Annotated in this window: 54 protein-coding genes (1 of these 54 only partly in view); 34 read left to right on the top strand and 20 right to left on the bottom strand. The window is 67.7% G+C overall.

What is annotated here, in order from left to right:
• Positions 1-572 carry the 5' portion of a carbamoyl-phosphate synthase large subunit gene (gene carB, locus F6X38_RS11080; protein WP_150969888.1) on the bottom strand. 2,860 nt of this gene lie to the left of the window's left edge, so the window shows 572 of its 3,432 coding nt (coding positions 1-572); its start codon is at positions 570-572; its stop codon lies off the left edge, out of view.
• Positions 573-763: 191 nt separating this feature from the next.
• On the opposite strand from carB, the gene F6X38_RS11075 reads away from it, so the two are divergent.
• On the top strand, positions 764-1,168 hold the full coding sequence (locus F6X38_RS11075) for a lysozyme inhibitor LprI family protein (protein ID WP_150969887.1): 405 nt from the start codon (positions 764-766) through the stop codon (positions 1,166-1,168).
• 10 nt (positions 1,169-1,178) lie between these two features.
• Here F6X38_RS11075 and F6X38_RS11070 read toward each other — a convergent pair whose 3' ends face one another.
• From F6X38_RS11070 to carA, 3 genes are all read right to left on the bottom strand, one after another.
• A complete protein-coding gene (locus tag F6X38_RS11070) occupies positions 1,179-1,406 on the bottom strand; it encodes a DUF768 domain-containing protein (RefSeq protein WP_150969886.1) in 228 nt (75 codons plus the stop codon).
• A gap of 63 nt (positions 1,407-1,469) precedes the next feature.
• Complete coding sequence (locus tag F6X38_RS11065; protein ID WP_161992718.1) at positions 1,470-2,033, bottom strand: tyrosine-protein phosphatase; 564 nt, start codon at positions 2,031-2,033, stop codon at positions 1,470-1,472.
• 77 nt (positions 2,034-2,110) lie between these two features.
• Entirely contained in the window at positions 2,111-3,298 is a 1,188-nt protein-coding gene (gene carA, locus F6X38_RS11060) for a glutamine-hydrolyzing carbamoyl-phosphate synthase small subunit (RefSeq protein WP_150969884.1), read from the bottom strand.
• Positions 3,299-3,475: 177 nt separating this feature from the next.
• Here carA and F6X38_RS11055 point away from each other — a divergent pair, with 177 nt between their 5' ends.
• The 4 genes from F6X38_RS11055 to F6X38_RS11040 all read left to right on the top strand — a co-directional run bounded on the left by F6X38_RS11055 (position 3,476) and on the right by F6X38_RS11040 (position 9,007).
• On the top strand, positions 3,476-3,928 hold the full coding sequence (locus F6X38_RS11055; RefSeq protein ID WP_150969883.1) for a GatB/YqeY domain-containing protein: 453 nt from the start codon (positions 3,476-3,478) through the stop codon (positions 3,926-3,928).
• 103 nt (positions 3,929-4,031) lie between these two features.
• Positions 4,032-5,993, top strand: a complete 1,962-nt coding sequence (gene dnaG / locus F6X38_RS11050; RefSeq protein ID WP_150969882.1) for a DNA primase — start codon at positions 4,032-4,034, stop codon at positions 5,991-5,993.
• Positions 5,994-6,344: 351 nt separating this feature from the next.
• Positions 6,345-8,351 (top strand): RNA polymerase sigma factor RpoD, encoded by a 2,007-nt coding sequence (gene rpoD, locus F6X38_RS11045; RefSeq protein ID WP_150969881.1) that lies wholly within the window; start codon positions 6,345-6,347, stop codon positions 8,349-8,351.
• Positions 8,352-8,395: 44 nt separating this feature from the next.
• Positions 8,396-9,007 carry a LysE family translocator gene (locus F6X38_RS11040; protein ID WP_150969880.1) on the top strand — a complete coding sequence of 204 codons (612 nt, stop codon included), beginning with the start codon at positions 8,396-8,398 and terminating at the stop codon, positions 9,005-9,007.
• A 15-nt stretch (positions 9,008-9,022) separates the two neighbouring features.
• Here F6X38_RS11040 and F6X38_RS11035 read toward each other — a convergent pair whose 3' ends face one another.
• Positions 9,023-9,472 carry a DoxX family protein gene (locus F6X38_RS11035; protein WP_150969879.1) on the bottom strand — a complete coding sequence of 150 codons (450 nt, stop codon included), beginning with the start codon at positions 9,470-9,472 and terminating at the stop codon, positions 9,023-9,025.
• Positions 9,473-9,733: 261 nt separating this feature from the next.
• Between F6X38_RS11035 and F6X38_RS11030 the strand changes: the two genes are divergently transcribed.
• A complete protein-coding gene (locus F6X38_RS11030; RefSeq protein ID WP_150969878.1) occupies positions 9,734-10,108 on the top strand; it encodes a hypothetical protein in 375 nt (124 codons plus the stop codon).
• 72 nt (positions 10,109-10,180) lie between these two features.
• On the opposite strand, the gene F6X38_RS11025 is transcribed toward F6X38_RS11030, so the two are convergent.
• The gene (locus F6X38_RS11025; RefSeq protein WP_150969877.1) at positions 10,181-10,921 is read right to left on the bottom strand and encodes an SIMPL domain-containing protein; all 741 of its coding nucleotides are present in this window, start codon (positions 10,919-10,921) and stop codon (positions 10,181-10,183) included.
• A 213-nt stretch (positions 10,922-11,134) separates the two neighbouring features.
• Between F6X38_RS11025 and tkt the strand changes: the two genes are divergently transcribed.
• From tkt to F6X38_RS11005, 4 genes are read left to right on the top strand one after another with little or no spacing between them, the layout of a single operon-like run.
• On the top strand, positions 11,135-13,243 hold the full coding sequence (tkt, locus tag F6X38_RS11020; RefSeq protein ID WP_150969876.1) for a transketolase: 2,109 nt from the start codon (positions 11,135-11,137) through the stop codon (positions 13,241-13,243).
• 24 nt (positions 13,244-13,267) lie between these two features.
• Positions 13,268-14,278 (top strand): phosphogluconate dehydrogenase (NAD(+)-dependent, decarboxylating), encoded by a 1,011-nt coding sequence (gene gnd, locus F6X38_RS11015; protein ID WP_281353059.1) that lies wholly within the window; start codon positions 13,268-13,270, stop codon positions 14,276-14,278.
• Entirely contained in the window at positions 14,278-15,771 is a 1,494-nt protein-coding gene (zwf, locus tag F6X38_RS11010) for a glucose-6-phosphate dehydrogenase (RefSeq protein ID WP_150969874.1), read from the top strand. Before gnd ends, zwf begins: the two co-directional genes overlap by 1 nt.
• A complete protein-coding gene (locus tag F6X38_RS11005; RefSeq protein ID WP_150969873.1) occupies positions 15,756-16,565 on the top strand; it encodes a Cof-type HAD-IIB family hydrolase in 810 nt (269 codons plus the stop codon). Before zwf ends, F6X38_RS11005 begins: the two co-directional genes overlap by 16 nt.
• Positions 16,566-16,629: 64 nt before the next feature.
• Here F6X38_RS11005 and F6X38_RS11000 read toward each other — a convergent pair whose 3' ends face one another.
• From F6X38_RS11000 to ilvD, 3 genes are all read right to left on the bottom strand, one after another.
• Positions 16,630-17,139 (bottom strand): DUF29 domain-containing protein, encoded by a 510-nt coding sequence (locus tag F6X38_RS11000; RefSeq protein WP_150969871.1) that lies wholly within the window; start codon positions 17,137-17,139, stop codon positions 16,630-16,632.
• A gap of 107 nt (positions 17,140-17,246) precedes the next feature.
• Positions 17,247-17,432, bottom strand: a complete 186-nt coding sequence (locus F6X38_RS10995) for a hypothetical protein (RefSeq protein WP_150969869.1) — start codon at positions 17,430-17,432, stop codon at positions 17,247-17,249.
• A gap of 46 nt (positions 17,433-17,478) precedes the next feature.
• Positions 17,479-19,329: a dihydroxy-acid dehydratase gene (ilvD, locus tag F6X38_RS10990; RefSeq protein WP_150969867.1), complete on the bottom strand. Its 1,851-nt coding sequence runs from the start codon at positions 19,327-19,329 to the stop codon at positions 17,479-17,481.
• 231 nt (positions 19,330-19,560) lie between these two features.
• On the opposite strand from ilvD, the gene F6X38_RS10985 reads away from it, so the two are divergent.
• On the top strand, positions 19,561-21,591 hold the full coding sequence (locus F6X38_RS10985) for a diguanylate cyclase (RefSeq protein WP_150969865.1): 2,031 nt from the start codon (positions 19,561-19,563) through the stop codon (positions 21,589-21,591).
• Between the two features lie 91 nt (positions 21,592-21,682).
• Positions 21,683-22,546 carry an oxidoreductase gene (locus F6X38_RS10980; protein WP_150969862.1) on the top strand — a complete coding sequence of 288 codons (864 nt, stop codon included), beginning with the start codon at positions 21,683-21,685 and terminating at the stop codon, positions 22,544-22,546.
• A 9-nt stretch (positions 22,547-22,555) separates the two neighbouring features.
• On the opposite strand, the gene F6X38_RS10975 is transcribed toward F6X38_RS10980, so the two are convergent.
• Complete coding sequence (locus tag F6X38_RS10975; RefSeq protein ID WP_150969860.1) at positions 22,556-23,425, bottom strand: NAD(P)-dependent oxidoreductase; 870 nt, start codon at positions 23,423-23,425, stop codon at positions 22,556-22,558.
• 81 nt (positions 23,426-23,506) lie between these two features.
• Positions 23,507-23,971 carry a MarR family winged helix-turn-helix transcriptional regulator gene (locus tag F6X38_RS10970; RefSeq protein WP_150969858.1) on the bottom strand — a complete coding sequence of 155 codons (465 nt, stop codon included), beginning with the start codon at positions 23,969-23,971 and terminating at the stop codon, positions 23,507-23,509.
• Positions 23,972-24,238: 267 nt separating this feature from the next.
• On the opposite strand from F6X38_RS10970, the gene F6X38_RS10965 reads away from it, so the two are divergent.
• The gene (locus tag F6X38_RS10965; RefSeq protein ID WP_150969855.1) at positions 24,239-24,667 is read left to right on the top strand and encodes an organic hydroperoxide resistance protein; all 429 of its coding nucleotides are present in this window, start codon (positions 24,239-24,241) and stop codon (positions 24,665-24,667) included.
• Between the two features lie 105 nt (positions 24,668-24,772).
• On the opposite strand, the gene F6X38_RS10960 is transcribed toward F6X38_RS10965, so the two are convergent.
• On the bottom strand, positions 24,773-25,210 hold the full coding sequence (locus F6X38_RS10960; RefSeq protein ID WP_150969853.1) for a PilZ domain-containing protein: 438 nt from the start codon (positions 25,208-25,210) through the stop codon (positions 24,773-24,775).
• Between the two features lie 147 nt (positions 25,211-25,357).
• Positions 25,358-26,368, bottom strand: coding sequence for a zinc-binding alcohol dehydrogenase family protein (locus tag F6X38_RS10955; protein WP_150969851.1), 1,011 nt, complete (start codon positions 26,366-26,368; stop codon positions 25,358-25,360).
• Positions 26,369-26,607: 239 nt separating this feature from the next.
• Between F6X38_RS10955 and F6X38_RS10950 the strand changes: the two genes are divergently transcribed.
• Both F6X38_RS10950 and F6X38_RS10945 read left to right on the top strand, forming a co-directional pair.
• Positions 26,608-26,997, top strand: a complete 390-nt coding sequence (locus F6X38_RS10950) for a response regulator (RefSeq protein WP_150969849.1) — start codon at positions 26,608-26,610, stop codon at positions 26,995-26,997.
• Between the two features lie 194 nt (positions 26,998-27,191).
• On the top strand, positions 27,192-28,433 hold the full coding sequence (locus F6X38_RS10945; RefSeq protein WP_150969848.1) for an MFS transporter: 1,242 nt from the start codon (positions 27,192-27,194) through the stop codon (positions 28,431-28,433).
• A gap of 97 nt (positions 28,434-28,530) precedes the next feature.
• Here the strand turns inward: F6X38_RS10945 and F6X38_RS10940 are convergent, their stop codons facing one another.
• Genes F6X38_RS10940 through F6X38_RS10925 form a run of 4 tightly spaced genes read right to left on the bottom strand, consistent with a single transcriptional unit; the run spans position 28,531 to position 31,667 of the window.
• Complete coding sequence (locus F6X38_RS10940) at positions 28,531-29,100, bottom strand: GbsR/MarR family transcriptional regulator (protein ID WP_150969846.1); 570 nt, start codon at positions 29,098-29,100, stop codon at positions 28,531-28,533.
• 10 nt (positions 29,101-29,110) lie between these two features.
• Positions 29,111-29,227 (bottom strand): DUF2474 domain-containing protein, encoded by a 117-nt coding sequence (locus F6X38_RS10935; protein WP_150969845.1) that lies wholly within the window; start codon positions 29,225-29,227, stop codon positions 29,111-29,113.
• Positions 29,227-30,240, bottom strand: a complete 1,014-nt coding sequence (cydB, locus tag F6X38_RS10930; RefSeq protein WP_150969843.1) for a cytochrome d ubiquinol oxidase subunit II — start codon at positions 30,238-30,240, stop codon at positions 29,227-29,229. Before cydB ends, F6X38_RS10935 begins: the two co-directional genes overlap by 1 nt.
• Before the next feature lie 5 nt (positions 30,241-30,245).
• Entirely contained in the window at positions 30,246-31,667 is a 1,422-nt protein-coding gene (locus F6X38_RS10925) for a cytochrome ubiquinol oxidase subunit I (RefSeq protein WP_150969841.1), read from the bottom strand.
• A 442-nt stretch (positions 31,668-32,109) separates the two neighbouring features.
• Between F6X38_RS10925 and F6X38_RS10920 the strand changes: the two genes are divergently transcribed.
• The 13 genes from F6X38_RS10920 (at position 32,110) to F6X38_RS10860 (ending at position 47,377) form a co-directional block, all read left to right on the top strand.
• Entirely contained in the window at positions 32,110-33,069 is a 960-nt protein-coding gene (locus F6X38_RS10920) for a substrate-binding domain-containing protein (RefSeq protein ID WP_150969839.1), read from the top strand.
• Between the two features lie 70 nt (positions 33,070-33,139).
• Positions 33,140-34,720, top strand: a complete 1,581-nt coding sequence (locus F6X38_RS10915) for a sugar ABC transporter ATP-binding protein (RefSeq protein WP_150969837.1) — start codon at positions 33,140-33,142, stop codon at positions 34,718-34,720.
• Positions 34,717-35,736, top strand: coding sequence for an ABC transporter permease (locus tag F6X38_RS10910; RefSeq protein ID WP_161992717.1), 1,020 nt, complete (start codon positions 34,717-34,719; stop codon positions 35,734-35,736). The genes F6X38_RS10915 and F6X38_RS10910 overlap by 4 nt, the downstream gene beginning before the upstream one ends.
• 294 nt (positions 35,737-36,030) lie before the next feature.
• On the top strand, positions 36,031-37,011 hold the full coding sequence (locus tag F6X38_RS10905; protein WP_161992728.1) for an ABC transporter permease: 981 nt from the start codon (positions 36,031-36,033) through the stop codon (positions 37,009-37,011).
• Between the two features lie 43 nt (positions 37,012-37,054).
• The gene (locus F6X38_RS10900) at positions 37,055-38,071 is read left to right on the top strand and encodes a sugar-binding protein (protein ID WP_150969834.1); all 1,017 of its coding nucleotides are present in this window, start codon (positions 37,055-37,057) and stop codon (positions 38,069-38,071) included.
• A gap of 229 nt (positions 38,072-38,300) precedes the next feature.
• Positions 38,301-39,278, top strand: coding sequence for a tripartite tricarboxylate transporter substrate-binding protein (locus tag F6X38_RS10895; RefSeq protein ID WP_150969833.1), 978 nt, complete (start codon positions 38,301-38,303; stop codon positions 39,276-39,278).
• Between the two features lie 24 nt (positions 39,279-39,302).
• Positions 39,303-39,785, top strand: a complete 483-nt coding sequence (locus F6X38_RS10890) for a tripartite tricarboxylate transporter TctB family protein (protein WP_150969832.1) — start codon at positions 39,303-39,305, stop codon at positions 39,783-39,785.
• Between the two features lie 9 nt (positions 39,786-39,794).
• Positions 39,795-41,300, top strand: coding sequence for a tripartite tricarboxylate transporter permease (locus tag F6X38_RS10885; RefSeq protein ID WP_150969831.1), 1,506 nt, complete (start codon positions 39,795-39,797; stop codon positions 41,298-41,300).
• A gap of 135 nt (positions 41,301-41,435) precedes the next feature.
• Positions 41,436-41,657 carry a hypothetical protein gene (locus F6X38_RS10880; protein ID WP_150969830.1) on the top strand — a complete coding sequence of 74 codons (222 nt, stop codon included), beginning with the start codon at positions 41,436-41,438 and terminating at the stop codon, positions 41,655-41,657.
• Positions 41,657-43,060, top strand: a complete 1,404-nt coding sequence (locus F6X38_RS10875) for a class I SAM-dependent methyltransferase (protein ID WP_150969828.1) — start codon at positions 41,657-41,659, stop codon at positions 43,058-43,060. The genes F6X38_RS10880 and F6X38_RS10875 overlap by 1 nt, the downstream gene beginning before the upstream one ends.
• Positions 43,061-43,063: 3 nt before the next feature.
• The gene (locus tag F6X38_RS10870; RefSeq protein WP_150969826.1) at positions 43,064-45,232 is read left to right on the top strand and encodes a sulfatase-like hydrolase/transferase; all 2,169 of its coding nucleotides are present in this window, start codon (positions 43,064-43,066) and stop codon (positions 45,230-45,232) included.
• Between the two features lie 100 nt (positions 45,233-45,332).
• Entirely contained in the window at positions 45,333-46,172 is an 840-nt protein-coding gene (locus tag F6X38_RS10865; RefSeq protein ID WP_150969825.1) for a bifunctional allantoicase/(S)-ureidoglycine aminohydrolase, read from the top strand.
• A 113-nt stretch (positions 46,173-46,285) separates the two neighbouring features.
• Entirely contained in the window at positions 46,286-47,377 is a 1,092-nt protein-coding gene (locus F6X38_RS10860) for a nucleoside hydrolase (RefSeq protein ID WP_150969823.1), read from the top strand.
• A 436-nt stretch (positions 47,378-47,813) separates the two neighbouring features.
• Here F6X38_RS10860 and F6X38_RS10850 read toward each other — a convergent pair whose 3' ends face one another.
• Positions 47,814-48,089 (bottom strand): GCG_CRPN prefix-to-repeats domain-containing protein, encoded by a 276-nt coding sequence (locus F6X38_RS10850; RefSeq protein WP_150969819.1) that lies wholly within the window; start codon positions 48,087-48,089, stop codon positions 47,814-47,816.
• A 229-nt stretch (positions 48,090-48,318) separates the two neighbouring features.
• Between F6X38_RS10850 and F6X38_RS10845 the strand changes: the two genes are divergently transcribed.
• Genes F6X38_RS10845 through F6X38_RS10820 form a run of 6 tightly spaced genes read left to right on the top strand, consistent with a single transcriptional unit; the run spans position 48,319 to position 52,797 of the window.
• Positions 48,319-48,720 (top strand): EF-hand domain-containing protein, encoded by a 402-nt coding sequence (locus tag F6X38_RS10845; RefSeq protein WP_150969817.1) that lies wholly within the window; start codon positions 48,319-48,321, stop codon positions 48,718-48,720.
• Positions 48,721-48,744: 24 nt separating this feature from the next.
• Positions 48,745-49,293 (top strand): RNA polymerase sigma factor, encoded by a 549-nt coding sequence (locus F6X38_RS10840; RefSeq protein WP_150969814.1) that lies wholly within the window; start codon positions 48,745-48,747, stop codon positions 49,291-49,293.
• Entirely contained in the window at positions 49,290-49,727 is a 438-nt protein-coding gene (locus tag F6X38_RS10835; protein WP_150969812.1) for a hypothetical protein, read from the top strand. The genes F6X38_RS10840 and F6X38_RS10835 overlap by 4 nt, the downstream gene beginning before the upstream one ends.
• A complete protein-coding gene (locus tag F6X38_RS10830; protein ID WP_150969811.1) occupies positions 49,724-50,221 on the top strand; it encodes a periplasmic heavy metal sensor in 498 nt (165 codons plus the stop codon). Before F6X38_RS10835 ends, F6X38_RS10830 begins: the two co-directional genes overlap by 4 nt.
• Positions 50,222-50,257: 36 nt before the next feature.
• Entirely contained in the window at positions 50,258-51,646 is a 1,389-nt protein-coding gene (locus tag F6X38_RS10825; protein WP_150969809.1) for a DUF1800 domain-containing protein, read from the top strand.
• A 2-nt stretch (positions 51,647-51,648) separates the two neighbouring features.
• Positions 51,649-52,797 (top strand): DUF1501 domain-containing protein, encoded by a 1,149-nt coding sequence (locus F6X38_RS10820; RefSeq protein WP_150969807.1) that lies wholly within the window; start codon positions 51,649-51,651, stop codon positions 52,795-52,797.
• 441 nt (positions 52,798-53,238) lie between these two features.
• Here F6X38_RS10820 and F6X38_RS10815 read toward each other — a convergent pair whose 3' ends face one another.
• Positions 53,239-54,708 (bottom strand): TniQ family protein, encoded by a 1,470-nt coding sequence (locus F6X38_RS10815; RefSeq protein ID WP_161992716.1) that lies wholly within the window; start codon positions 54,706-54,708, stop codon positions 53,239-53,241.
• Between the two features lie 23 nt (positions 54,709-54,731).
• Entirely contained in the window at positions 54,732-55,541 is an 810-nt protein-coding gene (locus tag F6X38_RS10810) for an ATP-binding protein (RefSeq protein WP_150969803.1), read from the bottom strand.
• Between the last annotated feature and the right edge of the window lie 7 nt (positions 55,542-55,548).

The raw sequence follows: 55,548 nt of genomic DNA, 5'->3' as shown, positions 1-55,548 counted from the left end.
GCCCATTCGGCCTCGAAGCCGGCGAGCATCGCGTCGCGCGCCGGGCCCGGCTCGTGCTCCGCGACGATCGCGGCGCGGCGCTCTTCGAAGATGCGCTTGTCGATGCGCTTGGCGTCGGTCGCGTTGGCGAGGAAGCTCTTCGGCGTCGCGAGGCCGATCTTGGTCATCGCCTCGCGGAAAAGGGCGCGGTCCTCGGCCTTGTCGATGGCGGTGGCGTCCGCGCCGATCATCTCGACGCCGTACCGGTCGAGGACGCCCATCCGCTTGAGGGAAAGCGCGGTGTTCAGCGCCGTCTGGCCGCCCATCGTCGGCAGGAGCGCGTCGGGCCGCTCGGCGGCGATGATCCGGGCGACGACTTCCGGGGTGATCGGCTCGATATAGGTGGCGTCGGCGAGGTCCGGGTCCGTCATGATCGTCGCCGGGTTCGAGTTGACGAGGACGATCCGGTAGCCTTCCTCGCGCAGCGCCTTGCAGGCCTGCGTGCCGGAATAATCGAACTCGCACGCCTGCCCGATGATGATGGGGCCGGCACCGATGATCAGGATCGAGCGGATGTCGGTGCGTTTCGGCATGGCAGTCCTCGCGCGCGAAAGCCGGCCGCGAGGCAGGCGGCCGGCTCGGCTTTCATGGCGGATTCTCAAAGCTGAGGCCGGCTTATAGGCAAAAGCCCGGTGCAGCGAAACCCCGTCGCGATGCTTCGCTGCGGCTGGAGCTGCGACCGGGTTTCGCGCTAGGACTGCGCTGAGCGAAACGGAGAGACCGCATGCGCCGCATCATCCCGGTCTTCGTCTGCCTGATGGCGGCGAGCGCTGCCGCCGCCGCCGAGAATTGTGCCGCGCTCGACACGACGCAGAGCGGCCTCGACGAGTGCTACGGCCGGGCGTTCGATGCGGCCGACAAGGAGTTGAACGGCGTCTACCGCCTGATCACCCATCGGCTCGACGGGAGCCCCGACGCGGCGGCGAACCTGGTGGCGGCGCAGCGGGCCTGGATCGCCTTCCGCGACGCCGAATGCGCCTTCGCCGCGTCCGATGTCGAAGGCGGCAGCGCGCAGCCGATGGTCGACCTCCAATGCAGGGAAGCGCTGACGCGCAAGCGCGTCGTCGATCTGAAGAGCTACCTGAACTGCGACGAGGGCGACCTGGCCTGCCCGGTGCCGAAGCCGTAGTCGGTCGTCGTCAGGCGAATGCGTCCTTGATCGCGCCGGCGATGTAGTTGTCGAGATCGTAGTATTCCTCGATCTCGACCGGGGCGATGTCGCGGGCCATCGCGTCCTTGAACAGCCGCTCCTTCAGCCCGGCGACGACCGGGTGGAGGTCCGTCATTTCGCCGGGATCGGCCATCCCTTCGCGCGTGACGTTCGCGGCCACCCATTCCTTCGCGAAATTCCAACCGCGCTCGTTCATCCGTACCTCTCCGTCGCCCGCGAGCCTAAAGCTTCCGGGCGGACGAAGGTTGCCGCGACCCGTTCACAAGCCGTAGTAGTCAAGGCTCGGCTCCAGGCGTTCGAAGGTCTGGTTCATCGCGTAGGCCCACGACAGGAGCGGAATTCCGATATGCCCGTATCGGATCGACAACTGCGCCTCCGCATCCTCTTCGCTGGAATGCGTCACGTGCGCCAGGAACAGAGCGACGGCGAGGCCGGTGCGGTCGGCTCCGGCTCTGCAATGGATGAGAACCGGACCCCTGGCGGCCGCGGCCGCGCCATAGAATTCCTCGACCTTGGTGTCGGTCAGTTCCCGGGCCGCCGACCAGGACAGGTCGACCAACCGCACCCCGTGGCGCTCGGCGATCTCCCGTTCCTGCTGGTACCAGGCGTCGCCGGAATGACGACCTCGCAAGTTGATGACCGTTTCGATATGATCGTCGACGAGGAGCTTCTCAAAATCGGCGGCCGGCAGCGTCGCGGACCGGTAGAGGACGCCGGGTAGGACGGTATGGACGTTTCCCGTCCACTGCAGAGCCCCGAAATAGGCCGCCGCGGCTAGCCCGGCCGCTGCAAGCGGCAGACGCAAGATCCTCAAAGCGCGCACGATCCGATTCCCCTCGGCCCGGTCCGCCGAATCGGCGGCCACCGTGGCCGAATTGGGGCGCCGTTAGCGCGACAGGCTTACGCTTGGGTCTGGTGTCCGCGATGCCGGTCGATCAGCTCGAAGAAGCGGTCGAACAGGTAGTGTGAGTCCTGCGGGCCGGGCGAGGCTTCCGGGTGGTGCTGGACGGAGAAGACCGGCGCATCCTTGACCTTTAGGCCGCAGTTCGAGCGGTCGAACAGCGACACGTGCGTTTCCTCGACCGATGCCGGCAGCGAATCGGCGGCGACCGCGAAGCCGTGGTTCATCGAGACGATCTCGACCTTGCCGGTGGTGAAGTCCTTCACCGGGTGGTTCGCGCCGTGATGGCCCTGGTGCATCTTCTCGGTTTTGCCGCCGAGCGCCAGCGCCAGCATCTGGTGGCCGAGGCAGATGCCGAACATCGGCACGCCGGTCCGCATCAGCGCCTGGATGGTCGGCACGGCGTATTCGCCGGTCGCGGCCGGGTCGCCAGGGCCGTTCGACAGGAAGATGCCGTCGGGCGAATGCGCCATCACCTCGTCCGGCGTCGCGGTGGGGGGCAGCACGACGACGCGCGCCCCCCGCCCGGTCATCAGGCGCAGGATGTTGCGCTTCGTGCCGTAGTCGATGGCGACCACCGTGCAGCGCGGCTCGATCGCTTTGGCATAGCCGCCTTCCCAGCGCCACGGCTCCTCGTCCCAGACGCTCGTCTGGCCGCTCGCTACCTCCTTGGCGAGGTCAAGCCCGACGAGGCCGGACCAAGCGGCGGCTTCCCGCTTCAGCGCCTCGACGTCGAACTCGCCGCTCGGCGAATGCGCGACGACGGCGTTCGGCATGCCGTTCTCGCGGATGTGGGCGGTGAGGGCACGGGTGTCGACGCCGGAGATCGCGACCACGCCGCGCTTCTTCAGCCAAGCGTCGAGGCCGCCGGCGGCGCGGTAGTTCGAGGGCTCCGTCACCTCGGCGCGGAACACCGCGCCGACCGCGCCGTGCGCGTTGGCGGGCACGAGGTCCTCGATATCCTCCTCGTTCGCGCCGACATTGCCGATATGCGGGAAGGTGAAGGTGACGATCTGCCGGGCATAGGACGGATCGGTGAGGATTTCCTGGTAGCCGGTGAGGGCGGTGTTAAAGCAGACCTCGCCGACCGCCGAGCCCTCGCGGCCGATGCCTTCGCCCTCGATCACCGTGCCGTCGGCGAGGACGAGGAGGGCGGTCGGCTTCCGGATGGTCCAGCCGTCGGTCATGGGAGGGCGCCTCGCGGTTGGCTCGGCCGAGCGGACGCGCGGGAGGGCACCCGGCGCGGATCATTCGGCAGACCGTGTTCGTATTCGCCCGCATATCGCCGCGCGGCGTGGAATAGGCAAGAGCCTTGCTCAGCCGGCGGCGCATGGCTACCTCGCGGCAAGCAGAGGAGACGAGCGATGCGCGACGAGATCACCGAGGCCCTGAAGCAGGCGACGAAGAGCCAGGACAAACGGCGGCTCTCGACGCTGCGCCTCGTCGCCGCCGCGATCAAGGACCGCGACATCGCCAACCGCACCGCCGGCAAGGAGCCCGCGAACGACGATGAACTGCGCGGCCTCCTCGCCAAGATGATCAAGCAGCGCGAGGAATCGGCGAAGATCTACGCCGACAACGGCCGCGCCGAACTGGCGGACGGCGAGTGCGAGGAGATCGCCGTGATCCAGGCGTTCCTGCCGCAACAGATGGATGCTGCCGAGATGGAAGCCGCCGTGCGCGATGCCGTCGCTGAGACGGGCGCGAAGGCGATGAGCGACATGGGCAAGGTCATGGGCGTGCTGAAGGCGAAGTACGCCGGCCGCATGGACTTCGGCCGCGCGAACGGCGTGGTGAAGGCGGCGCTGAGCGGCTGACGGTTTCGATGTGAACAACGGGGGAACGGCGGCTTTCGCATCGAATTCTCCACCATACCGATGCTAAGGCTGGCGATCCGGCCTTTCGCCGCCGTCAGGATCGATGCGCTTCTCCCCGACCTTCCTCGACGACATCAGGAGCCGCGTGCCGATCTCCGACGTGATCGGCCGGCGCGTGACCTGGGATCGCCGCAAGTCGCAGCCGGCGCGCGGCGACTATTGGGCCTGCTGCCCGTTCCACGGCGAGAAGTCGCCATCGTTCCACTGCGAGGACGCGAAGGGCCGCTATCATTGCTTCGGCTGCGGCGTCTCGGGCGACCATTTCCGCTTTCTCACCGAATGCGAGGGCATGTCCTTCCCGGAAGCGGTGGAGCGGCTGGCGGGCGAGGCGGGCCTGCCGATGCCGGCGCGCGATCCGGAAGCGGCGAAGCGCGACGAGGCGCGCGGCTCGATCCTCGACGCGCTGAAGCTGGCGGCCGGCTTCTTCGTGCAGTCGCTGCACGAGGCGGACGGCGCGAAGGCGCGCGCCTACCTGCGCGACCGGGGGTTGTCGGCCGCGACGCAGAAGACCTTCGGGCTCGGTTACGCGCCCGACTCGCGCTCGCGCCTGAAGGAGTTCCTGGGCGGTAAGGGCATCGGCAAGGCGGAGATCGAGAAGGCGGGGCTGGTGGTCACCGGGGAGACGATCGCCGTTCCCTACGACCGGTTCCGCGACCGCATCATGTTCCCGATCGAGGACGCGCGCGAGCGCCCGATCGCCTTCGGTGGGCGGGCGATGTCGGCGGACGCGCAGGCGAAATACCTGAACTCGCCGGAAACCGAGGTCTTCAACAAGGGCTCGAACCTCTTCAACCTCGCACGGGCGCGCCGCGCCGTGAAGGAAGCCGGCACGCTGATCCTCGTCGAAGGCTATGTCGACGTGATCGCGCTCTATCAGGCGGGCTTCGCGAACGCCGTCGCTCCGCTCGGCACCGCGCTGACCGACCGGCAACTCGAACTCGCCTGGCGCACCACGGCCGAGCCGATCCTCTGCTTCGACGGCGACGCGGCCGGGCTGAAGGCGGCGCACCGCGCGGCCGACGTGGCGCTGCCGCTGCTGAAGCCCGGCCGGTCGCTCCGCTTCGCGCTCTTGCCCGGCGGCAAGGATCCGGACGACCTCGTGCGCGAAAGCGGTCCCGATGCCTTCCGCGAGGTGCTGGCCGGGGCAAGGCCGCTGGCCGACCTGTTGTGGACGCGGGAAACCGCGAGCGGTCTGTTCGACACGCCGGAACGGCGGGCGGAACTGGAACAGAAGGTTCGCGGCCTCGCTCGGCAGATCGGCGACGAGGACGTGCGGCGGCATTACTTTCGCGACCTGGAGGAGCGGCTGCGCGGCTTCTTCGGTCCAGCGCCGCGCGAGATGGGGCGAGGCGGGTATCGCGACGGCGAACGTCGCCGGCCCGCCGGCGGCGACGGGCGCGGCCGCTTCGGCGGCGGCGATGCGAGGGGCGGGAGCGCGCCGCGGCGGCAGGTGGTGTCCGACCGGCTCGCCCGCTCGAACCTGATGCGCAAGGCCGAGGCCGCCGTCTCGCCGCGCGAGGTCGCGATCGTGCTCGGCTACATCAACCACCCGCTGCTGCTTCGCGACGGGCTCGACGACTTCGCCGCGCTGGAACTGCCCGACGGCGACCTCTCGCGGCTGCGCTCCGCCGCGCTCGACATCTGCGCCGAGCGGCAGCCGGACGGGCGTGAGGAGATGCTCGCGGGCCTCGACGCAGCGGGGCTGCGACCGGTGCTGGAGGTCGCCGCGGCGACGCTCCGGCGGCTGCGGCTCTGGCCGTTCATGGAAGACGCGGCGCCGGAGGATGCGCGCGAAGCGGTGCGGCAGGCGCTGCACTTGCACCACAAGGCCCGGTCCCTAAATAGGGAATTGCGTAGCGCGGAAGAGGCGCTCGGACGCGAGGCGACCGAAAGCGCCTATCTGCAAATCGTGGAGATCAAACGCGAGATCGAGACGCTTCACGGCACGGAAGCGCTCATCGACGGGTTCGGAGTGCTGTCGGGCCGTGCGATGAAGGCCTATTGAGGCGACGGGCGGGAACCGCCATCCATCGCTTCAAACCGCTGGCACTTCAAGTTCTTAAGGTGTATCCACCCGCCTCGGCGAATCGGTCGGCGTGCTTAGCCGGCGAAACTTTTTCCCCCTCCGGCGCGTCTGAGGGAAGATGGGACGCGGCGGGAACCACGATGGGGACGACCTGAACTTGAAATATCCGGGTGCTGTTCCTTGTTAGGACGTTACCCGAGGATCGACGGTTCGAAAAGCCGATTATGGTTAGTCGAACGTTAACGGTCCGCTTTTAATTTGAGAGGCGAAAGTCGCCGCGTGGCGGCCCTCCGGGGCGCCGCGGCGTGCGCATGGAAGACGGGAACGCAGATGGCGACGAAGGCGGCCAAGGAAAGCGAAACGGCGGTCGAAGAACGTCCGGAAACCACGGACAGCCCATTGCTGGACCTTTCCGACGACGCCGTCAAGAAGATGATCAAGGCCGCCAAGAAGCGCGGCTTCGTGACCATGGACAAGCTCAACTCGGTGCTGAATGCCGAGGAAGTGACCTCCGAGCAGATCGAGGACACGATGGCCATGTTGAACGACATGGGCATCAACGTCGTCGAGGAGGGCGAGGAGGAGGAAGCCGAGGACAAGGAGGCCGAGGAACAGTCGACCGACCTCGTCGAGGCCGGCCCGACGGCCGTCGCGACCACGCCGAAGCGCGAGGCCGGCGACCGCACCGACGATCCGGTGCGCATGTATCTGCGCGAGATGGGCTCGGTCGAGCTCCTGTCGCGCGAGGGCGAGATCGCCATCGCCAAGCGCATCGAGGCCGGCCGCGAGACGATGATCGCGGGCCTCTGCGAGAGCCCGCTTACCTTCCAGGCCATCATCATCTGGCGCGACGAACTGGTCGAAGGCAACATCATGCTGCGCGAGGTCATCGACCTCGAAGCCACCTATGCCGGGCCGGAGGCGCGGCAGCCGCAGGTCGCTGGGCCGGTCGACGGGGCCGAAGGCGCGGCGAACAGCAACAATCAGGACGTCGCTGGCGAAGAAGGCCTTCCGGGTGCCCGGTTGCCGGGCGAGGAAGAGGATGACGAGGACGATCTCGAGAACTCGCTGTCGCTGGCGGCGATGGAAGCCGAGATCCGGCCGCAGGTGCTCGCGACCTTCGACCTCATCGCCGACTCGTACAAGCGCCTGCGCAAGCTGCAGGACCAGCAGGTCGAGGCACGGCTCGCCGCGACCGGCGCGCTGTCCTCCTCGCAGGAGCGGTCCTACAAGAAGCTGAAGGAAGAGCTCGTCACCGCGGTGAAGAGCCTGCTCCTCAACCAGAACCGCATTGATTCGCTGGTGGCGCAGCTCTACGACATCAACAAGCGGCTCGTGTCCAACGAGGGCCGCCTCCTGCGGCTGGCCGAAAGCCACGGCGTGAAGCGCGAGGAGTTCTTGAAGAGCTACCAGGGCTCGGAGCTCGACCCGAACTGGACGCGTTCGATCGCGAACCTTTCGGGCAAAGGCTGGGCGAAGTTCGCGTCCGTCGAGAAGGACAATATCCGCGGGCTTCGCGGCGAGATCCAGAACCTCGCCTCGGAGACGGGGCTGGAAATCACCGAGTTCCGCCGCATCGTCCACATGGTGCAGAAGGGCGAGCGCGAGGCCCGGCAGGCGAAGAAGGAGATGGTCGAGGCGAACCTGCGCCTCGTGATCTCCATCGCCAAGAAGTACACGAACCGCGGCCTGCAGTTCCTCGACCTCATCCAGGAAGGCAACATCGGCCTGATGAAGGCGGTGGACAAGTTCGAGTACCGCCGCGGCTACAAGTTCTCGACCTACGCGACTTGGTGGATCCGGCAGGCGATCACCCGCTCGATCGCCGATCAGGCGCGCACGATCCGCATTCCGGTGCACATGATCGAGACGATCAACAAGATCGTCCGCACCTCGCGCCAGATGCTGCACGAGATCGGCCGCGAGCCGACCCCGGAGGAGCTGGCCGAGAAGCTGGCCATGCCGCTGGAAAAGGTGCGCAAGGTCCTGAAGATCGCCAAGGAGCCGATCAGCCTCGAGACGCCGGTCGGCGACGAGGAGGATTCGCATCTCGGCGACTTCATCGAGGACAAGAACGCCATCCTGCCGATCGACGCGGCGATCCAGGCGAACCTGCGCGAGACGACGACCCGGGTGCTCGCGTCGCTGACGCCGCGTGAGGAGCGGGTGTTGCGCATGCGCTTCGGCATCGGCATGAACACCGACCATACGCTGGAAGAGGTCGGGCAGCAGTTCTCGGTGACGCGCGAGCGCATCCGCCAGATCGAGGCGAAGGCGCTGAGGAAACTCAAGCATCCGAGCCGCTCGCGCAAGCTGCGCAGCTTCCTCGACAGTTGACGGGCTGAAGCCTAACGTCGGCGCCCGGAAACGGGGCGCCGGCGATGTCGATCGAATTCCTGCTGACGACGCTGATCATCGTGGCCTCGCCCGGAACGGGCGTGGTCTACACGCTGGCCGCGGGCCTGTCGCGCGGGGGTGGCGCAAGTGTGTTGGCGGCTTTCGCCTGTACCCTCGGTATCGTGCCGCATCTCGTGGCGGCGCTGACCGGCCTTGCGGCGCTTCTCCACGCCAGCGCCCTGACATTCGAGACCGTCAAGTATGCCGGTGTCGCGTATCTGCTGTTCATGGCGTGGCAGACCCTGCGCCAGAGCGGAACGCTGCGGATCGAAGCGAGGCAGGATGCGCGCAGCGCGCGCCGCGTGCTGCTGGACGGCGTCCTTCTCAACCTCCTGAACCCGAAGCTGTCGATCTTCTTCGTGGCCTTCCTGCCGCAGTTCGTGCCGGCGGCGGAGACGAATGCGCTGGCGCGGATGCTGGAGCTTTCCGGCATCTTCATGCTTGCGACCTTCGTCATCTTCTCGATCTACGGTCTCTGCGCCGCAGCCGTTCGCGACCGCATCGTCGGCAGCCCGCGCGTCATGACATGGATGCGGCGGACCTTCGCCACCGCCTTCGTCGCGCTGGGGGCGAAGCTCGCCTTTACCGATCGGTAGCTTCGAGCGTCGCCATCACTCGGCCGGCACGAAGCCCGTCGGCGCGGCGGATGCCGTGGCGGGGCGCGTACGGCGCGAGAGGATCGCCATCACCATCAGACCGCCGATGACCGAGACGTGCTCGGCGACGAAGAAGAAATGCACCATCGCTTCCTGCGGGTCGGTCATCGTCCAGAAGTGATGGACGATCGGGATGGTGAGCGCGGTGAAGACGGCGAGAGCGCCGCAGCCGAGCCAGGTCCAGCGGTTCAGGATCACCAGCAGCGAGCCGCCGATCAGGGTGACGATGCAGGCGATGTTGAAGGCGACGGCCGGCTGGAGGCCGTACATGGCCATCTCCGCGACGCCGCCCCGGAAGTCGATGAGCTTCGACAGGCCGCTGCCCCAGAAGGCGAAGGTCAGGACGATTCGGGCGAGGACGCCGAACCAGGGCGCGTCGACGAGGCGGGCGAGGGGCGAGGGCATGGCGGCCTCCGGAGCTTCGGTGGAAGATGCTGGATAGCATTCGGTGTTCCGCTGCGTAAGACGAACTTGCGACCTCGAAGAGCGCTTCGCGGTTCGATGTCGCGCGGTTTGGGCGTCGCGCGGTTTGGGCGGGAGCGCGGTGCAGCGTCGGCTGAACGCCGGATGAACGCTGGCTTCCGTCTCTATTCAGCCGCCGCCCGCGATATGTCGCCTATTCGAGCGGCCGATCCCCCAGGCCAGGCTCCCATCACGGAGGCACGCATGTTCACTTCTTTCGCGCGCGGTGCGCTGGTCGCGCTCGCGGTCGGTGCCGGCTTCGTCGGTGCGAGCGCGGTCCCGGCTTCGGCGACGAGCATCCTGATCGACGACGGCGGCGTGCGCGTGGTGGAACCGGTACAGTATCGCGACTACGATCGGCGCGACGACTTCCGCCGGGATCGCTACTTCGGCGATCGCGGCGGGTTCTGCAGCCCGCGTCTCGCGCTTCGCAAGGCCTACGACATCGGCCTCAACCGCCCGCGCGTCGTCGGCGAGGGCCGTCGCTTCGTGATCGTCGACGGCTTCCGTCGCGGCCGCATCGCGACCGTGCGCTTCGCCAACGACCGCGGCTGCCCGGTGCTCGGCGTCCGCCGCTGATCGCCAAGCGCTTCAATAGTTCGGAGCGGTTCCGGGAGACCGGGACCGCTCCTTTCACGTCTGCGAACCGGATCAGGGCTCGATCGCGAAGACCATCGTGACGTTCGCCTGAACGCTGCTTTCGCCGCCTTCGACCGGCACGACGGGGGCAGCATCCATCGCCATCGCCTTTCGGGCCATCGGCATCGGCACGGGGGGCGGGGAGAAGCCTTCCGACGCTTCCAGCCGGATCACGCGGCCGAGCTTGACGCCGGCCGCTTCCGCGAGGGCCGTCGCCGTCTCGGTGGCGTCCTGCACCGCCTTCCGCTTCGCCTCGATGCGCAGCTTGGCGAGATCGTCGATCGTGAAGCCGATGTCGCCGCCCGAGTTGACGCCGAGGCTGATCGCCCGGTCGAGGATCTCGCCGATCTTGCCCATGTCGCGGATGCGCACGGAAACGCCGTTGCGCGCCTCGTAGCCGACGAGCTCCGGCGGGTCCTGCCGACCGTCGTTGTCATTGTCGTAGCGGTATTGCGGCGAGATGCCGAACCCGGAGGTCTGCAGGTCGCGGCCTTCGATCCCGAGTTCCTTCAGCCCGGCGATCACCGCCGTCATCGCCTTGTTGTTCTCGGTCAGCGCTTCGCGGGCCGTCTTGGCATTGCGCACCACCTGGAAGGAAGCGGTGGCGAGGTCCGGCGCGGCACTCGCCTCGCCGCTGCCGGAGACGACGATCTCGCGCGGCGGCGGCGGTGGGGATGGTGGGGCCGATTGCGCGAGAGCCGCGGCCGGGAGAACGACGAGCGCCACGGCGAAGGCGGCGGAACGAAAGACCATGAACTGATTCTCCGGTTGGACCGCCCGCTTCTCCCATCCGATTGCGGCGGAACCCGCAATGATCCAGCGGCGGCGCCTCGCCGGCACCGTGTGGGGAACCACGGACTCGTTCGGGGATTTTGCGGCCGGATGCCGGGAGGCCATCGCCGCCCGGCGGGCCGCCCCTATGTGAGGCGGCGACGAACCACGATCACGAGGAGAAGGGCTCGGCGGATGAGCGCACTTCGCAAAGACGTTTCCGACGACGCGACCGACGGCAAGACCGAACAGCTTGCCATCGACACGATCCGCACGCTCACCCTCGATGCGGTGCTGAAAGCGCATTCCGGCCATGTCGGGGCGCCGCTCGGGCTGGCACCGGCGGGCTACACGCTCTGGACGCAGTTCCTGCGCTACGATCCCGACAAGCCGGACTGGCCGAACCGCGACCGTTTCGTACTTTCGGTCGGCCACGGCTCGATGTTGCTCTATTCCTTGATCCACCTCGCGGGGATCAAGGAGATCGACGCGGACGGGAAGCCCACCGGCAAGGCCGCCGTCTCGCTCGACGACATCAAGCAGTTCCGCCAGCTCGACTCGAAGACGCCGGGCCATCCCGAATACCGGATGACCACCGGCGTCGAGACGACGACCGGGCCGCTCGGCCAAGGCTGCGCCAACTCGGTCGGCATGGCGATCGCCGAGCGCTATCTTGCCGCTCGCTACAACAAGCCGGGCATGACGATCTTCGATCACGACGTCTACGCGTTCTGCGGCGACGGCGACCTGATGGAAGGCGTCTCGGCCGAGGCAGCCTCGATGGCTGGGCACCTGAAGCTGTCGAACCTTTGCTGGGTCTACGACAACAACCGCGTTTCGATCGAAGGCTACACCGATCTCGCCTTCTCGGAGAACGTCATCGACCGGTTCCGCGGCTACGGCTGGAACACGCTGCACGTGCCGAACTTCAACGACACGAGCCTCATCCGCAACGCGATCGAGGAGTTCAAGCGCACCGACGACCGCCCGACGCTGATCGTGATCGACAGCATCATCGGCTTCGGCCTCCAGAAGCAGCAAGGCACGGCGAAGGCGCACGGCGAGGCCTTCGACGCCGACGACGTGAAGATGGCGAAGCGCGCCTATGGCTGGGACGAGAACAAGGACTTCTACATCCCTGACGGCGTTGCCGACCGGTTCCGGGAGGCGATTTCGAGCCGGGGCAGCGACCTGCGCGAGAAGTGGGAGAAGACCTACGCCGACTACACGAAGGCGCATCCCGACCTCGCCCACGAGGTCGAGCAGATGCGGCAGGGCAAGCTGCCGGACGGCTGGGACTCGGACCTGCCGAGCTTCGAGGCCGACGCGAAGGGCGTCGCCTCGCGCGATGCCGGCGGCAAGGTGATGAACGCCATCGGCGCGAAGGTGCCGTATCTCGTCGGCGGTTCGGCCGACCTCGCGCCGTCCACGAAGACGTTGATGACGTGGGAGGGTGCCGGATCGTTCGAGCGCGACAGCTATGGCGGGCGGAACCTCCATTTCGGCATCCGCGAGCATGCGATGGGCTCCATCGCCAACGGCATGGCGCTGTCGTACCTGCGGTCCTACACGGCGACGTTCCTCGTCTTCTCCGACTACATGCGTGCGCCGGTGCGGCTGGCGGCGATCATGGAGGTTCCGGTCGTCTTCGTGTTCACACACGATTCCATCGGCGTCGGCGAGGACGGGCCGACCCATCAGCCGATCGAGCATCTGGCAAGCCTTCGCGCGATCCCCGGCCTCAACACCATCCGGCCGTGCGACGCGAACGAGACGGCGGAAGCCTGGAAGGTCGCGATGCGCCAGACGCACGAGCCTTCCGCGCTGATCCTCTCGCGCCAGCCGCTGCCGACGCTCGACCGCGCCAAGTACGCGCCCGCCGGCGGGCTGGAGAAGGGCGCCTACGTGCTCGCCGGCTCCGAGGACGAGACGCCGGAGGTGATCCTGATCGGCACGGGCTCGGAAGTATCGCTGTGCATCGAGGCCTTCGAGAAGCTGAAAGGCGAGGGCGTAAAGGCGCGCGTCGTTTCCATGCCGTCCTGGCATCTCTTCGAGCGGCAGGACCAGAGCTACCGCGACCACGTGCTGCCGCCGGACGTGATGGCGCGCGTCGCGGTCGAGCAGGGCGGCACGCTCGGCTGGGACCGCTACACGGGCGCGAAGGGTGCGCAGATCGTGATGAAGACCTTCGGCGCTTCCGCGCCGATCGCGAAGCTGCAGCAGAAGTTCGGCTTCACGGCCGACAACGTGGTGAAGCTCGCGAAGGAGCAGATCGCCTTGCGGAAGAGCAACGGCAAGGAATGACGGCCGCGCCTCGCCTGCCCATCAATCTCGGCATCGCCGCTTAGGGACACCCGCTTCATGCAGATCGGTATCATCGGGCTCGGGCGCATGGGCGCCAACATCGCGCGCCGCCTGACGCGCGGCGGACATCAATGCGTCGTCTGGGACCGCAAACCGGAGGCGGTGGAATCCCTCGCAAAGGAGGGGATGACAGGCGCGTCCTCGCCGGAGGACATGGCCGGGGCGCTGGCCTCTCCCCGCGTCTTCTGGATCATGCTGCCGGCGGGCGACCCGACCGAGGCGATGGTGCAGCAGATCGCGGCCTTCGCGCAGCCCGGCGACGTCATCATCGACGGCGGCAACACCTTCTACAAGGACGACATCCGCCGCGCGAAGGAACTCGGCGAGAAGCAGATCCAGTATGTCGACGTCGGCACGTCCGGCGGCGTCTGGGGTCTGGAGCGCGGCTACTGCATGATGATCGGCGGCGAGACGGAGACGGTGCGCAACCTCGACCCGATCTTCGACTGCCTCGCGCCCGGCCTCGGCACCATCGAGCGGACCCGCGCGCGCCATGCCGAGGACGACCGCGCCGAGCGCGGCTACATCCACGCCGGCGCAGCGGGCTCGGGCCACTTCGTCAAGATGGTGCATAACGGCATCGAATACGGCCTGATGCAGGCCTACGCCGAAGGGTTCGACGTGCTGAAGACGAAGAACTCGCCGCTGCTGCCGGATGACGAGCGCTACGAGCTCAACCTCACCGATATCGCCGAGGTGTGGCGGCGCGGCTCGGTGATTTCGTCCTGGCTGCTCGATCTCACCGCCGAGGCTCTGGCGGGCGACCACGACCTGTCGAAGTTCTCCGGCAAGGTCGCCGATTCCGGCGAGGGCCGCTGGACGATCCACGCGGCGATGGAGGAGGCGGTGCCGGTCTACGTCCTGTCCGCCGCGCTCTACGCGCGCTACCGCTCGCGCGAGGAGAACTCCTACGCCGACAAGCTCCTGTCCGCGATGCGCTTCGGCTTCGGCGGGCACGTCGAGATTCCGCAGTAATGAGCGCCGCACCGGACGGGTCGGCGCCGGCGGCGACGATCGTTATCTTCGGTGCGACCGGAGATCTCACGCGCCGGCTGCTCGTGCCGGCGCTCGCCAACCTCGTGCGGGACGACCTGATCAAGGCCGAGAAGTTCGCGATCCTCGGCGTCTCGTTCGAGGAGGGCGACGACGCCTCGCTCCGGCATCTCCTGGCGGAGTTCTGCACGGATTGCGGCGATGTGTGGGACCGGCTGCAGAGCCGCATCTTTTACCTGAAGGGCGACTTTACGGAAGGATCGACCTATGAGGCGGTGAAGGCGAAGCTCGGCGAGATCGGCTTCGCCAATGCCGGCTTCTACCTCGCGGTCGCGCCGACCTTCTTCGGCACGATCGCCGAAAAACTCGGCGCGACGGGTCTTCTGGACGAGACGGAGACCGCGTTCCGGCGGGTCTGCATCGAGAAGCCGTTCGGCCACGATCTCCAGTCGGCGCAGGCGCTGAACGCGAAACTCCTGGAGGTGATGGACGAGCGCCAAGTCTACCGGATCGACCATTTCCTCGGCAAGGAAACGGTCCAGAACATCATGACCACCCGCTTCGCCAACAACCTGCTCGAAGCCGTGTGGAACCACCGCTACATCGACCACATCCAGATCACTGCGGCCGAAACGGTCGGGGTCGAGAAGCGCGGCAAATACTACGACGCGACCGGCGCAATGCGCGACATGGTGCCGAACCACCTGTTCCAGCTTCTCGCGGCGGTCGGCATGGAGCCGCCGAACTCGTTCGGCGCCGAGGCGGTACGGACGGAGAAATCCAAGGTCATCGAGGCGATCCGGCCGGTGAAGCCTGGCGAGATCGCCTCTTTCTCGGCGCGCGGACGTTATGCCGAGGGCGAGGTGGACGGGCAGGGCGTCGCCGCCTACGCCGACGAGCCGAACGTCGACCCGGACGGCTCGACCGAGACCTATGTCGCGCTGAAGCTGTTCGTCGACAACTGGCGCTGGGCCGGCGTGCCGTTCTACCTGCGCACCGGCAAGCGTCTGACGGCCCGCGATACGGAAATCGTCATCGCCTTCAAGCCGGCACCCTACGCGATGTTCCAGAGCACCGACGCGCAGCGCCTGCCGCCGAACACGATGGTCATTCAGATCCAGCCGGACGAGGGCGTCGGCCTCAGCTTGTCGGCGAAGAAGCCGGGACCGCGCATCTCGATCGTGCCGGTGAACCTCGACTTCACCTATGCCGAGGAGTTTAAGGTCGGCCGCTCCACGGGCTACGAGACGCTGCTCTACGACATGCTGATCGGCGACCAGACGCTATTCCAGCGCGCCGACATGATCGAGAGTGGCTGGGCCGCCGTGCAGCCGTTCATCGACGCCTGGTCGAAGGGCGGCCGGGTGGAAACCTACGAGGCCGGCAGCGCCGGCCCGATCGGCGCGGAACGGCTGATCGGCAACGACGGACGCTTCTGGCACCGGATCGGCAGCGGCGAATGGCCATCGAACTGAGCGGTATCCGGCTCGTCGTCTCCGACATCGACGGAACGCTGGTCAAAAACGACAAGTCGCTCGCGCCGGAGACGGTGGAAGCGGTTCGCCGCGTCCGAGCGGCCGGCATCGGCTTTACCATTATCAGCGCGCGGCCACCGAGCGGGCTCGGCCCCCTGATCGCGGAACTCGGCTTGGACGGGCCGGCCGGCGCCTTCAACGGCGCGACGATCTTCCGGCCGGGCGGCGAAGTCGTCGAGGCGCATCACATCGACGAGGATGCCGCGCGCGGGATCGTTGCGATCCACGACCGACTGGGCATTCCGGTCTGGGTGTTCGCGGACGGTCGCTGGATGACGCGCACGCGGGAGATGCCGCACGTCGATCAGGAGATCGTTGCCGCTCGGCAGGATCCGGTTGTCACCCCGGACTTCGAGCGATGGATGAGCCGGGCCGACAAAGTTCAAGGCATCTCGGACGATTCCGACCTTCTGACGAAGGCGGAGGATGAACTGAAGGCGAGTGTCGGCGAACGCGCGACGATCGCGCGCTCGCAGCACTACTATCTCGACGCCACCGCGCCCCACACGGACAAGGGCCACGGCGTCCGCGAACTCGCAAAGGCCTTCGGCGTGCCGCTCGAAGCCGTCGCGGTCCTCGGCGATATGCCGAACGACCTGCCGATGTTCCGCGTCGCTGGGGTATCAGTGGCGATGGGACAGGCGCCAGACGAGGTGAAGGCAGAAGCGGACCAAATCACCAAATCCAACGAGGACAATGGCGTGGCGGCGTTTCTTGAGTTTCTTGGGAAATAGTTCCGGTCGCAGTGAATGCTGGATCGAAGCCGGGATTTGTCCGTTCCTCGAACCTATCGAACTTTCACCCGGTGATGAGCCGAAGCTTGGCGACGAGGGCCGCGAAGTCGAAGTCCTCATCCACGAGTTCCCTCAGATCGAATGGGCATTGCCGAGGCAAGTGATCGATCAAGCGATCTTCGTATGCGTTGAGATCGACGCGTGCGCGTCGCACGGCGAGACGCCATGTGCGATCCAGATCAAGCCGTTGGCGCATGGCATTCGTGAAGCGGCGAAGGAGATCGGTCGAGAACCTGTCGGCTTCCGAATGCCATTTACGCGCCGGGGCCGCGTCCGGCACCGATACAGATTTCAGGACATGGACGAAGATGTTCTCGATCTGGCTTTCCACCGAATCGAGCTGCGATTTGCCCATATCCTCGATTTCCTCCGCAACGTGATCGAGGTCGATGTTCTCGGGAAATTGCGTGCCGGTCGTCCGCAGCTTTCGCAGCAATTCCGCCTGTTGCTGCGTCCACGCATAGAAATCACTGTCGTAAAGCGCTTCCTTGGAAAATTCGGCGACGCGGCTCATGGCTTGTCCTTTGCGGGACGGTCGATGTTCTTGAATGATGGAGGCGCCTCCCACCGGACGCAAGTGCGCCGCGCATCCACGCAAGGAAACGCGGCGCCGATCGAGGGTTAGCGCGGGCGGAGGAGGTTGTCTTCCATGCGCTTCTGCTCTTCCGGCTCGACCTCGACCGCTTCGGACGTGTCGTCCGGCACGCCGCCGCCCGTCTGGGCGATCGTATCGTTCAAGGGCCGCGAATTGGTGCCGGCGGTCGGATGGTCCGCATCGCGCTTTTCGGCGTCGCGTTTATCGGTCATGGCGTCGTCTCCTTTTCGAAGACAACGCCCTGATCCAGCGGAGGTTCTATTCCTCCGGGACGACGCGCACCGCGCCCTTCGAGGCGCTCGTCGTCATCGCCGCGTAGGCGCGCAGCGCCGCGGTGACCTTGCGCTTGCGGGGCTCGGCCGGCTTCCAGCCGTCCTTGCCCTTCCCCTGCATCGCCTCGCGCCGGCGGGCGATCTCCGCGTCGTCCACCGCGAGGCGGATCGAGCGGTTCGGGATGTCGATCTCGATCCGGTCGCCGTCCTCGACGAGGCCGATCGTGCCGCCTTCCGCCGCTTCCGGCGAGACGTGGCCGATCGACAGGCCGGACGAGCCGCCGGAGAAGCGGCCGTCGGTGATCAGCGCGCAGGCCTTTCCAAGGCCTTTCGATTTCAGGTAGCTCGTCGGGTAGAGCATCTCCTGCATGCCGGGACCGCCGCGTGGACCCTCGTAGCGGATCAGCACGATGTCGCCGGGCACGATCTTGCCGCCGAGAATGGCCTTCACCGAATCGTCCTGGCTTTCAAAGATGCGGGCGGGACCGGAGAACGTCAGGATCGACTCGTCGACGCCCGCCGTCTTCACGATGCAGCCGTCCTCGGCGAGGTTGCCGTAGAGCACGGCGAGACCGCCATCCTTCGAATAGGCATGCTCGACCGTGCGGATGACACCCTTCTCGCGATCGGTGTCGACGCTGTCGAAGCGCCGTTCCTGGCTGAAGGCGACCTGCGTCGGGACGCCGCCCGGCGCGGCGCGGTAGAAGTCGTGGACGGTGCGGCTGTCGGTGCGCTTCACGTCCCAGCGCTCCAGCGCCTGACCCATGGACTCGGCGTGGACGCAGCCGGCGTCGGTGTCGATCAGGCCGCCGCGGTCGAGTTCGCCGAGGATGCCCATGATGCCGCCGGCATGGTGCACGTCCTCCATGTGGACGTTGGCGACGGCCGGCGCGACCTTGCACAGCACAGGCACGCGGCGCGACAGGCGGTCGATGTCGGACATGGTGAAATCGACGCCGGCTTCCTGCGCGGCGGCCAGGAGATGCAGCACCGTATTGGTCGAGCCGCCCATCGCGATGTCGAGCGTCATCGCGTTCTCGAAGGCGGCGAAGCTCGCGATCGAACGCGGCAGCACGCTTTCGTCGTCCTGCTCGTAGTACCGTCGCGCGAGGTCGACCACGAGATGGCCCGCCTCGACGAACAACCGCTTGCGGTCGGCGTGGGTGGCGAGCGTCGAGCCGTTGCCGGGCAGCGACAGGCCGAGCGCCTCGGTCAGGCAGTTCATCGAGTTGGCGGTGAACATGCCGGAGCACGAGCCGCAGGTCGGGCAGGCCGAGCGCTCGATGGTCTGGACATCCTCGTCGGAGATGCGGTCGTCGGCGGCGGCGACCATGGCGTCGACGAGGTCGAGCTTCTTCTCGGTCTTGTCCGCCCAGACGACCTTGCCGGCCTCCATCGGGCCGCCCGACACGAACACGGCCGGGATGTTGAGCCGCATCGCCGCCATCAGCATGCCGGGGGTGATTTTGTCGCAGTTCGAGATGCAGACCATGGCGTCGGCGCAGTGCGCGTTGACCATGTACTCGACCGAGTCGGCGATGAGCTCGCGGGAGGGCAGGGAATAGAGCATGCCGTCATGGCCCATCGCGATGCCGTCGTCGACGGCGATCGTGTTGAACTCCTTGGCGACGCCGCCGGCCTGCTCGATCTCGCGCGCGACGAGCTGGCCGAGGTCCTTCAGATGGACGTGGCCCGGCACGAACTGGGTGAACGAGTTCACCACGGCGATGATCGGCTTGCCGAAGTCCGAATCCTTCATGCCCGTGGCGCGCCAGAGCCCGCGGGCTCCGGCCATGTTGCGCCCGTGCGTGGTCGTGCGGGAGCGATAGGCTGGCATCTTTTCGTCCGATCGTTGACGATTCCGTCACTCGCCTACACCCGCGCGACGGGGAAACCAACCCCATTCCGAACAATACCTTGCGCGTGAACCGGGATCGCTTCCAGGCGGAAAGTCGCGGACGCTCTCAGCGGCTCGCCGCATGCTGCGCGGCGTTTAGCCGGCTTCGATACGGGACCTTAACGGATGGTGGCTATCGTTGCGTAAGGGGGTCGTCGACTGTGGGGTCCGATGACGATGCAGAGCCTGACCGGACGCGTCACCATGCGCGGCCGGCTGATGACGTTCATCGCCGCTTCGATGCTGCCGCTGGCCGGCTTCATCGGAGCGTCCGTCGTTTCCGAGTTCGGGAACACGATGGAGCGTGCCCGCAGCGACGTCATGCAGGCGGCGGCGTTCGCCGCCGGGCGTCAGGCGCAGGTCTTCGCCGCGTCGCGTGCGGTGCTGGATACGCTTCGCCGGTCTAGCGCCGTTTCGATCGAGGGCGGCCCCGCCTGCGAGAAGCTGCTCGCCAAGATCAAGGATGTGAACCGGCAGTTCATGTCGATCGGCGTCACCGACGCGGCCGGCGTGATCACCTGCCATAACGTCCTGCGGAAGCCGCAGGCCTTCACGGATCCCACGCTGATCCAGCGCATCCTCTCGGACGGCGCGCCGAACTTCGTGGTCGGCAACTTCATGATCGGCAAGGTCACCGGCAAGCCGACGGTCGTCGTCGCGGCCCCCATGCGGGACGCGTTCGGCATGAAGAACGGCATGGTCTTCGCCTCGCTCGACCTCGAATACCTGGCCGAAATGGCAGCCACCACATCGCTCGGCGGCCGTCGCAGCATCGCGATCGTGCAGCCGACGACGGGACGGGTGCTGACGCACTATCCGAAGGCGGCCTTCGCGTTGGGCGCGGTGTTCGAAGACCATCCACTGATCGCGGCCATGCGCAGTGCAGCCGCGGGCGGCGTGACGGAAAGCGCCGATTTCGACGGCCCGCTCCGCATCTTCGGCTTCGTGCCGATCGACGGCGCGGAAACGGCCGGGCTGATGCTGGCCGTCGGCGAGTCGAAGGCCGTCCTGCTCGCGCCGGTCCGAAACCACGCGCTTCTGTGGATCGGTCTCGGCGCGGCGGCGGTGACGCTGGCGCTCGCGATGGCGTGGTGGCTCGGCAACGTGCTGCAGCTTCGGCCGATCGCCAAGCTGACGGGCGCCGCGGCCCGCATCGGCTCCGGCGACTTCGGCGCGCGGGTCGATCTTACCGCCTGGCAGGCGCCGGAACTGCGCAATCTCGCGACCACACTGAACCACATGGCGCAGCGCCTCGCGGCGGGCCGCGAGGCGGAACGCGCCGTCGCCGCCAGCGAGGCGCGGTATCGGCTCCTCGCGGAAAACACCGCCGACCTCGTCACCTGCCTCGACGGCGATGGACGACGCATCTTCGCTTCGCCCGCCAGCGTCGAGATGCTGGGCCGCACGCCGGAAGAGCTGATGAACGGCCGCCCGGAGGAACTCATCCATCCCGACGAGCACGGAAGGCTCGGCGAGATGATGCGAAGGCTGCGCGCCGGCGAGACGGTGAAAGCCGTGCAGTTCCGCTATCGCCACGCCGACGGGCACTACATCTGGATCGAGAGCAGCGGGCGCCCGGCCGAGGGCGGCAACATCGTTTTCGCCATCCGCGACATCAGCGAGCGGCGCAAGATCGAGGAGAGCCTCGCGGAGGCGAACCGGCGGCTCGCCGCCCTCGCATCCACCGATGCGCTGACCGGCCTCCTGAACCGGCGCGCCTTCGACGCGGCGCTCGACGGAGCCTTCGCGTTCGCCGCCGCACAGAACAGCGATCTCAGCCTGCTGATGATCGACGTCGATCGCTTCAAGACCTTCAACGACCGCTACGGCCACACGGCCGGCGACGATTGCCTGCGGCAGGTCGCGGCGGAGTTCCGCCGCATCCTGCAGCGTCCGGGCATCTCGGTGGCGCGCTACGGCGGCGAGGAGTTCGCCGTCGTGCTGCCGGAAAGCCCGCTCTCGGTCGCCATCGAGGCGGCGGAGGCACTGCGCCACGCGGTGCGCAACCGCGCGATCGAGCATGCGTCCAGCGAGCACGGCGTCGTGACGATCAGCGTCGGCATCGCGGCGCTGGCCGGCGGAAAGGGTCCGGCGAGCCCGCGCGAGCTGGTGCGCCGCGCCGATCGCGCCCTTTACGCCGCGAAGGCGGGCGGCCGGGACCGGACGGAAATCGGCGTCGGCGAAATGACGAAAGCTTCGTAGTTCATCAAGCCGGGACGATGCCCCTCTCGTCGGCGGTCGTCTGCCGCCTAGCTCTCCGCTCGGTCCGCCGCGACGAGCGGCGACGAACTTCATGAGGGCTCTCGTGGCATCGCAGGATACTCCCGTCTGGTTCATCACCGGATGCTCGACCGGTTTTGGCAAGGAACTCGCGCGGCTCGTGCTCGATCGCGGCTGGCGCGCCGTCGTGACGGCGCGAGGCGAGCTGTCGCGGCTCGACGAACTGGTCGAGGCGGGCGGAGAGCGCGTTCTGCCGCTTTCGCTCGACGTGACGGATGCCGGGCAGATCGACCGCGCAGTCGAGGGGGTGGAACAGCGCTTCGGGCGGATCGACGTGCTCGTCAACAACGCCGGCTACGGCTACCAGTCCTCGATCGAGGAAGGTGAAGAAGCGGAGATCCGCGCACAGTTCGATGCGAACGTCTTCGGCCTCTTCGCGCTGACGCGTGCCGTGCTGCCGGTGATGCGCCGGCAGCGCTCCGGCCACGTGATCAGCGTCACCTCGCTGGCGGGCTTCGCCGGTTTCCCCGGCTCCGGCTATTATGCCGCCACGAAACACGCCGTGGAAGGCTGGTCGGATTCGCTCGCCGCCGAATGCCTGCCGATCGGCATCAAGGTGACCTGCGTCGAGCCCGGACCGTTCCGGACGGACTGGGCCGGCCGTTCGCTGAAGCAGACGCCGAATCGGATCGCGGAATATGCCGAGACGGCGGGCGCCCGCTTGAAGCTGACCTCCGACAACAGCGGCAAGCAGCCGGGCGACCCGGTGCGCGCCGGCGAGGCGATCATCGCGATCACCGGCAAGGACAAGGCGCCGCGGCACCTCGTGCTCGGCGGGATGGCCTACGAGGGCGTGACGAAGAAGCTGAAGGAGCGGCTCGCCGAGATCGAGTCGCTCCGCGAAGCCAGCCTCGGCGCCGACTATCCGGACGACTGAGGCGTCCGGCTATTTCTCGAGGCGGGCGAGCAGGGAAGACGTGTCCCAACGCCGCCCGCCCATCGCCTCGACCTCGGCGTAGAACTGGTCGACGAGGGCGGTGACCGGCAGCTTCGCACCGTTGGCGCGCGCTTCCGCCAGGCAGATGCCGAGATCCTTGCGCATCCACTCGACGGCGAAGCCGAAGTCGTAGCGGCCGGCATCCATGCTCTCGTGCCGGTTCTCCATCTGCCACGAACCGGCGGCGCCCTTCGAGATCGCGCCGACGACGGTCTTCGTGTCGAGGCCGGCGCGCTTGCCGAAATGGATCGCTTCCGCGAGACCCTGGACGAGGCCGGCGATGCAGATCTGGTTCATCATCTTCGCGAGCTGCCCGGCTCCCGCCGGCCCCATGCGGGAGATCGTCCGGCCGTAGGCCGCCATCACCGGCTGTGCGGCCTGGAAAGCATCCTCCTCGCCGCCGACCATGATCGTCAGGATGCCGTTCTGCGCGCCGGCCTGACCGCCGGAAACCGGGGCATCGAGGAAGCGGACGCCCTTCGCCTTCGCGGCGGCCTCCAGTTCGCGGGCGAGTTCGGCGGAGGCGGTGGTGTGATCCACCAGCGTCGCCCCGCTCCGCATACCGGCAAGCGCGCCGTCTTCGCCGAGGAGGACGGAGCGGACGTCGTCGTCGTTGCCGACGCAGCAGAACACGAACTCCGCGCCTTCCGCGGCTTCGCGAGGCGTCGCCGCCGCCCGGCCGCCGTGTTCCTTCGCCCAAGCCTCGGCCTTCGACACGGTGCGATTGAAGACGGCGATGTCGCCGCCGCCGGCCGACGCCAGGTGACCGGCCATCGGATAACCCATGACGCCGAGACCGATGAACGCCGTCCTAGCCATGCCCGAAGCTCCTCATCCCTGCCTGCCTGGATCGCGCTCCCTTACCATGCGGGGCGCGAGAAGCGAGGCGCGGGCGCGAACTTAACGTTCGGACCGATCGCTCGCCCCGCCTGCGGCGAGGGCGTCGCGCAGGACCCGGACATCCCGATTGATGCGCTTCAGGTCGTCCACCGTCATGCCGGACGCGCCGAGCAGGCGCTCGCCGAGGCAGCGGGTCCGCTCGCGCATCGCATGACCATCCGCCGTAAGACGCACGATCACCTGCCGCTCGTTCGCCGGGTTGCGCTCGCGGCGGACAAGCCCGGCTTCCGCGAGACGCTTCAGCAGCGGCGTGACGGTCGAGGACTCCAGCATCAGGCGGTCCGCGATCGCGCCGACGCTGGATGCATCGCGTTCCCACAGCGCCGACAGGACGAGATATTGTGGATAGGTAATGCCCAGCCGGTCGAGCAGCGGCTTGTAGGTGCGGCCAACCGCCATCGACGCGCCATAGAGGGCGAAGCAGATCTGATCGTCGAGGGCGAGCGGAGCGGCTTTCGATGGCATGGCGTACCTTCCGATCGCCTTTCGCTACCACAAAAACTCATATCGCGATAACTTTTTGATGGACAGCCGAAAGTAAGGCTGCTATCAGATAATTATCGCGATAACAGTAATTGCGAGAAGGGTTTGGGAAGGTGTGGTTTCGGGTCGGTGCGGGGGCTTTGCCGGTTTGTTTTCCGCTTCCATCGTCTCGGCAGGGGCGCCGGCCGATTGGACGGGTCAAGACCCGACCTCGTTTTTCCAAGGTTCTCAACGAAAGGCAGGACTGCCATGTCCGTGGACGTGATCTACAAGACGACCGCCACCGCTTCGGGCGGCGGCCGCGACGGCTCGACGAAGTCCGACGACGGCTCCGTCGACGTCAAGCTGGTCGTGCCGAAGGAGATGGGCGGCCCGGGCGGCCCAGGCGCCAACCCGGAGAAGCTGTTCGCCGCCGGCTACTCTGCCTGCTTCCTCGGCGCGATGCGCGCCATCTCCGGCAAGGTCGGCGTCAAGGTGCCGGCGGAGACCACCGTTTCGGCCGAGGTCGGCTTCGGCCCGCGTTCGGAGGGCGGCTACGGCATCACGGCCGATCTGACGATCGCGCTGCCGGGCGTCGAGCGCGAAGCGGGCGAGCGCCTGATCGCCGCCGCGCACGAGGTCTGCCCGTATTCCAACGCGACGCGCGGGAATGTCGACGTCGGCCTGACCCTCGTCTGACGCGTTCGAGACCGAAACCGCAGAACGCCCGCGATGCTTCACCGCATCGCGGGCGATCACGTTCGGGATCCGGACCGATGCGGCTGGTCTCGTCGCGGCGAGGCGTCAGGAAAGCTTGCGAAGCGTCGTCGTTCGCTCGCCGCGCTGGATCACCGTGTCCAGCAGCGTTTCGACCGCGCCGTCGACGCGCTGGCGAACCGGCGATTTGCGCGCGGCGACGCCGTAGGCCTTTTCGAGTAGCAGCTCGTCCCGGAACAGCGTTTCCAAGAGCGCCGCCGCGATCTCCTCGCGCAACGGGTCGAGGAATTCGACGCCGATGCCACGGCTCGTCACGCGCGCCAGCCGGCTCGGATAGGTGAGGGGGGAGTCGCCGACCATCAGCTCGAATTGCCGGGGGATCGAGATGTCGCGCTCGACCTTGATCAGCGCCCCGTAGCAGGTGATGTCGAGGATGCGGCACTCGTGCGAGACCGCGGCCTCATCGAAAGTGATGATGCGGCCGTTGACGTTGCACGTCTTGCGCTGCGCGCGACGCTTTTCCATGGCTCGACACCTTTCCGGCAACCCGACGGACGTATTGCGCCTCGCCGATATTCGCCTGGAGCGGCTTAACGGAGCCCTACGAATGTGAGCCCCCTCAACAACTCGAACGACAGACAGCGGGCGGCGTGCCGGCTTTGCCGGAAGCGCTCAGCCCCAGCCTTCGAGCACGATCTTGCCGCGCGTCGTGCCGCTTTCGAGGGCGACGTGGGCGCGCTTCAGGTTGGCGGCGTCGATCGGCGCCAGCCGCTCCGTCAGCGTAGTGCGCAGCACGCCTTCGTCGATGAGGCGCGACACCTCCGTCAGCAGCCGATGCTGGTCGCCCATGTCGGCGGTCTCGAACAGCGGCCGCGTGAACATCAGCTCCCAGTGGATCGATACGGATTTCCGCATGAAAAGCCCGGCCTCCGCCAGCCCGTCGATCAGGCCGAACCGGCCCTGCGGCGCGATCAGCTCGGCGATCTCGGCCGCGTGCGCGTTGGTCTGCGTCGTGGAGAACACGAAGCCCGGTGCGCCGAGCCCGAGCGCCGCTACTTCGGCCGCCAGGGGTTTCGAGTGGTCGATCACGTGGTGGGCGCCGAGTTCGCGCGCCCAGGCTTGCGTTTCCGGTCGCGAGGCGGTGGCGATGACGGTGAGTTCGGTCAGCTTGCGGGCGAGCTGGATCGCGATCGAGCCGACGCCGCCGGCTCCGCCGACGATGAGGATCGCGCCGGCGGCGCCGGGAACGGGACGCCCCACTTCCATACGTTCGAACAGCGCTTCCCAGGCGGTGATCGCGGTGAGCGGCAGGGCGGCCGCCTCCGCCCAGTCGAGCGAGCGGGGTTTGCGGCCGACGATCCGCTCGTCCACGAGATGGAGTTCCGCGTTAGTGCCGGACCGCGCGATCGACCCGGCGTAGAACACCTCGTCCCCCGGCTGGAACAGCATCACCTCCGGTCCGGTGCTCCGAACGATGCCGGAGGCGTCGAAGCCGATCACCTTCCAGCCGTCGCCGGTCGGTCCGGTGCCGCGTCGCTGCTTGTAGTCCACCGGGTTGACGGGGACCGCCTTCACCTCGACCAGAAGATCGCGGCCGGCCGGGGACGGATCGGGAAGGTCGATGTCGACCAGCGCGTCCTCCCGGTCGATCGATCCCGGAACCTTGTAGCCGATGGCGCGTATGGGACCCCCTGTTTCGCCGGCCTTGGATCCTGACGGCCAGGATCGGAGGCGGAAGTCCGAACTAAGATTGCCCGTAGCGTCGAAAAGGACGCCGTGTTAGCCAAGCTTCCGCCTGCTCGCCAACCCATTGATTTAATTGCGTAGGCGCGACGAATCATTATTGGCAGTCCTCGACGGTAAAGGTCTTCCCGCCACGGCGTTCGGATGCAACTTTGTTTTCTCGTAGCGGTGCGGACGACATGACGATCTCAGGTGATTTGGGCGAGCTGGTCGGCAAGAACGTGCTTGTGGTGGAGGACGAGTACTTTCTGGCGACCGAGATGGCGGAGGCGGTACGGCAGGCGGGCGGCACGGCGCTGGGCCCGGTGCCGGACGTGGAAGGGGCGATGGCGATCATCGCCGCGGCGCGGGTGGATGCGGCGGTGCTCGACATCCGGCTGGGCGACGAGACCTCGTTTCCGGTGGCGGCGGCCTTGAAGGCCAAGGGCGTGCGGGTCGTGTTCGTCACCGGCTACGACGACTGGTTCCTGCCGAACGAACTCGACGACGTGCCGGTCTATCGCAAGCCCGCCGACCCCGACAACGTCGTGCGCATCCTCCTCGAACCCAAACCCGGCGACAAGGCCTGACGGTCGCGCATAGACCGAAGCGGGCGACTGGGCGGATGGTGTCGCCGGCCACGTAGCGGACACCGCATGCGGCCCCGAGCGCATTTTGCCGGTCTCGGCGACTTGCGGAACGGACGGCGATATGGCCTGCCTCCGGGCACGGCGTCGCTCCGTATCGAGCGCGGCCGGCCGCCTTCCATCCCGGACTCTTCGCCATGCCCTCGCTCAGCGTTGCCGTTCGCGACCCGGTGATCCGGGCCAGCATGCTGACGATCTTCTGCTTCGGCTTCTCCGGCGCGGCGACCGGGCCCTACCAGTCCGTGATCGGCGTCCGGGAACTCGGCCTCGGCAACACGCACTACGCCACTCTGCTGCTCCTCGCCGCGACGGTGAACGTCTGTGTCAGCGTGACGATCGGCGCGCTCGCCGACCGGATCGGCCGTTACCGCTCGCTGATGCTCGTCGTGACGCTGTTCGGCGTCACCGGCTACGGCACGGTGTTCTGGCTTCCCTCGCAGGCGAGCTTCGTGCTGGCCGTGCTGATCCTCCTGCCGGTCTACAACTCCACGAACGCGCTTCTCTTCGCCAACGTGCGAAGCGCCGCGAACCGCATGGAGGGCAGCGATGCCGGGGCGGCGAACTCAGCCGCGCGTGCGATGATATCGCTGGCCTGGGTGCTGGTCCCCGGTCTCACGGCCTTCGCCCTCGCCGGGCAGGCCAGCATGCTGCCGGCCTACCTCCTCGCCAGCGCGGCTGCCTTCCTGTGCGTGCTTCTGGTGCTTTTCCTCATGCCGCGCGAGCGTGGCGAAGGCTCTGCGGCGGCGGTCGCGCTGGCCGACCGCCTGCCGTTCGGCGCGGCGCTTTCGCGGCCGCGTCTTCTCCGCATCCTCGCGATCGCCATGATCTGTTCCATGGTCCACGCCCACGATCAGACCCTGCCGCTGATCCTCACGGGGCAGGCCGGCGGCAAGATGACCGATATCGGCGTCGTCGTCGGCATCATCGCGTTTCTGGAAGTCGGGCTGATCTTCGTCTGGGCCCGGGTCCAGTCGCGGGTCGGCAACGTCGCCGCGCTGACCGCCGGCGTCGCCATCTACGTCGCCTATCTGGCGATGCTCAGCTTCGCGTCGCAGCGCTGGCAGGTCTACGCGCTGGCGCTGCCGGCCGCGGTCGGCGCCGCCGCCCTGATCAGCCTGCCCATCACCTATCTGCAGGACCTCATCCGGGAGCGTCCGGGCCTCGGCAGCTCGCTGATCTCGGTGAACTATTTCCTCAGCGCCGGCATCTTCGCCTGCGTCTTCGCGGTGGGCACACGTCTCGCCGGCTATCCGGGTTCGGTCCGCACCGCCGTCGCGATGGGGCTGACGGGGCTCGCCCTGCTCCTGTTCCTCGACGGGCGAACGGTCCTGTCGCGACTTCGAAGCGCCATCGCCGCGCCTCGGCATCGAAGCAACTGACGCCCTGTCCTGGTGCCGCTCGTGCAGGCAGCGGCCGTGGTCGCCGAGGACCTCGATGACGCGGCAGTCGGCGATCGCCCGTCGCCGGCCGGCACTCCTACGCTTCCTTCTTGCCCCTCGATCCCGGCAGGATGCGCAGCTTGTCCTTCATCTCGAGGATCTTCTGGACCTTGGCGCCGAGGGTGAGGAGTTGGACGAGGCGCCCGGTGTCGAGCTTGCGGACGTCGCCGTACCAGCCGGCGAAGAGCTCGAAGAGGTCGTGCATCTCGCGCAGGCGTTCCTGCGCATGGCGCTCTTCCGGCGAGCGCGGCTCCTCCATCAGGATCTCGCGCAGCATGGTCAGCGTCGGGTCGACCTCGCGTTTCTTGCGCTCCTCGACGAGGGTCCGGACGATCTGCCAGATGTCGTCGGGCGTGCCGAAATGGTCGCGCCGGTCGCCCGGCAGGTGCTGGAGCTTGACGAGGTTCCAGGCCTGCAGCTCCTTCAGCCCCATCGAGACGTTGGAGCGGGAGACGCCGAGCTTCTCGACGATCTCCTCGGCGTTCAGCGCCCGATCGGAGACGAAGAGCAGCGCGTAGATCTGCCCGACGGTACGGTTGATGCCCCAGCGCGAACCCATCTCGCCGAAATGGAGCACGAAGGTCTGGACGAGCGGCGGCAGTTGCATCGCGTTCCGGTTAGGCATGGAGCCAAAGGCGGATGATGAAGGCAAGCGTGCCTACCACGCCGAGACCCAGCAGCCAAAGCAGGAGCATCCAGCCGAGTTGCCGCGCCCAGAGGGGCAGGGCCGGCATCAATGGTAGCCTTCCGCGCCGACCTTGCCGCGGAACACCCAGTAGGCGTAGCCGGTATAGGCGAGGATCACGGGAATCAGCAGGCCCGCCCCGACCAGCATGAAGAGCTGGCTCGACGGCGGCGACGCCGCCTGCCAGATCGTGACGCGACCCGGCACGACGTTTGGCCAGACGCTGATGCCGAGCCCGACGAAGCACAGGCCGAACAGCGCCAGCGCCAGCAGGAACGGGTGGTGGTCGCGCCCATCTTCGGCTTTCAGGGCCCGGAAGAACAGCGCCGTGCCGACCGACAGAAGCAGCGGGACCTGCGCCGTCAGGAGCACGTTCGGCATGGCGAACCAGCGTTGCCAGTAGGCGCTCTCCAGGAACGGCGTGGCGAGGCTCACCGCGGCGATGGCCGCGACAGTGGCGACGCCGAGTTTCACGGACATGCGGCGGGCGTGCGCGCGGGCGGAGCCCTCCGTCTTCATCAGGAGCCAGGTCGCGCCGAGATGCGCGTAGGCGACGGTGACGCCGATGCCGGCGAGGATGGAGAAGGGCGTCAGCCAATCCCACCACCCGCCGCCATAGGCGCGGCCGTCGACGGTGATGCCCTGAAGGAGGGCGCCGAGCGTCACCCCTTGCGCGAGGGCGGCCACCAGCGAGCCCCCGAAGAACGCGGTGTCCCAGAAGGCGCGATGCGCCGGATCGCGCCAGCGGAACTCGAAGGCGACGCCTCGGAAGATCAAGCCGAGCAGCATCGCGATGACGGGCGCGTAGAGCGCGGGCAGCACGATGGCGTAGGCCAGCGGGAAGGCCGCCATCAACCCGCCGCCGCCGAGGATCAGCCAGGTCTCGTTGCCGTCCCAGACAGGGGCGACGGAGTTCATCGCCGCGTCTCGCTCATGCCCGACCTTCAGGGTCGGGAACAGGATGCCGATGCCGAGATCGAAGCCGTCCATCACGACATAGGCGAAGACGGCGAAGGCGATCAGCAGCGCCCAGACGGTCGGCAGGTCGAGGGAGACGTCCATCGGGTTCACTCCGCGGGCTGCATGCGGTCGGCGTCGATGGCCGGGGCGGGCGTGACGCCCGCGGTGCGGATCGGCATGCCGGTTTCCGGTCCGCTCTCGCCGCGGTGCGGCGCGTGGCTCATCAGCTTCAGGATGTAGAGAGTGCCGGCCCCGAACACCGCGAAGTAGATGAGGACGAAGGCGACGAGCGAGGCAGCCACAGCCGGCGCCTGCAGCGGCGAAGCGGACTCGGCGGTGCGAAGCAGGCCGTAGACCGTGAAAGGCTGGCGGCCGACCTCCGTCGTCACCCAGCCGGCGAGCACCGCGACGAAGCCGGCCGGGCCCATCGCGACTGCGGCGCGATGCAGCCAAGGTGAAGCGTAAAGCGTGCCGCGCCAGCGGGCCCAGAGGCTCCAGAGGCTCAAGGCCAGCATCGCGAAGCCGAGACCGACCATGACGCGGAACGACCAGAACACCACCGGCACAGGCGGCCAGTCCGCGCGCGCGATCGTGTCGAGCCCGGCCAGCGGCGCGTTCGGATCGTGCTTCAGGATCAGCGAGGAGAGCTTCGGGATCTCGACGGCGGCGCGCACCTCGCCCGCCGCCTGATCCGGCAGGCCGAACAGGATCAGCGGCGCGCCGTCGGGATGGCTGCGGTAATGGCCTTCCATCGCCATGACCTTCGCCGGCTGGTGCTCCAGCGTGTTGAGGCCGTGCATGTCGCCGGCGACGATCTGCAGCGGCGTCACCACCGCCAGCATCCACATCGCCATCGAGAACATCTTCCGGGCGCCCTTGTTGGAGCGGTCCCGCAGGAGGTGCCGAGCCCCGACCGCGCCGACCACGAGCGCGGTCGTGAGATAGGCGGCGAGCAGCATGTGGACGAGGCGATAGGGGAAGGACGGGTTGAAGACGATCGCCCACCAGTCGAGCGGCACGAACTGCCCGGCCTCGTTCGTGCCGAAGCCCTGCGGCGTCTGCATCCACGAGTTCACCGACAGGATCCAGAAAGCCGAGAAGAAGGTGCCGCCGGCGACCATCAGCGTCGCGAGGAAATGGAGGCGAGGACCGACCTTGTTCAGCCCGAACAGCATGACGCCGAGGAAGCCCGCTTCGAGGAAGAAGGCGGACAGCACCTCGTAGGCCATCAGCGGCCCGATCACCGGGCCGGCCTTGTCGGAGAACACCGACCAGTTCGTGCCGAACTGGTAGCTCATCACGATCCCCGACACGACGCCCATGGCGAAGGCGATGGCGAAGATCTTCAACCAGTATCGGAAGAGGTTGAGGTAGAGCTCGCGGCCCGTGCGCAGCCACAGCGCCTCCAGCACCGCGAGGTAGCTCGCGAGCCCGATGGTGAAGGCCGGAAAGACGATATGGAACGAGACCGTGAAGGCGAACTGCGCCCGTGCCAGGAGGAGGGCGTCGAAGCCGGCGAGAAATGACATGGCGCGACCCTTCGCGAACCGCCTGCGTTTTCCTCCCGTAATTTCAGTAATTACTGAAATTGCCGATGTCAATCGAGATCGATGTGGGCGTACCGCTCGGCTTGGCGGATTGGAGTTCGTCGGCGACGAGCCGCTTCTGGCGATGTCGCCGGCCGTTCAAAAGTTTCCGGAATGTCCTGGATGGCTTGGAAGCGGTCGGGCGGCTGCGCGCCGCTGCCTACCCCTGAACGCAAGCAACGGCGGTTGGAAGTCTGCGGAGTGCCGTGAAGGCGACTTCGGTCGGACAATAGTGTCGCGCCGACGAGCGGTTCGCCCAAGTGATCATCCATACGCGGCGGTCGTCGCTGCTTGCCGAGGCGTCGGTCCGTGGCTAGTCTCGCCGAACGACTGGGGGAGAAGGCCGACGAAGAGCGGTGCCCGAAGTCTATCCTGGGAGGAACTCATGCTCGATAGACGCGCATTCCTGCTGACGTCGGCCGCTGCCGGCGCGCTGCTGGCGACCGGAGGCGGCGGAGCGGCGCTGGCGCAGGACGCCGGCCTGACGATCCTCGCATCCGTGCCCAATCTCGGCTTTCCGTTCTTTGTCCACATGCTGAACCAGATCAAGGCCGAGGCGAGCGCGATCGGCGGCATCAAGCTGATCGAGAGCGACGGACAGAACTCCGCCCCCAAGCAGACCGGCGACGTCGAAGCCGCGATCGTGCAGAAGGTCGATGCGATCGTCATCTCGCCGCTCGACGTCAACGCGCTGGCTCCCGCCGTGGAGCAGGCCGTGCAGGCGGGCATCCCGGTGGTCACGATCGACCGGCGCGTCGACGGCGTCGACGGCATCCTCGCCCATGTCGGGGCGGACAACGCCAAGGGCGGCGAAGCGCAGGCCCAGGCGATCATGGCGGCGTTTCCGGACGGTGCGAAGATCTTCCACCTGCAGGGCCAACCGGGTGCGGGACCCGCCATCGACCGCAATAAGGGCGTCCACGCAATCCTCGACAGGCAGGACAAGTACAAGATCGTCTTCGAGCAGACCGCGAACTTCGCGCGCGCCGAAGGGTTGTCCGTCACGGAAGCTGGCCTTGCCGCGAACGGCAAGCCGGACGTGATCGTCTGCGCCAACGACGACATGGCGCTCGGCGCGCTGGAGGCGGTCACCGCGGCCGGCCACACCGACGTGAAGATCTACGGGTTCGACGCGCTTCCTGAAGCGCTCGCCGCGGTGCGCGACGGCAAGCTCGCCGGCACGGTGGAGCAGTTCCCGGGCGAGCAGTCGCGCCGGGCGCTGCGCATCGCCGTGGATTTCGCGAAGACCAAGACGAAACCGGCCGAAACCCTGGTGCTCCTGACGCCGATCGTCATCGGCAAGGACAATCTCGACAAGGCCGAGCGCATCAAGGAAACCATGTAGGCGATGCCGTGAAACGTCGCGCGGAGCGGGCGTTCGCTCCGCCGGCCCGTTGGTCCTGAAAGCCTCGCCGATGGACGTTCCCGCCGTGCGCCCGGATGCCGAGGGCGGTCGACCGCTTCTGGAGGTGAGCGGGCTCGCCAAGCGGTTCGCCGGCGTCGCCGCGCTCGACGACGTGTCGCTCGATCTCCGGGCCGGCGAGGTTCACGGCCTGATGGGCGAGAACGGCGCGGGCAAGTCGACCCTTCTGAAAATCCTGTCCGGGGTGCAGCCGCCGAGCGGCGGCACGATCCGCATCGACGGCAACGAGGTCGCCTTCGCCGATCCGCAGGACGCGCGCCGGCTCGGCATCGTCACGATCTACCAGGAACTGAGCCTCATCCCGACGCTGACGGTGGCCGAGAACATCTTCGTCGGACGCGCCCCGCTGACGCGCTTCGGGCTGGTGGACTGGCGGCGGATGCGACGGGAAGCGCGCGCCATCATCGCCCGCGTCGGCCTCGACATGGACCCGGAAACGCCGGTCTCGGCGCTGTCGGTCGCCGAGCAGCAGATGGTCGAGATCGCGCGGGCGCTGTCGCTCCGCTCGCGCGTCATCATCATGGACGAGCCGACCTCGGCGTTGTCGGAGACCGAGGTGACGCGGCTGCTCGCCATCATGGACCGCCTGCGCCGGGAGGGCGTCGCGATCATGTTCGTGACGCACCGCCTGGAGGAGGCCTCGGCGATCTGCGACCGCATGACGGTGCTGCGCGACGGCCGCCTCGCCGGGCGGCTGGAACGCAACGGCGCGCCGATCCCGCCCTCCCGCATCGTCGAGAAGATGGTCGGGCGCGCCGCGGCGGAACTCTACGCGCGGCCTTCGCAGCGCGCCGACGCGGGGCCGGTGCGGCTGTCCGTCCGGGGGCTGCGGACGCGGCGGGACCTGAACGCGCCGCACGCGATCGTGCTCGACGGCATCGACCTCGAACTCCGTGCAGGCGAAATCCTCGGCGTCGCCGGGCTGGTCGGGTCGGGTCGTACGGAACTCGCGCGGGCGATCTTCGGCGCCGACCGGTGTACTGCCGGGACGGTGACGCTGGACGGCCGCCCGATCGCGGCGAGTTCCCCGGCGGAAGCGATCGCGCTCGGCATCGGGCTGGTGCCGGAGGACCGCAAGCAGCAGGCGATCTTTCCCGCGCTCGCGATCCTCGCCAACTTCTCCGTCGCGGCGCTCGGCCGCTACTCCGGCCGGCTCGGCTTCATGGCCGAGCGGCGCGAGCGCAAGGCGCTCGCTGGGTACCGCTCGGCGCTGAACATCCGCATGGCGAATGCCGAGCAGCGGATCGACGGGCTGTCGGGCGGCAACCAGCAGAAGGTGATCCTCGCCCGGTGGCTGGCGCGCGATCCGGCGGTGCTGATCGTCGACGAGCCGACGCGCGGCGTCGACGTCGGCGCCAAGGCGGAAGTGCACCAGATCCTCGTGCAACTCGCCGCGCGCGGCATCGCCGTGATGATGATCTCCTCGGAACTGCCGGAGGTTCTGGCGGTCAGCGACAGGATCGTCGCCATGCGCGGCGGCCGGATCACCGGCGAGATGCCGGCCGTGGAAGCGAGTGAAGCGAAGCTGATGGCGCTGATGGCGCTGGACGGGCGGGCGGGAGAGGGCCGGTGACGATCACGAGCGACGCGCGCGAGCACCGGAAGATCGACGTCCTTCGCATCGTCACGCGTTTCGGTCCGCTGATCTTCCTCGTCGGGCTCATGGCCGTGTTCGCCCTGATGAACCCGAATTTCCTGTCCCCGGCCAACCTCTTCAACGTCATGCGGCAGATCTCGATCACCGGCCTCATCGCGCTCGGCATGACCTTCGTGATCCTGACCGCCGGCATCGACCTGTCGGTCGGCTCGCTGGTCGCCTTTTCCGGCATGGTGGCCGCGGTGGTCGCCAAGGGCGGGACGGCGAACACGCTCTCGCTCGGGGCGGCCAGCCATTCCGGCTACGGCTGGTTCGGGGCGCTCGCCGCGGCGCTCGTCGTCGGAACGCTCGCAGGCGGTCTGCAGGGCCTCGTCGTCACCCGGTTGAAGGTGCCGCCCTTCGTGGTGACGCTCGGCGGCCTCACCGTGTTCCGCGGCCTGACGCTGACGCTCTCCGGCGGCGGCCCGATCTCGGGCTTCGACGCTTCGATGCGCTGGTTCGGCACCGGCCTCGTCGGTCCCGTGCCGGTGCCGGTGATCATCTTCGGGCTCGCCGCGCTCCTCTGCCACGTCGTTTTGCGCTACACCCGCTACGGCCGCGCGGTCTACGCGGTCGGCGGCAATGCGGAGGCCGCGCGCCTGTCGGGGCTGCGCGTCGATCGCATCCTCGTCTCGGTCTACCTCATCGTCGGCTTCTTTTCCGGCCTCGCGGCCTTCGTGCTCGCGGCGCGATTGAACTCCGCGGAGGCGGTCGCCGGCATCGGCTACGAACTGACCGTGATCTCGGCGGTGGTGATCGGCGGCACCTCGCTGTTCGGCGGGATCGGGAGCGTCGGCGGCACGGTGATCGGCGCGGCGTTGATCGGCGTCCTGGTCAACGGCCTGGTGCTGAACAACGTCTCCTCCTACACGCAGCAGGTCGTCATCGGGCTGATCCTGATCGGCGCGGTCGCCTTCGACCGCTGGCTGAAGTCGCGCGCGCGCCTGAGCTAGCCGTGGCGGCCGCTCCTCCCGCGACGGTTTCCTGCGCGTCGTATCATCGCGTCTGAAGGAAACCCAAGCTTATCCGGACATAGAAACCTAACGTCCACGAGTGCATCGCAGCAATGATTTGCCGCGACGCGGAGATTGACGCTTCTCCAGTGGCATGTTTGCTGTTCGCTCGAAGCAACGAATCACGGATGACGCGATCATGCCGGTTCCGGTTCGCCTCGAAGCCATAGCGAAGAACTTCGGCGCGATCTGAGGAACGGCACCACCATGACCATGTCCTCCGACCCGCCCGGCATGAACGTCGACCTCTTGTCGGTGCCGCGGCAATCCATGCTCGGGCGGCTCCTGACCACGCAGGAGGCGTGGATCGTCATCGCCATCGTCGTCCTCGGCATCCTCGTTTCGCTGATCTCGCCGAAGTTCGCCACGTCCGGCAACCTCCTCAACGTCCTGCAGAACGCCTGCTTCATCGGCGTCATGGCGCTCGGCATGACGCCGGTGATCGTCAGCGGCGGCATCGACATCTCCGTCGGCTCCATCCTCGGCCTTTGCGGCATCATGCTCGGCGTTGTGCTCGTCGCCGGCTGGCCGCTGCCGCTCGCCATCCTCGCCGTGCTCGCGCTCGGCGCGGCCTGCGGCGCGTTCAACGGGGCGGTGATCGCCTACCTGAAGCTGCCGCCATTCGTCGTGACGCTGGCGGCGCTGTCGATGGGGCGCAGCCTCGCGCTCGTCGTCAGCCAGAATACGGTCTTCTACGAGTTCGGACCCTGGACCGACCAGCTTCTCGAGCTCGGCGGTGGCAGGACGCTCGGGCTGCCCAACGTCATCTACGCTCTCGCGGTCGGCATCGTCGTCCTACACGTCCTCCTGACGAAGACCCGCTGGGGGCGCTACGTGTTCGCGGTCGGCGGCAACGAGGATGCGGCGCGCCTTTGCGGCATCCCGGTCGAGCCGATCAAGATCTCCGCCTACGCCTTCAGCGGTCTGATGGCCGCGGTGACCTCCGTGTTCCTCGTCGGCTGGCTCGGCGCCGTGACGAACGCGCTCGGTACCGGCTACGAACTGCAGGTCATCGCGGCCACCGTCATCGGCGGGGCGAGCCTCGTCGGCGGCTTCGGCACCGCCATCGGCGCGGCGATCGGCGCGGTGCTCGTCGAGGTCATCCGCAATTCCCTGTTGATCGCGGGCGTGAACCCGTTCTGGCAGGGTTTCTTCGTAGGCAGCTTCATTCTGGGAGCCGTGCTGCTCGAAAGGATCCGATCCTCGAAGACGTGAGGCGAGGGCGGAACGCAGCCAGACGAAACGGGAGGAGAAACGGATGAGCATCGGTAAAACCATCGCGGCGGCGACCGCCACCGTGGCCTGCCTGGCGGGCAGTCTCGGCGCCGCTCCCGCACGAGCGGCCGAGCGGGAGTTCGCGCTCGTGTTCAAGGTGCTGAACAACGCCTTCAGCCCGCCGATCGACGCCGGCTGCCAGGCCGCCGCCAAGAAGCTCGGCGACGTGAAGTGCACCTATATCGGCCCGACCGAATACGACGAGGCGAAGCAGGTCCAGCTCGCGCAGGACGTCATCACCCGCGGCGTCGACGGGCTCGGCATCTCCGCCGGCAACCCGAAGGCGATGGCGCGCATCCTCAAGATGGCGAACGCCGCGAACATCCCCGTCGTCACCTTCGACACCGATGTCCTGCCGGAGGACGCGAAGCTTCGCGCCACCTACATCGGCACCGACAACTACGAGTTCGGCAAGGTGCTGGCAGAGAAGCTGTTGGAGACCGGCAAGAAGGGCGGGAGGGTCTGCATCCAGTCCGGCGCTCCGGCGTCCGAAAACCTCAACGGCCGCATCCAGGGCATCCGCGACACGCTGGCGGGCACGACCAAGGACAAGCCGGCCGGTGCCCTCAAGGACACGAACGGCTGGACCGAGCCGGCGGGATGCCCGGTCTACAACAACGACGACATCAACCTCGCCGCCCAGCAGGTCCGCGACGTGATGACCAGCAACCCGGACCTCGACGCGTTTATCGCGGTCGGCGGCTGGGCGCAGTACGCGCCGCAGGCCTACACGCAGACGATGGAGCCGCTGAAGGACCGCCTCGACAAGAAGCAGCTCGTGGTCGTCTTCGGCGACAACTTCGGCCCGCAACTCCCGCTCCTGGCGAAGGGGCTCAGCCACTTCAACGTCGGCCAGCGACCCTACGACATGGGCTACGAGACCATCATGTCGCTCGACAAGCTGACGAAGGGCGAGAAGGTCGAGCCGATGATCATCACCGGCACCGAGGTCTGCACGCCCGAGAACGCCCAGACCACCTGCGGCAAGTCGGTGAACTGAAGCGCGCCTCGTCGTCGCGGCGGGGCAGGGCGCTTCGCCGCGACGGACGGCGGCCGGTGCGGCCGCCCGGATCGATAAATCTGGAGATGCTTGGCCGCCGGCCGTTGCGATCGGCGGCGCAATGCTTTCTCTTGTCCCTTCCGCCGCGTCGAAAGCGCGGCATCGGCGTCGGGAGCCATCTGGGAGGATGCGCATGGCCGACGCCGAACCGTCTCTGGGAGGAGCCCCTATGCTGATGAAGTCCCTCGCGCTCGCGGCGCTCGCCGCGACACTCGCGATCGGCACCGCGAGCGCCCAGGAGAACTATCCGACGCAGCCGATCACCATCGTCGTGCCGTTCACGGCGGGTGGACCGACCGATACGGTGACCCGCCTCGTCGCGCAGTCGATGTCCGCCGATCTCGGCCAGCAGGTCCTCGTCCAGAACGTCGGCGGCGCGGGCGGCACGCTCGGCGCTGGACAGGTCGCGAAGGCCAAGCCCGACGGCTACACCCTGCTTCTGCACCATATCGGCATGTCGACCTCGCCGACGCTCTACCGTCAGCTCGCCTTCGATCCGGTGAAGGACTTCTCGCCGATCGGCCTCGTCACGGCGGTGCCGATGACGATCGTCGGCCGCAAGGACTTCGAGCCGAACACGATGGAGGAACTCGTCGCGTACCTGAAGGCCAACGGTGCGGACACGACCTACGCCAATGCCGGCATCGGCTCCGCGTCGCATCTTTGCGGCATGCTGCTGCAGGAAGCGGTCGGCGTGCAGTTCGTGACCGTTCCGTATCAGGGAGCGGCGCCGATGATGACCGACCTCCTCGGCGGTCAGGTCGACATGATGTGCGACCAGACGACGAACACGACGAACCAGATCAAGGCCAAGGAGATCAAGGCTTACGCGGTGACGACGCCGGAACGGCTCGCCTCGCTGCCGGACCTGCCGACCACGAAGGAGGGCGGGCTGCCGAAGCTCGACGTCGCCATATGGCACGCCCTCTACGGGCCGGCGGGCATGGACCCGGCGGTCGTGGCGAAGCTGGAAGCCTCGCTGAAGAAGGCGCTGAAGGACGAGACGGTGGTCAGGCGCTTCGCCGAACTCGGCACGACGCCGGTCGCCGAGAACGAGGCGACGCCGGACGCCCTGCGCCAGCAGCTCGCCTCGCAGATCGAGCTGTGGCGGCCGATCATCCAGGCCGCCGGCCAGTACGCCAACTGAGCCCAGGGTCGGCTTGAAAAACCGATGAGCACCGTCACGCAGACGAACCGGAACCGCGACCTGATCGCCGGGGCGATCTTCATCGCGATCGCGCTCGCTTTCGGCTGGGCGGCGACAGGCTATCCGCTCGGCCGGGCCCTGCGCATGGGGCCGGGCTTCATCCCGCTGGTCCTCGCCGTGCTGCTCGTGATCCTCGGCGGGACCGTGATCGCGGCAGGCTTCCGCCTCGAAGGACGGACGGAGGTCGGCGGCGTGCCCTGGAAGGGCATCCTCCTCACGCTCGTCGCCCTCGGCATCTTCGGCTATGCCGGGCCGACGCTCGGCCTCGTGCCGGTGGTCTTCCTGTGCGGCGCGATCGTCGCCCTCGCGTCGACGCAGAACGGCATCGCCTCGGCGCTCGCCATCGCCCTGCTCCTGTCGGTGCTGTCCTGGCTGGTCTTCAAGGTCGGCCTCGCCGTGTCCTTGCCGACGATCGGGCCGGTCTTCGGCCCGCTCGCGCACAACTGAAGGGCTGGCATGGAGATCCTGTCGAACCTCGCGCTCGGCTTCGAAACGGCGCTGACCTTCACCAACCTCTTCTGGTGCTTCATCGGCGTGCTGCTGGGCACGCTGGTCGGCGTCCTCCCCGGCATCGGTCCGACCGCGACGATCGCGATGCTGCTGCCGATCACCTTCACCTTCGCGCCGGTGACGGCGCTGATCATGCTCTCCGGCATCTACTACGGCGCGCAGTACGGCGGCTCGACCACCGCGATCCTGATCAACCTACCGGGCGAATCGTCCTCCGCCGTCACCGCCATCGACGGCTACCAGATGGCGAAGAAAGGTCAGGCCGGCACGGCGCTCGCGACCGCCGCCCTCGGCTCGTTCTTCGCGGGCTGCGTCGCGACCCTGCTTCTCGCCTTCGCCGCCCCGCCGCTGGCGCGCGTGGCGCTCAAGTTCGGCGCGCCGGAATATTTCGCGCTGATCGTGCTCGGGCTTCTCGTGTCGATCTCGCTCGCGCATGGCTCCGTCGTGAAGGCCCTCGCGATGATCGTGCTGGGGCTGTTGCTCGGCACGGTCGGGCAGGACATCTACACCGGCACACCCCGCTTCACGTTCGGCCAGCTCGAACTCTACCAAGGCATCAACTTCGTCTCGATCGCCGTCGGGGTGTTCGGAGTCGCGGAAATCTTCCGCAACCTCGAGAACGAGGCGACACGCGACGTCATGGTGAAGTCGGTCTCCGGCCTCTGGCTCAGCCGTGCCGACTTCCGGCGGATCGTCGCGCCGGTGCTGCGCGGCACCGCGCTCGGCTCGATCCTCGGCGTCCTGCCGGGCGGCGGGCACGTCCTGTCGTCCTTCGCCTCCTATTCGCTGGAAAAGAACGTCGCGACGGACAAGTCCGAGTTCGGGCGCGGCGCGATCCAGGGCGTCGCAGGACCCGAAAGCGCCAACAACGCCGCGGCGCAGACGTCCTTCATTCCGCTCCTGACGCTCGGCATCCCGGCGCATCCGGTGATGGCGCTGATCGTCGGGGCTTTCATCCTGCAGGGCATCACGCCGGGGCCGAACGTCATCAATTCGCAGCCCGCCCTGTTCTGGGGCATCATCGCCTCGATGTGGATCGGCAACGTCCTCCTCGTCATCCTCAACCTGCCGCTGATCGGGCTGTGGGTGAAGATGCTGACGATCCCCTACCGCGTCCTCTTCCCGGCGATCGTGATCTTCGCCTCGATCGGCTGCTACTCGATCAACAACAATCCGTTCGACGTCTACGCGATCGGCGTGTTCGGCGTGCTCGGCTACGTCCTGATCCGCCTCGGCTGCGAGCCGGCGCCGCTGCTGCTCGGCTTCGTGCTGGGGCCGCTCCTGGAAGAGCACCTTCGGCGCGCGATGATCATCTCGCGCGGCAATGCGCTGGTCTTCTTCGAACGGCCGATCTCGGCGAGCCTCCTCGCCCTCGGGCTTGCCGCGGTCGTCGTCGCCGCGCTGCCGGCGATCCGGCGCAAGCGCGACACGGTGTTCGTCGAGGAAGACTGATCGGAATCATCCGAACGTCGGCTTTTCCCTGAACGCATGCAGGAGGTTGATCTGTCACCGAACTGACATGCTAGGCTGCGGTCCGTCGGGATTTCCGAAACGAGATGCCTCGATGCATCCAGAGGGGGGAACGCCGTGACCAGAACCACGACCAGCCTATTGCTGCTCGCCGGGATCGCCGTACTGTCGATCCGGCCCGCCTACGCTTATCTCGATCCGGGCGCGGCGAGCATGGTGCTGCAGGGCATCATCGGCGGCATCGCGGCGGGCGGCGCGATCATCTCGATGAACTACCGCCGGCTCAAGGCGCGGCTGAAATCCACGTTCGGCAAGAACGTCGACGCGAAGCGCGAGTGATGTCGGCGATCCGCGCCGATGCCGGGTCGTTTCGCGATCCGTCGGGGCGTGTCTTCCATCACCGCGACCGCGTGCTGCGTTCGGTCGGCGAGACGGCCCGAGCCGCCTACGAGGCCGTGCGCGACAAGGGGTTGTTCGAAGCGCTTGCCGCCCGGGGCGCGATGGTCGCGAGCCGCGAACTGCCGCGCAGTGAGTGGCCGGACGGCGTCGGCAGGGCCGCCTATCTTCTCGATCACGAACGGATCGACACGCTCTCCTATCCCTACGAATGGGGTTTCGGGCAGCTGAAGGCCGCAGCTCTGCTCCATCTCGACCTGCAGGTCGAACTCCTCGACAACGACATCGTCCTGTCGGACGCGACCGCCTACAACGTGCAGTTCGCGGGCGCCCGCCCGGTGTTCATCGATGTGCTTTCGCTCCGGCCCTACCGCGAACGCGAGTACTGGGAAGGGCACCGGCAGTTCTGCGAGCAGTTCCTGAACCCGCTTCTCCTGCGCGCGCTGGCCGGCGTCGCCCACAACGCCTGGTATCGCGGCAGCCTGGAAGGCATCCCGACCCTCGACCTCGCCCGCCTGCTGCCGTGGCGCAAGCGCGTGTCGTCGTGGAACGTCCTTTCGCAAGTGACGCTGCAGGCAGGGCTCGAGCGGCGGGCGATCGGCGCGCCGGATGCGGCCGTCCGGCAGGCGCGGTCGGGGCAGGGGCTGTCCCGGCTCGGCTATGCCGGCATCCTGCAGGGTCTTCGCCGCTGGATCGGCCGGCTCGAACCCGCCGACACCGGTAAGACGGTCTGGGGCGACTATGCCGCCAGCCATACCTATACGGGACCCGAGGTCGAGGCGAAGCGCCGCTTCGTCGAGGAATTCGCGAAGGCCGAGCGGCCGCGCCGCCTACTCGACCTCGGATGCAACACCGGCGACTATTCGCTGACGGCGCTCGCCGCCGGGGCCGGAAAGGTCGTTGGCTTCGACTTCGACCAGCGCGCGATCGATCTCGCCTTCTCGCGGGCACAGGCGGAGGACGTCGATTTCCTGCCGCTCTGGCTCGATGCCGCCAATCCAAGCCCCGACCAGGGCTGGCGGCAGCGCGAGCGGCCGGGCTTCGCCTCGCGCATGCGGTCGGACGCGCTGATCGCGCTGGCCTTCGAGCATCACCTCGCCATCGGCCGCAACGTGCCCTTGCCGGATGTCGTGGAATGGTTGACGGATCTCGCCCCGACCGGCGTGATCGAGTTCGTTCCGAAGACCGACGAGACGGTGCGGCGCATGCTCGCGCTGCGGACCGACATCTTCCCCGATTACACGCAGGAGGCGTTCGAACGGGAGCTTCGCCGGAACGCGCGCATCGTGCGCGAAGCCGCCGTTTCCGCCTCCGGCCGGGTCCTGTTCCAGTACGACCGGCGCTGAGCGATGCGGCTCGGAAACACGCGCCGCCGCCTTCCTTCGCCCGTCGAAGCCCTGCACCTTTTCGGCCTCAGCGCCTTCGCCGTCGCCCAGCCGCTCTACGCGATCCTCTCGCGGAGCCCGGAATTCTTCGTGGCCCACCGCGCGGCCGGCATGGACGTGGTCGCGCTCGCCATACTGGTCTCGTTCGCGCTGCCGGCGGTGCTGCTGGCCTTCGAGGGCCTCGTCGGCCTCGTCTGGCCGGCCGCCCGACGTGTCGCCCATCTAGGCTGCGTGGCTGGGCTCTTCGCGGTTTTCGGCTTCGTCACCATGAACCGGTTCGCGAGCGGCGCCGGCAGCCTGCTTCTAGTGCTGCCGCTCCTCGCCGCCGCCGTGGGTGCGGCGATCTACGCCCAATCGCGGACCGCGATGCGTTTCGTCACGATCGCGAGTGCGGCGAGCCTGCTCCTGCCGCTCAACTTCCTGTTCGTCACGCCGGTCTCGGCGATCGTCCTGCCGCATCGAACGCCGACGGCCGCTGTGCCGGCCGTTTCCGGCGACACGCCGGTGGTGCTGGTCGTCTTCGACGAATTCAATCCAACCGCGCTACTCGACGCTTCGAGGAACGTCGACACGGTGCGTTTCCCCAATTTCGCGAGCCTCGCCCGCGACGGCTGGTGGTTTCCGAAGGCGACCGCCGCCTATACGGCGACGTTCAAGGCGGTACCGGCCATCCTCGGCGGCGAGCCGCCGGGGCCGGAGCCTCGCCTGCCGTCCGCCAAGGGCTATCCGGACAACCTCTTCACGCTGCTTGGGCGAAGCTATGAGCTGAACGTCTCGGAAACCGTGACGGAACTCTGTCCGCCGGACCTCTGCAGTCGGGAAGGCGAGGGCGGCAGGCGCTTCGACCCGCGCCTTTTCGCGGCCGACGTGCAGCTCGTCTTTCTCCACGCGCTCGTGCCGTCGCCCTATGCCGAGCGCTGGTTGCCGCCGTTGGACACGGGCTGGAAGGGCTTCGGCCGGGCTGGTGGCGGCATCACCGACGAGGCGGCTCCGGGCGCGGCCGAGGACATGATCATGCGCAACGCGAACGCGCGCATTGCCAGCGACCGGCCGGCCGAGTTCCGCGCCTTCGTCGACCGCATCCGGCCGGGGCACAGAACCCTCGACTTCGTGCACGTGCTCCTGCCGCACGATCCCTACGACTACCTGCCGGACGGCTTGGCCTATGACGGCGGCAACTCGATCGGGCGGCTGCCGGACGATCGCTGGGCCGACGATCCGTATCTCGTGGATCTCAGCTACCAGCGCTTCCTGCTGCAACTCGGCTTCGTGGACCGGCTGCTCGGCGAACTCGTCGCGAAGCTGGAGGCGGTCGGCAAGTACGACGATGCACTGGTGATCGTCACCGCCGACCACGGCAAGTCGTTCCGCCCGGGCGTCTACACGCGCAACCCGCTGACGACCGAGAACGCGCCCGACCTCTTGCCGATACCGATGTTCGTGAAGTTGCCGCACCAGAGAACCGGGATGCGCAGCGACCGGCCGGTGTCGAGCCTCGACATTTTGCCGACGATCGCGCGAGAAGCCGGAGCCACCGTTTCCTGGCCGATCCCGGGCAGTCCGATGACTGGTGCCGCCTTTCCAGAGCGGCCGACGATCGAAATCTGGCGTCCGAGCGAGGTCGGCGGTCCGGTATCCTTCGCGCGCGACGCCGTCGCGACCTATCCGTTGCTGGACCGCGAGATCGCGACCTTCGGCTCCGGCCTGCCACTTGCCGATCTCACGCGTCGCGGCGAGGGGGCCGAATTCCTGGGGAAGGCCGTCGCCGAACTTCAGGCGCCGGATGGAGCCGCCGACCTCGTCTTCGCCTCGGACGATTGGGATGCTCTCGGCAACGTTGATCCGAACAGCGGGCGGCTGCCGGTCTATTTGCGCGGCGTGCTCGCGAACCGGGACGGGCGCGCTTCGGCGGATCGCCCGCTCCTCGCCTTCGCGGTGAACGGGCGCATCCGGGCGGTCGTCCCGTCCTATGCCGAGGGCGGCGAAACGCGCTTCGCCGTGATGCTGCCGCCGTCGGCCTTGCAATCCGGCCGGAACGAGGTCCGGCTGTATCGCGTCGTGCCGGGCGCAAGCGGAACCCTCGCCGAGGTCCTCAGGTCCCTGCGGGGCGGGGATCGAAGCGGGGCGGATTGAGACTGACATGCTCGCCCGAGCGGACGCCGATATCCGCGCCCGCGGGAATCGGGCGTGCTTCGTCTGGCCGGGAAACGTGCCTTTCGAATAGGATCACCCGATGAGCGCACGAAACACCACCTCATTCTATCATCCGCCGGCTGGGGGCCTGCCTGGGCAGACCGAGCTCCACACCGGCCGAGCCGTGTTCACCGAGGCCTATGCCTTGATCCCGAAGGGTGTGATGCGGGACATCGTGACGAGCTATCTGCCGTTCTGGGAGAAGGCGCGCGCCTGGGTGCTCGCGCGACCGATGACCGGCTTCTCCGAAACCTTCTCGCAGTACCTCATGGAGGTCCAGCCGGGCGGCGGCAGCGACCGGCCGGAGCCCGACAGCGGAGTTGAGGGGGTGATCTTGGTCGTGGATGGTGCGGTGACGATCATGCTCGGCGGTGACGATCACGAACTGGCGGTTGGCGGCTACGCCTTTTTGCCGCCCGGCGCGAAATGGAGCCTGCGTGCGACCGGCACGGAGCCGGCCCGCTTCCACTGGATTCGCAAGGCCTACGAATCCGTGGACGGGCTTGGCGTGCCGGAGGCGTTCTTCCGCAACGAGCGCGAGCTGACGCCGATCGCGATGCCGGATACCGAAGGTCGCTGGGCGACGACGCGCTTCGTCGAGCCCGAGGACCTCCGCCACGACATGCACGTGAACATCGTGACGCTCGAACCCGGCGGTGTCATCCCCTTCGAGGAAACGCACGTGATGGAGCACGGCCTTTTCGTGCTGCAGGGCAAGGCGGTCTACCGGTTGAACCGGGACTGGGTGGAGGTCGAGGCCGGCGACTTCATGTGGCTGCGCGCCTTCTGCCCGCAGGCCTGCTACGCCGGCGGGCCGGAGAAATTCCGCTACCTGCTCTACAAGGACGTGAACCGGCATCCGAAGCTCGGCCGCCTGTAGAGCAGAGGCTGATTGCTCCCTCGCGTAAGTCCAGCCAGCGCCACCGAGCGCCCTAGGTTGATCGGATGCAAAGTCCGGCCGAACGCGGGCGGAAACGGCGGGAGAGATCGAAGATGCGCAAGGCGATGACGGCGTTCTTCGTCGCGGCAGCGGCGATGTGGACCATGGCGGCCCATGCGGCCGGAAAGAAGGTCATTCTCGACACGGATTTCAGCACGCTCGGTGATGACGGGCAGGTGCTGATCATGGCGGCGCAGTTGCAGAAGGAGCGGAAGCTCGACCTTCTCGGCGTGACGGTCGTCACCGGCAACAACTGGCTGCGCCAGGAAGTCGCCGATGCCCTGCGGGCGGTGGAACGCCTCGGCATCGAGAACCAGGTCGGCGTTTACGCCGGCGCCAACCTGCCCCTCGTCCACGATCCGAGGAGCTTCGAGCAGGAGCGCGCCCTGTTCGGTTTCGGCGAGAGTTGGAAGACCGCCTTCCACCGGCCGCAGCCGGAGGAGAAGGATCTCGTCGCGCCGCCGGACGGCTTCGCGAAGCGGGCGAAGCTGCGCGAGGAGAACGCCGTCGATTTCATCGTCGAAACGGTGAAGGCCAATCCGCACGAGGTGAGCCTGCTCGTCATCGGGCCTGTCACCAACGTCGCGCTAGCGGTGCGCAAGAACCCGGAGATCGTGCCGCTAATCCGGCGGATCGTCTATATGGGCGGCGCGGTGGACGTGAAGGGCAACACGACGCCGGCTGCCGAGATGAACGTCTGGATCGATCCGGAAGCGGCGCGAATCGTCATGCGCGAGCCGATCGAGCAGGCGATGATCCCGCTCGACGTCACCGACATCACGCAGCTCGACGCGCCGACCTTCGGGCGGATGGTCGCCGGGGACGGCCCGATCCAGAAGCTGTTCCGCGAAAGCTGGATGGGAGAGAAGTTCGCGAAGGATCCGGCCGCCACCGCGAGCGTCTTCGATACGCTGGCGCTCGCTTACCTCGTCGATCCGTCCTATGCGACGAAGGTCGACGACCTCTACCTCGACGTCGACGTTTCCTTCGGCCCGGGCTACGGACGCACGCTCGGCTATTGGCAGCAACAGCCGACGCCGCTCCTGCACAAGGTCAAGGTCGTGAAGCAGTTCGACAACAAGCGCTTCTTCGACCTCTATGTCGACCTTCTGTCACGCCCGGTGCCGATCGAGCGTCCCGACTGAGCGTGATGGGGCGAGGCAAAAGCGCGAATGCCGGACGCGCCGTCGGCGGAAGACGGCTGTTGGGGCGCTTCACCGAAAGCGGTGTGTCTGCGGCATAGGACCCTGCCGGGGTATTCCCACAGCCTGAAAATCAAGCTCGGCAGGACGACGAAGATCGGCGCCGAGAAGTAGAGCGTGGTCATTCCGCGCGATGATCGCGAGCATATGCAGTCGGAAGGTGACCTGCAGCGGGCCGATCGCCTCGACCTCTTCGACGGAGGCGAGCTCGCTTTTGCGGCGCGACTCGCGGAGCGTCTTCGAGCGGGCGATGTCCGAGACGACAATGGCCGCGTCAAATGGGGTGTCGTAGCGGAAGCCGACGCACGACTGGCGCCAGGGCCGCGGAGAACGGAGCGAGGGCCGTTTGCTCGCTCCGTCCCCGCTTAGCTCCTTCGCCTCAGCGGTAGCGCCAGCCGCCGTGCCAGCGGTAGCGGTTCGCCCAGTAGCGGCGGCCGTCCCACCAGCCGCGGCCACGATAGAAGACGCCGACCGCAGGCGCCGCCGGCACGATCACCACTGGTCCGCGCACGACCGGGCCGCGGCGAAGGTTCGGTCGGCAACCGCCGTAGGGACCGCGATGATAGCCGACGCCGCAGCCTTGCCGGGCGTCGGCCGGCGAGACGGCCGCAAACGCGCCAACTGCGACGAGGGCGGCCAATACGATATTCTTCATGTTGTCGTTCCCGTGGTTCGCCCGGCGGCTTTCACGGCTGCCGAGCGGTTCGTTCAACGGGCGTCGGCGCGCGTTCCGTCGCGGCGGCGGGAGGAATTTTGCTTCCTGTTTCCCGAGCTCGCCGTTCGAGGCCGCCTGCCGTCGAGAAAACGCGGTGATCCCGCGACGGCTTTCGGCCACTCGGCCGTGCAACAAGGGTTACGAAGGTTCGACCGATCGAGGGAAAAGCATGAACACCACCTTCAGGAATCTGCTCTGCGGGTTCGCGGCCGCATCGGCCTTCGCGTCCGGCGCGGCCGTCGCCGCGCCGCGATGGGACGCGAACGGCGACGGGCGGATGGAGAAGGCCGAGTTCGTTTCGATGGCCTCCGCCCGTCTCCTGCGCCGGGCCGACAAGGATGGGGACGGCCGCATCTCGCTCGACGAATGGAAGGCGCGCCGCGCCGCGCCGGCTCGCGCGCAAGGGAATCCCGAGCGGCGTTTCGCGCGGTTGGACGGCAACCGCGACGGCTCCCTCGACGCCGCCGAACTGCAGCCCATGCTGGAGCGGCGCTTCGAGCGGCGGGACACGAACAAGGATGGCGCACTCGACCGCGACGAGCGGCGGGCGCGCAAGAACGGCAAGGGATGAGCAGCGGCGCGGAGCGGGGGAAGATTGGCCGGCTGCGAGTCCGACGAAGCGCTCCTCGCTCGCATCGCGGGCGGGGAAGCGGCGGCCGAGCGCGCCATCGTGGCGCGCAAGCTGCCGCGCATCCTCGGTCTCGCTGTGCGGATGCTCGGGGACCGCGAGGAGGCGGAGGACGTCTCGCAGGAGGCTTTCGTGCGGATCTGGCGGCAGGCGCCTCGCTGGCGCAGCGGCGAGGCCCGGTTCGACACCTGGCTGCACACGGTCGTCCTCAACCTCTGCCGGGATCGGCTCCGTCGCAAACGCGAGCTCACCGTCGCCGAGCCTCCCGAGATGGCGGATCCCACACCCGGCGCCGAACAGCACCTCGTCCGGCAGGCCGAGCGTCAGGCGGTCGCCGCCGCGCTCGCGGCGTTGCCGGAACGGCAGCGTGAGGCGATCGTGCTGCAATACTATCAGGAACTCTCCAACGGCGAGGCCGCGGCCGTTCTCGGGATCTCGGTCGAAGCGCTGGAAAGCCTTCTGTCGCGGGCGCGGCGAACCCTGCGCGACCGCCTGGCGAACGAGATGAACGAATGAGCGAGATAACAGGCGAACGCTTCCGCAGGATCGTCGACAGCTATGGCGCGTCGCCGTCCCGCTGGCCGGATGCCGAGCGCGAAGCGGCGCAAGCCTTCATGGCGCGCAACGCGAGCGCGGCTGAGAGCATCTTGCGCGAGGCGGCCCTGCTCGACCGCTTCCTGGCGGGCCATCGCGTCGAGCAGCCGGGTTCGGCACTCGTCGGCGGCATCCTCGCCGATGCGTCCGCCCGTCGGTCGCGGCATCGCTGGTGGACGGTGATCCGGCGGGGAAGCGCCTTCGCCGGTCTCGGCATGGCCGGCGTCCTGTCCGGCGCCCTGGCGGTCGCGCTCGTTCTGCCGATGACCGCCGATTTCGGCGACGACGACGGCGCGGTGCTGACCGCCTTTCATTCGCCTGCTGCGGTGACCGACGAAGGGGACGACGAGGAATGACGGGACGGATGTCGCGGCTGCTGCTCGCCGGTTCGCTGGCGCTGAACGTCTTTCTCGTCGGCGCGGCGGCGGGCGGCGCCTATGTCTGGCTCGAAGCCGGGCGGACCGCCGCCGGACCCCGGCCGGGCCTGCGCTTCGCCGCTTCCGGACTCCCGGCCGAGCGCCGCGAGGCGTTCCGCGCGGCGCTGTCGGGGGCGCGAAGGGCCATGGCGGACCAGGCGGCGGCCGGGCGGGATCGACGCCGGGAGCTGCATCGGCTGCTGGAACGGGCACCGCTCGATCGGCCGGCGATCGATGCGGCGCTCGCGGCGATCCGTGCTTCGGACACGGCGATCCGGACGCGCGTCGAGGCGGCCGCCGTCGACTTCGCCGCCAGCCTGAACGACGCCGAGCGAGCCAAGCTGATCGAAGGGCTGGAGGGAAGCGGACCGATGCTGCGGGGCACGCGGGTAAATCGCCGCCCCGGCGACGGATCGGCAGCGGCCGACCGTTGAACGTCGCGAAACGGAGACAACGGAGGCGAAGCGGCTATGGCGGTACCGAACGACCTCGCCGGCGGGACGGCTGCGCTCAACCGCTTCGGGCTCGGCGCCCGGCCGGATGAAGCGCCGCCGGCCGACCCGCGCTCTTGGCTGCTCGACCAGTTTCGCCGCTTCGAAGCTGTTCCGGCGGCCTTCGCGGAAGCTCGCGGCGCTTCCGGCATTTTTGCCGAATATGCCGAGGATCGCGCCAGCCTGCGCGACCGTTCCGGCGACGAGCGGGTGAAGGCGCGGATGGCGTTGCGCCGGCGCGGCCGCGAGCTCTATCGCCTAGAAGCGAGGATGCGGCTCGCCTCGGCCGTCGCGACGCCGACGCCCTTCGTGGAACGGCTCGTCCATTTCTGGTCGAACCACTTCGCCGTGTCGGCCGACAAGCCGCAGGTCACGGTGCTTGCCGGTGCGTTCGAGCGGGAGGCCATCCGCCCGCACGTGCTCGGACGGTTCGCCGACCTGGCTCTCGCCGCCGAGACGCATCCGGCCATGCTGTTCTTCCTCGACCAGCCGCGCTCGGCCGGACCGAACAGCCGACGCGCGGCGCGAGCGGCGGCCGCCGGCGGCGCGCGTCGGCCCGGCATCAACGAGAACCTCGCGCGCGAGGTCATGGAGCTCCACACGCTCGGCGCGCGCACCGGCTACGATCAGAAGGACGTGACGGAGTTCGCTCTCGCGCTGACCGGCTGGACGGTCGCGCGACCGAACGATCCGGACGGAGTCGAGCCCGGTGCCTTCCGCTTCCGTCCCGAGATGCACGAGCCCGGCGAGCGGACCATTCTCGGGCGGACCTATGGCCAACCGGGCGCGGCCCAAGCCCGCGCCGTGCTGCGCGACCTGGGTGCGGCCAGTGCCACGGCACGCCGCGTCGCCGCCAAGCTCGCCCGCCATTTCGTCGCCGACGACCCGCCGGACGCGCTGGTCTCGAAGCTGGCGGACGCTTTCGCGATGTCCGACGGGGATCTGCCGACCCTGTACCGCGCCCTGATCGACGCGCCCGAAGCGTGGGCGCCGTCGCAGCCGAAATTCAAGACGCCTTGGGACTGGCTGGTCTCGGCGCTTCGGGGCCTCGGCCGCACCGACCTCGGCGACGTCGAAAGCGTCCAGCTCGCCAACCAGCTCGGCCAAGCGATCTGGCGGCCGCGCTCGCCGGCCGGCTACGACGACGTGGCCGCGAGCTGGGCCGCCCCCGACGCGTTGATGCGCCGGATCGAGATCGCGCAACGCCTGGTCCGGCCGGTCTCGGAAACGCTCGACGCGCGCGAACTCGCCCCGAAACTCCTGGCCGGCAGCTTGAGCGAGGGAACGCGGCTTCAGGTGGGGCGTGCCGAGTCGCGCGCCTCCGCTCTCGCGCTGCTGCTCGTGTCGCCCGAATTCTTGCGGAGATAGGCATGGTCCACCGTCGCCAGTTCCTGCGCTTCGCCGCCACGGGCGCCGGCGCGCTTCTCGTCTCGCCCCGCCTCGTTCTCGCCAACGTCGAGACCGATCGCCGCTTCGTCTTCGTCATCCAGCGCGGTGCTGCCGACGGGCTCGATACCGTGGTGCCCTATGCCGACCCGGCGCTGGCCGGCTTGAACCGCCGCCTGGCCGACGACCGGGCGGCGCTGCACAGGCTCGACGGCACCTTCGCCCTCCATCCGGCTTTGACGGAAATGGCCGGATGCTACGGACGCAAGGAAGCGCTGTTCGTCCACGCCGTCGCCTCGCCCTATCGCGAGCGCTCGCACTTCGACGGCCAGAACGTCCTCGAGAGCGGCGGGACGGACCCCTACCAGTTGAAGGACGGCTGGATGAACCGGCTCGTCTCGCTTCTGCCGAAGAGCCGGGACGAGGCGATCGCCTTCGCTCCGACCGTGCCGCTCGCCCTGCGGGGGCCGGCCGACGTGCTGTCCTACGCGCCGTCGAATCTTGGACAGGCGCCGGACGATCTCCTGACGCGGGTCGCCGCCCTCTACGACGCCGACCCGCAGCTCCATGCCCTCTGGAGCGCGGCGATGGAGACGCGCGGGCTCGCGGCCGGCGTGGAGCGGCGGCAGGACCCGGCGGCGGTCGGCCGCGTCGCGGCCGGCTTCCTCGCCCGTGCCGACGGACCGCGTCTCGCGATGATCGAGACGAGCGGCTGGGACACGCACGCGAACCAGGTGAACCGCCTCGCCAATCAGTTGCGCGGCCTCGATACGCTCATCGGCGCCCTACGCGACGGTCTTGGGGAAGCGTGGAAGCAAACCACAGTGCTCGTCGCTACCGAGTTCGGCCGCACTGCCGCGCTCAACGGGACGGGCGGCACCGATCACGGCACAGCCTCCGCCGCCATGCTCGTCGGCGGCGCGGTGCGAGGCGGGCGGGTGCTGGCCGACTGGCCGGGCCTCGGGCAGCGAGTTCTGCGTGACGGACGCGACCTGGCGCCCACCCTCGATCTCGACGCGCTCATCACCACCGCGGCGGCCGAAGCCCTCGCGCTCGATCCGGAGCGCACGATGCGCACCCTGTTTCCCGGCCGCCCGCTGAACAGGAACCTTTCGGGTTTGGTCGAAGCGTGATTATTGCGGCAACCGCGTTCCGGCGGAATGGACTCGTTCGTGCGACGTGAAACCCCGTGGATCTTAAAGTCCGAGGCCCGGTTTACGGGCCTCGGAAAACCACGGCGGAGCTACAGTGTCACGATTGGTACTTCAGAGTTCCCTGAGGCAAACCAACGTTCCGTTCCGAGAGTTCGTCGCAAGAACTGTACTGCGACTCATAAGACTGACCTGGCGCAGCGAAAAACGCAGCCGGCGTTGTGCGAGCTGATCAGATAAGTTGGTCGTACCCATCGCATATCGTGGTCGCGACGAGGCCATCCTATCGCATATGATGATCGCGTGGATTCAAAGGGGACGCGTCAGGGAAGGCGCTTTGGACGCCGGACAACAAAAAGCCCCCGGCTTCGAGCCGGAGGCGGTGTCCGAGTGGCGATGTCGGCGTGGTGCCGTCGAAGTCGTTCAGCCAGGCGCCCGCGTCAGCGCCGATGCGAAATCACGCTTGCCGTTGAGGAGGCCGTGAACCGCAAGGTCGCCGTGTGCCAGCATGTCGATCATGCGCTTGACCGAGATCTTCCGCTCGTAGGGCCAGCGAGCGAGCGTAAGCGAACCGTCGGGTGCTCGGGCTACGGCGGGCGCTTCTGGAATCAGTCGATGCATCCATTCGACGACCTCACGCCGACGGAACAAAAAACGGTGAGCTTCGGCTCCGCCACCTCTCAGCCAGCATGGCAGGGAACCTGCCCGTACCAGCGTCTTGACGCATTCGGAGCCGAGACCGGTCAAACTCGAGAGGTCCGCCTGACCGATCGCATCGGCCAGGTCATGTGCGATCCTTTCGGCGACCGAGCGCTCGATCCTGACGGGACTGCCCTTCACGATCTTGGGGCGGATCAATCCTTCCTTCGCGAGGAGGCGACGCAGGTTGCGCGGCCGGCAACGCGCCATCGCTGCCGCCTCGGAGAGGTTGATCGTCCCGCCCGACCGAGCGGTCTTGGGATAGTTGTCCGCGGTGAGGCGGAACTTCGCTTCCGCGTTCGCGACGATGATGCGCGCAAGGGTAGGGGAGAAGTCTTCGTCCTTCCTGAAGCGGAACCAGTGCACGAACCAGCCGTAGGCGTTGTCGATGCGCGGCAGGGGCAGCTTGCCTTCCTCCGTCCTCTCCCTCGTCACCATGAATTCCGCGAAGACCCGGTCGAGGATCTCCGGCAGACGTCCTTCGACGAGGATGCGGTAACCCCTGGCACGGACGGCGTTCGCCTCGCCGCAGTCCTCCGGCTCCACCCATTTCGTCCGGTAGCCCAACGCGTCCAGCGCTCCGACGCGCCCCGCCACCTCGAAGGCGTCCCGTGGCGAAAGTTCGTCGAGGACCGGAGCGGCATCCGCGTTCCCCACGCCGAACTTGGACAGCAACAGACGGTCGAGCGAGACCAGGTCCGGATCCGCAAGGTCAAAGGTGAGGCGATGCACCGATCCGTCTTCGCACATTCGGCATTTGTGGAGTTCCACGTCGTCCCAGGACAGCGGTCGACCACACGAGCACTCCGAGACGAGATGCCGACCATGGGTCGGGCACGTCGCGACGAAACCGAAGTCCCACCAGAATCTGTGGAATGGTCGCTCCGACAGGCATAGGGGGCAGACCCTGCGTATCCGCGTGTGAATGTCCTTCACGGTGCCGAGCGTCTGTCCGCGAAAGGTTCGCATCTTCGCGGACGTCCGACGATAACAGCGATCCTGGAGATCGGAGACGTCGCAGCGCAGCACCTTCGCCAGAGCGTCCAGCCTGTCGCCCAGACGAACCTGATGGGTCCGGACACCGACCATGGTCTCGAACGACCGCAGACGCGGAAGCCCGTTCGAGGCGGCCAGCCGCAGCATCATGCCGTGGACGGGCTCGTCCGACTCCGGCCTGATCCAGAGGTGCGGCATCCAACCCGGCGCCCGTACGACGCTCATCGTCCACGAACACCCAGATCGCGGCGGCGCTGACGAACGCCCGCCGTCCTGGTCTGTCGGTCTTCCGCGGCGCGTTGACGTTTGGACCGCTCCGCATGAATCGTCTGCTGGAACTCCTTCAGTTCGTTTTCGTCGAGGAGGAACGGGTTCAGGTGGCTGCCGATGCCTCGGTGATCGCGCAGCATGCCGGCCAGCGCCGTCCGGTCGAGGCGACCGAGACCTTCCTCGAGCGCGTAGTCGACCGCGTCGATCAGGAGGTGGGAGATACGTCCGACGTAACCGTCCGTCGCGTGATGGATTCGAACCGCGACCTCGTCGCCGCTGATGTCGCTCGCTTTGTCGAACGGCAGTTCTCCCTCGATCGCCTCGAGAAACTGGACGAATTCGCCTTCGCGACCATCGAGGACGAACGGCGAGACCTGATGCACGCGAGACGTCATCTCGTGCAGTTGCGTGTTGGCCAGCATGATCTCGCGGGCATGGGGAAGACCAATGAGCACTATCTGCATCCGGGCGGACTTCATGAGGACCTTGAAGACGTCCGCCGCTTTGTAGATGCCTTCCGGACCGCGATGTTCGGAGATGTGCTGTACGTCGTCGAAGATCAGCAGCTTCGTCTTCTGCGCGAGCAACTGGTGGATCAGCATCGTCAGGACGGACATGAAGTTCATGGTCTTGGGCGGCCTGGTGCCGGTCACCGCGACGACGACGTCCGAGAACAAACTCTTGAACGACGGTTTCGGATCGACGGGGATCTTGATCACCGGGCGTTCCAGTCGGTCGTCCCGTTCGAGCACGACCGACATGATGTCG

It is taken from the genome of Plantimonas leprariae, from assembly GCF_008802405.1.
Classification (GTDB): Bacteria; Pseudomonadota; Alphaproteobacteria; order Rhizobiales; family Rhizobiaceae; genus Plantimonas; species Plantimonas leprariae.
The sequence above is the reverse complement of the archived record's forward strand: the minus strand, read 5'-3'. Positions and strand labels throughout refer to the sequence as shown.

What these genes read in the sequence shown, in the direction of transcription:
- F6X38_RS11075 (WP_150969887.1), top strand. Translation starts at nt 764, where the DNA reads ATGCGCCGCATCATCCCGGTCTTCGTCTGCCTGATGGCGGCGAGCGCT.
- F6X38_RS11070 (WP_150969886.1), bottom strand. Translation starts at nt 1,406, where the DNA reads ATGAACGAGCGCGGTTGGAATTTCGCGAAGGAATGGGTGGCCGCGAAC.
- carA (WP_150969884.1), bottom strand. Translation starts at nt 3,298, where the DNA reads ATGACCGACGGCTGGACCATCCGGAAGCCGACCGCCCTCCTCGTCCTC.
- F6X38_RS11055 (WP_150969883.1), top strand. Translation starts at nt 3,476, where the DNA reads ATGCGCGACGAGATCACCGAGGCCCTGAAGCAGGCGACGAAGAGCCAG.
- dnaG (WP_150969882.1), top strand. Translation starts at nt 4,032, where the DNA reads ATGCGCTTCTCCCCGACCTTCCTCGACGACATCAGGAGCCGCGTGCCG.
- rpoD (WP_150969881.1), top strand. Translation starts at nt 6,345, where the DNA reads ATGGCGACGAAGGCGGCCAAGGAAAGCGAAACGGCGGTCGAAGAACGT.
- F6X38_RS11040 (WP_150969880.1), top strand. Translation starts at nt 8,396, where the DNA reads ATGTCGATCGAATTCCTGCTGACGACGCTGATCATCGTGGCCTCGCCC.
- F6X38_RS11035 (WP_150969879.1), bottom strand. Translation starts at nt 9,472, where the DNA reads ATGCCCTCGCCCCTCGCCCGCCTCGTCGACGCGCCCTGGTTCGGCGTC.
- F6X38_RS11030 (WP_150969878.1), top strand. Translation starts at nt 9,734, where the DNA reads ATGTTCACTTCTTTCGCGCGCGGTGCGCTGGTCGCGCTCGCGGTCGGT.
- F6X38_RS11025 (WP_150969877.1), bottom strand. Translation starts at nt 10,921, where the DNA reads ATGGTCTTTCGTTCCGCCGCCTTCGCCGTGGCGCTCGTCGTTCTCCCG.
- tkt (WP_150969876.1), top strand. Translation starts at nt 11,135, where the DNA reads ATGAGCGCACTTCGCAAAGACGTTTCCGACGACGCGACCGACGGCAAG.
- zwf (WP_150969874.1), top strand. Translation starts at nt 14,278, where the DNA reads ATGAGCGCCGCACCGGACGGGTCGGCGCCGGCGGCGACGATCGTTATC.
- F6X38_RS11005 (WP_150969873.1), top strand. Translation starts at nt 15,756, where the DNA reads ATGGCCATCGAACTGAGCGGTATCCGGCTCGTCGTCTCCGACATCGAC.
- F6X38_RS11000 (WP_150969871.1), bottom strand. Translation starts at nt 17,139, where the DNA reads ATGAGCCGCGTCGCCGAATTTTCCAAGGAAGCGCTTTACGACAGTGAT.
- F6X38_RS10995 (WP_150969869.1), bottom strand. Translation starts at nt 17,432, where the DNA reads ATGACCGATAAACGCGACGCCGAAAAGCGCGATGCGGACCATCCGACC.
- ilvD (WP_150969867.1), bottom strand. Translation starts at nt 19,329, where the DNA reads ATGCCAGCCTATCGCTCCCGCACGACCACGCACGGGCGCAACATGGCC.
- F6X38_RS10985 (WP_150969865.1), top strand. Translation starts at nt 19,561, where the DNA reads ATGACGATGCAGAGCCTGACCGGACGCGTCACCATGCGCGGCCGGCTG.
- F6X38_RS10980 (WP_150969862.1), top strand. Translation starts at nt 21,683, where the DNA reads ATGAGGGCTCTCGTGGCATCGCAGGATACTCCCGTCTGGTTCATCACC.
- F6X38_RS10975 (WP_150969860.1), bottom strand. Translation starts at nt 23,425, where the DNA reads ATGGCTAGGACGGCGTTCATCGGTCTCGGCGTCATGGGTTATCCGATG.
- F6X38_RS10970 (WP_150969858.1), bottom strand. Translation starts at nt 23,971, where the DNA reads ATGCCATCGAAAGCCGCTCCGCTCGCCCTCGACGATCAGATCTGCTTC.
- F6X38_RS10965 (WP_150969855.1), top strand. Translation starts at nt 24,239, where the DNA reads ATGTCCGTGGACGTGATCTACAAGACGACCGCCACCGCTTCGGGCGGC.
- F6X38_RS10960 (WP_150969853.1), bottom strand. Translation starts at nt 25,210, where the DNA reads ATGGAAAAGCGTCGCGCGCAGCGCAAGACGTGCAACGTCAACGGCCGC.
- F6X38_RS10950 (WP_150969849.1), top strand. Translation starts at nt 26,608, where the DNA reads ATGACGATCTCAGGTGATTTGGGCGAGCTGGTCGGCAAGAACGTGCTT.
- F6X38_RS10945 (WP_150969848.1), top strand. Translation starts at nt 27,192, where the DNA reads ATGCCCTCGCTCAGCGTTGCCGTTCGCGACCCGGTGATCCGGGCCAGC.
- F6X38_RS10940 (WP_150969846.1), bottom strand. Translation starts at nt 29,100, where the DNA reads ATGCAACTGCCGCCGCTCGTCCAGACCTTCGTGCTCCATTTCGGCGAG.
- F6X38_RS10935 (WP_150969845.1), bottom strand. Translation starts at nt 29,227, where the DNA reads ATGCCGGCCCTGCCCCTCTGGGCGCGGCAACTCGGCTGGATGCTCCTG.
- cydB (WP_150969843.1), bottom strand. Translation starts at nt 30,240, where the DNA reads ATGGACGTCTCCCTCGACCTGCCGACCGTCTGGGCGCTGCTGATCGCC.
- F6X38_RS10925 (WP_150969841.1), bottom strand. Translation starts at nt 31,667, where the DNA reads ATGTCATTTCTCGCCGGCTTCGACGCCCTCCTCCTGGCACGGGCGCAG.
- F6X38_RS10920 (WP_150969839.1), top strand. Translation starts at nt 32,110, where the DNA reads ATGCTCGATAGACGCGCATTCCTGCTGACGTCGGCCGCTGCCGGCGCG.
- F6X38_RS10915 (WP_150969837.1), top strand. Translation starts at nt 33,140, where the DNA reads ATGGACGTTCCCGCCGTGCGCCCGGATGCCGAGGGCGGTCGACCGCTT.
- F6X38_RS10905 (WP_161992728.1), top strand. Translation starts at nt 36,031, where the DNA reads ATGAACGTCGACCTCTTGTCGGTGCCGCGGCAATCCATGCTCGGGCGG.
- F6X38_RS10900 (WP_150969834.1), top strand. Translation starts at nt 37,055, where the DNA reads ATGAGCATCGGTAAAACCATCGCGGCGGCGACCGCCACCGTGGCCTGC.
- F6X38_RS10895 (WP_150969833.1), top strand. Translation starts at nt 38,301, where the DNA reads ATGCTGATGAAGTCCCTCGCGCTCGCGGCGCTCGCCGCGACACTCGCG.
- F6X38_RS10890 (WP_150969832.1), top strand. Translation starts at nt 39,303, where the DNA reads ATGAGCACCGTCACGCAGACGAACCGGAACCGCGACCTGATCGCCGGG.
- F6X38_RS10885 (WP_150969831.1), top strand. Translation starts at nt 39,795, where the DNA reads ATGGAGATCCTGTCGAACCTCGCGCTCGGCTTCGAAACGGCGCTGACC.
- F6X38_RS10875 (WP_150969828.1), top strand. Translation starts at nt 41,657, where the DNA reads ATGTCGGCGATCCGCGCCGATGCCGGGTCGTTTCGCGATCCGTCGGGG.
- F6X38_RS10870 (WP_150969826.1), top strand. Translation starts at nt 43,064, where the DNA reads ATGCGGCTCGGAAACACGCGCCGCCGCCTTCCTTCGCCCGTCGAAGCC.
- F6X38_RS10865 (WP_150969825.1), top strand. Translation starts at nt 45,333, where the DNA reads ATGAGCGCACGAAACACCACCTCATTCTATCATCCGCCGGCTGGGGGC.
- F6X38_RS10860 (WP_150969823.1), top strand. Translation starts at nt 46,286, where the DNA reads ATGCGCAAGGCGATGACGGCGTTCTTCGTCGCGGCAGCGGCGATGTGG.
- F6X38_RS10850 (WP_150969819.1), bottom strand. Translation starts at nt 48,089, where the DNA reads ATGAAGAATATCGTATTGGCCGCCCTCGTCGCAGTTGGCGCGTTTGCG.
- F6X38_RS10845 (WP_150969817.1), top strand. Translation starts at nt 48,319, where the DNA reads ATGAACACCACCTTCAGGAATCTGCTCTGCGGGTTCGCGGCCGCATCG.
- F6X38_RS10835 (WP_150969812.1), top strand. Translation starts at nt 49,290, where the DNA reads ATGAGCGAGATAACAGGCGAACGCTTCCGCAGGATCGTCGACAGCTAT.
- F6X38_RS10830 (WP_150969811.1), top strand. Translation starts at nt 49,724, where the DNA reads ATGACGGGACGGATGTCGCGGCTGCTGCTCGCCGGTTCGCTGGCGCTG.
- F6X38_RS10825 (WP_150969809.1), top strand. Translation starts at nt 50,258, where the DNA reads ATGGCGGTACCGAACGACCTCGCCGGCGGGACGGCTGCGCTCAACCGC.
- F6X38_RS10820 (WP_150969807.1), top strand. Translation starts at nt 51,649, where the DNA reads ATGGTCCACCGTCGCCAGTTCCTGCGCTTCGCCGCCACGGGCGCCGGC.
- F6X38_RS10815 (WP_161992716.1), bottom strand. Translation starts at nt 54,708, where the DNA reads ATGCCGCACCTCTGGATCAGGCCGGAGTCGGACGAGCCCGTCCACGGC.
- F6X38_RS10810 (WP_150969803.1), bottom strand. Translation starts at nt 55,541, where the DNA reads ATGTCGGTCGTGCTCGAACGGGACGACCGACTGGAACGCCCGGTGATC.